Annotated in this window: 51 protein-coding genes, 1 tRNA gene and 2 pseudogenes (2 of these 54 cut by a window edge); 25 read left to right on the plus strand and 29 right to left on the minus strand. The window is 61.7% G+C overall.

Annotated features, from left to right (window positions below; genetic code table 11):
- The 3 genes from ACG97_RS07455 to ACG97_RS07465 form a co-directional block, all read left to right on the plus strand.
- On the plus strand, positions 1-1186 hold the 3' portion of the coding sequence (locus ACG97_RS07455; RefSeq protein ID WP_047966718.1) for a diguanylate cyclase. It extends 674 nt beyond the left edge of the window; 1186 of the gene's 1860 nt are visible here — the last part of the coding sequence; its start codon lies off the left edge, out of view; its stop codon occupies positions 1184-1186.
- A 96-nt stretch (positions 1187-1282) separates the two neighbouring features.
- The gene (mutS, locus tag ACG97_RS07460; RefSeq protein WP_047966719.1) at positions 1283-3826 is read left to right on the plus strand and encodes a DNA mismatch repair protein MutS; all 2544 of its coding nucleotides are present in this window, start codon (positions 1283-1285) and stop codon (positions 3824-3826) included.
- 112 nt (positions 3827-3938) lie between these two features.
- Positions 3939-4370 (plus strand): hypothetical protein, encoded by a 432-nt coding sequence (locus ACG97_RS07465; RefSeq protein ID WP_047966786.1) that lies wholly within the window; start codon positions 3939-3941, stop codon positions 4368-4370.
- 63 nt (positions 4371-4433) lie between these two features.
- On the opposite strand, the gene aceK is transcribed toward ACG97_RS07465, so the two are convergent.
- Both aceK and ACG97_RS07475 read right to left on the minus strand, forming a co-directional pair.
- Positions 4434-6215, minus strand: a complete 1782-nt coding sequence (gene aceK / locus ACG97_RS07470; protein ID WP_047966720.1) for a bifunctional isocitrate dehydrogenase kinase/phosphatase — start codon at positions 6213-6215, stop codon at positions 4434-4436.
- Between the two features lie 258 nt (positions 6216-6473).
- Positions 6474-6992: pseudogene (locus ACG97_RS07475) on the minus strand (pseudouridine synthase); the annotation flags it as partial.
- Positions 6993-7471: 479 nt separating this feature from the next.
- On the opposite strand from ACG97_RS07475, the gene ACG97_RS07480 reads away from it, so the two are divergent.
- Entirely contained in the window at positions 7472-9709 is a 2238-nt protein-coding gene (locus ACG97_RS07480) for an NADP-dependent isocitrate dehydrogenase (RefSeq protein WP_047966722.1), read from the plus strand.
- Between the two features lie 304 nt (positions 9710-10013).
- Complete coding sequence (icd, locus tag ACG97_RS07485) at positions 10014-11258, plus strand: NADP-dependent isocitrate dehydrogenase (protein ID WP_047966723.1); 1245 nt, start codon at positions 10014-10016, stop codon at positions 11256-11258.
- A gap of 223 nt (positions 11259-11481) precedes the next feature.
- Here icd and ACG97_RS07490 read toward each other — a convergent pair whose 3' ends face one another.
- Positions 11482-12369 (minus strand): LysR family transcriptional regulator, encoded by an 888-nt coding sequence (locus ACG97_RS07490; protein WP_047966724.1) that lies wholly within the window; start codon positions 12367-12369, stop codon positions 11482-11484.
- Positions 12370-12463: 94 nt separating this feature from the next.
- Here ACG97_RS07490 and mdtH point away from each other — a divergent pair, with 94 nt between their 5' ends.
- Entirely contained in the window at positions 12464-13690 is a 1227-nt protein-coding gene (gene mdtH / locus ACG97_RS07495) for a multidrug efflux MFS transporter MdtH (RefSeq protein ID WP_082133685.1), read from the plus strand.
- Positions 13691-13755: 65 nt separating this feature from the next.
- Here the strand turns inward: mdtH and ACG97_RS07500 are convergent, their stop codons facing one another.
- Positions 13756-13959, minus strand: a complete 204-nt coding sequence (locus tag ACG97_RS07500) for a cold-shock protein (RefSeq protein ID WP_047966725.1) — start codon at positions 13957-13959, stop codon at positions 13756-13758.
- 229 nt (positions 13960-14188) lie between these two features.
- On the opposite strand from ACG97_RS07500, the gene clpS reads away from it, so the two are divergent.
- Positions 14189-14497 carry an ATP-dependent Clp protease adapter ClpS gene (clpS, locus tag ACG97_RS07505; RefSeq protein ID WP_047966726.1) on the plus strand — a complete coding sequence of 103 codons (309 nt, stop codon included), beginning with the start codon at positions 14189-14191 and terminating at the stop codon, positions 14495-14497.
- Entirely contained in the window at positions 14497-16773 is a 2277-nt protein-coding gene (gene clpA / locus ACG97_RS07510) for an ATP-dependent Clp protease ATP-binding subunit ClpA (RefSeq protein ID WP_047966727.1), read from the plus strand. The genes clpS and clpA overlap by 1 nt, the downstream gene beginning before the upstream one ends.
- A gap of 63 nt (positions 16774-16836) precedes the next feature.
- Here the strand turns inward: clpA and xerD are convergent, their stop codons facing one another.
- From xerD to ACG97_RS07540, 6 genes are all read right to left on the minus strand, one after another.
- Positions 16837-17742: a site-specific tyrosine recombinase XerD gene (gene xerD / locus ACG97_RS07515; protein WP_047966728.1), complete on the minus strand. Its 906-nt coding sequence runs from the start codon at positions 17740-17742 to the stop codon at positions 16837-16839.
- An 80-nt stretch (positions 17743-17822) separates the two neighbouring features.
- On the minus strand, positions 17823-18185 hold the full coding sequence (gene rplS, locus ACG97_RS07520) for a 50S ribosomal protein L19 (RefSeq protein ID WP_047966729.1): 363 nt from the start codon (positions 18183-18185) through the stop codon (positions 17823-17825).
- Between the two features lie 4 nt (positions 18186-18189).
- A complete protein-coding gene (gene trmD, locus ACG97_RS07525; protein ID WP_047966730.1) occupies positions 18190-18957 on the minus strand; it encodes a tRNA (guanosine(37)-N1)-methyltransferase TrmD in 768 nt (255 codons plus the stop codon).
- The gene (rimM, locus tag ACG97_RS07530) at positions 18957-19463 is read right to left on the minus strand and encodes a ribosome maturation factor RimM (protein ID WP_047966731.1); all 507 of its coding nucleotides are present in this window, start codon (positions 19461-19463) and stop codon (positions 18957-18959) included. Before rimM ends, trmD begins: the two co-directional genes overlap by 1 nt.
- Before the next feature lie 35 nt (positions 19464-19498).
- The gene (gene rpsP, locus ACG97_RS07535) at positions 19499-19747 is read right to left on the minus strand and encodes a 30S ribosomal protein S16 (protein ID WP_047966732.1); all 249 of its coding nucleotides are present in this window, start codon (positions 19745-19747) and stop codon (positions 19499-19501) included.
- 77 nt (positions 19748-19824) lie between these two features.
- Positions 19825-22527: a bifunctional acetate--CoA ligase family protein/GNAT family N-acetyltransferase gene (locus tag ACG97_RS07540; protein ID WP_047966733.1), complete on the minus strand. Its 2703-nt coding sequence runs from the start codon at positions 22525-22527 to the stop codon at positions 19825-19827.
- 240 nt (positions 22528-22767) lie between these two features.
- On the opposite strand from ACG97_RS07540, the gene nadA reads away from it, so the two are divergent.
- The 5 genes from nadA to rpoS all read left to right on the plus strand — a co-directional run bounded on the left by nadA (position 22768) and on the right by rpoS (position 27360).
- Positions 22768-23685: a quinolinate synthase NadA gene (gene nadA, locus ACG97_RS07545; protein WP_047966734.1), complete on the plus strand. Its 918-nt coding sequence runs from the start codon at positions 22768-22770 to the stop codon at positions 23683-23685.
- A gap of 142 nt (positions 23686-23827) precedes the next feature.
- Positions 23828-24568, plus strand: coding sequence for a 5'/3'-nucleotidase SurE (gene surE, locus ACG97_RS07550; RefSeq protein ID WP_047966735.1), 741 nt, complete (start codon positions 23828-23830; stop codon positions 24566-24568).
- Positions 24553-25224, plus strand: coding sequence for a protein-L-isoaspartate(D-aspartate) O-methyltransferase (locus tag ACG97_RS07555; RefSeq protein WP_047966736.1), 672 nt, complete (start codon positions 24553-24555; stop codon positions 25222-25224). Before surE ends, ACG97_RS07555 begins: the two co-directional genes overlap by 16 nt.
- Positions 25221-26369: a peptidoglycan DD-metalloendopeptidase family protein gene (locus ACG97_RS07560; RefSeq protein ID WP_238377288.1), complete on the plus strand. Its 1149-nt coding sequence runs from the start codon at positions 25221-25223 to the stop codon at positions 26367-26369. Before ACG97_RS07555 ends, ACG97_RS07560 begins: the two co-directional genes overlap by 4 nt.
- A 46-nt stretch (positions 26370-26415) precedes the next feature.
- Positions 26416-27360 (plus strand): RNA polymerase sigma factor RpoS, encoded by a 945-nt coding sequence (gene rpoS / locus ACG97_RS07565; RefSeq protein ID WP_047966738.1) that lies wholly within the window; start codon positions 26416-26418, stop codon positions 27358-27360.
- A 31-nt stretch (positions 27361-27391) separates the two neighbouring features.
- Here rpoS and ACG97_RS07570 read toward each other — a convergent pair whose 3' ends face one another.
- Genes ACG97_RS07570 through ACG97_RS07580 form a run of 3 tightly spaced genes read right to left on the minus strand, consistent with a single transcriptional unit; the run spans position 27392 to position 31188 of the window.
- Positions 27392-29359: a DUF3488 and transglutaminase-like domain-containing protein gene (locus ACG97_RS07570; protein WP_047966739.1), complete on the minus strand. Its 1968-nt coding sequence runs from the start codon at positions 29357-29359 to the stop codon at positions 27392-27394.
- On the minus strand, positions 29349-30296 hold the full coding sequence (locus ACG97_RS07575; protein ID WP_053068105.1) for a DUF58 domain-containing protein: 948 nt from the start codon (positions 30294-30296) through the stop codon (positions 29349-29351). The genes ACG97_RS07570 and ACG97_RS07575 overlap by 11 nt, the downstream gene beginning before the upstream one ends.
- Positions 30280-31188 (minus strand): MoxR family ATPase, encoded by a 909-nt coding sequence (locus tag ACG97_RS07580; protein ID WP_047966740.1) that lies wholly within the window; start codon positions 31186-31188, stop codon positions 30280-30282. The genes ACG97_RS07575 and ACG97_RS07580 overlap by 17 nt, the downstream gene beginning before the upstream one ends.
- Positions 31189-31265: 77 nt before the next feature.
- On the opposite strand from ACG97_RS07580, the gene ACG97_RS07585 reads away from it, so the two are divergent.
- Positions 31266-32225 (plus strand): histone deacetylase family protein, encoded by a 960-nt coding sequence (locus tag ACG97_RS07585; RefSeq protein WP_047966788.1) that lies wholly within the window; start codon positions 31266-31268, stop codon positions 32223-32225.
- A 71-nt stretch (positions 32226-32296) separates the two neighbouring features.
- Here ACG97_RS07585 and ACG97_RS07590 read toward each other — a convergent pair whose 3' ends face one another.
- On the minus strand, positions 32297-32647 hold the full coding sequence (locus ACG97_RS07590) for a ComEA family DNA-binding protein (RefSeq protein WP_047966741.1): 351 nt from the start codon (positions 32645-32647) through the stop codon (positions 32297-32299).
- Between the two features lie 54 nt (positions 32648-32701).
- A complete protein-coding gene (locus tag ACG97_RS07595; RefSeq protein WP_238377289.1) occupies positions 32702-33484 on the minus strand; it encodes an inner membrane protein YpjD in 783 nt (260 codons plus the stop codon).
- 136 nt (positions 33485-33620) lie between these two features.
- Between ACG97_RS07595 and ffh the strand changes: the two are divergent.
- The 3 genes and pseudogenes from ffh to purB all read left to right on the plus strand — a co-directional run bounded on the left by ffh (position 33621) and on the right by purB (position 37388).
- Positions 33621-34975, plus strand: a pseudogene (gene ffh / locus ACG97_RS07600) (signal recognition particle protein).
- A 63-nt stretch (positions 34976-35038) separates the two neighbouring features.
- Complete coding sequence (locus tag ACG97_RS07605) at positions 35039-35938, plus strand: RimK family alpha-L-glutamate ligase (RefSeq protein WP_047966742.1); 900 nt, start codon at positions 35039-35041, stop codon at positions 35936-35938.
- Between the two features lie 79 nt (positions 35939-36017).
- Positions 36018-37388, plus strand: coding sequence for an adenylosuccinate lyase (purB, locus tag ACG97_RS07610; RefSeq protein ID WP_047966743.1), 1371 nt, complete (start codon positions 36018-36020; stop codon positions 37386-37388).
- A gap of 140 nt (positions 37389-37528) precedes the next feature.
- Here purB and ACG97_RS07615 read toward each other — a convergent pair.
- The 6 genes from ACG97_RS07615 to ACG97_RS07640 form a co-directional block, all read right to left on the minus strand.
- Positions 37529-37605: transfer RNA gene (locus tag ACG97_RS07615), tRNA-Met, on the minus strand.
- Between the two features lie 44 nt (positions 37606-37649).
- The gene (locus ACG97_RS07620) at positions 37650-38468 is read right to left on the minus strand and encodes an undecaprenyl-diphosphate phosphatase (protein ID WP_047966790.1); all 819 of its coding nucleotides are present in this window, start codon (positions 38466-38468) and stop codon (positions 37650-37652) included.
- A 73-nt stretch (positions 38469-38541) separates the two neighbouring features.
- A complete protein-coding gene (locus tag ACG97_RS07625; RefSeq protein WP_238377290.1) occupies positions 38542-39150 on the minus strand; it encodes a thiol:disulfide interchange protein DsbA/DsbL in 609 nt (202 codons plus the stop codon).
- A gap of 13 nt (positions 39151-39163) precedes the next feature.
- A complete protein-coding gene (locus ACG97_RS07630; RefSeq protein WP_202902718.1) occupies positions 39164-39841 on the minus strand; it encodes an SPOR domain-containing protein in 678 nt (225 codons plus the stop codon).
- Between the two features lie 41 nt (positions 39842-39882).
- Positions 39883-41394: a YifB family Mg chelatase-like AAA ATPase gene (locus ACG97_RS07635; protein WP_047966744.1), complete on the minus strand. Its 1512-nt coding sequence runs from the start codon at positions 41392-41394 to the stop codon at positions 39883-39885.
- A gap of 4 nt (positions 41395-41398) precedes the next feature.
- Positions 41399-41677 (minus strand): accessory factor UbiK family protein, encoded by a 279-nt coding sequence (locus tag ACG97_RS07640; protein ID WP_047966745.1) that lies wholly within the window; start codon positions 41675-41677, stop codon positions 41399-41401.
- A gap of 250 nt (positions 41678-41927) precedes the next feature.
- Here ACG97_RS07640 and glnK point away from each other — a divergent pair, with 250 nt between their 5' ends.
- Together glnK and ACG97_RS07650 are read left to right on the plus strand one after the other, a co-directional pair.
- On the plus strand, positions 41928-42266 hold the full coding sequence (glnK, locus tag ACG97_RS07645; protein WP_047966746.1) for a P-II family nitrogen regulator: 339 nt from the start codon (positions 41928-41930) through the stop codon (positions 42264-42266).
- 22 nt (positions 42267-42288) lie between these two features.
- Positions 42289-43593 (plus strand): ammonium transporter, encoded by a 1305-nt coding sequence (locus ACG97_RS07650; protein ID WP_047966747.1) that lies wholly within the window; start codon positions 42289-42291, stop codon positions 43591-43593.
- 258 nt (positions 43594-43851) lie between these two features.
- Here the strand turns inward: ACG97_RS07650 and ACG97_RS07655 are convergent, their stop codons facing one another.
- From ACG97_RS07655 to groES, 8 genes are all read right to left on the minus strand, one after another.
- Positions 43852-44271, minus strand: a complete 420-nt coding sequence (locus ACG97_RS07655; protein WP_047966748.1) for a ClpXP protease specificity-enhancing factor — start codon at positions 44269-44271, stop codon at positions 43852-43854.
- A gap of 9 nt (positions 44272-44280) precedes the next feature.
- Positions 44281-44883 (minus strand): glutathione S-transferase N-terminal domain-containing protein, encoded by a 603-nt coding sequence (locus ACG97_RS07660; protein ID WP_047966749.1) that lies wholly within the window; start codon positions 44881-44883, stop codon positions 44281-44283.
- 153 nt (positions 44884-45036) lie between these two features.
- Complete coding sequence (locus ACG97_RS07665) at positions 45037-45798, minus strand: cytochrome c1 (protein WP_047966750.1); 762 nt, start codon at positions 45796-45798, stop codon at positions 45037-45039.
- Between the two features lie 13 nt (positions 45799-45811).
- The gene (locus tag ACG97_RS07670; RefSeq protein WP_047966751.1) at positions 45812-47149 is read right to left on the minus strand and encodes a cytochrome bc complex cytochrome b subunit; all 1338 of its coding nucleotides are present in this window, start codon (positions 47147-47149) and stop codon (positions 45812-45814) included.
- 15 nt (positions 47150-47164) lie between these two features.
- Positions 47165-47749 carry a ubiquinol-cytochrome c reductase iron-sulfur subunit gene (gene petA, locus ACG97_RS07675; protein ID WP_047966752.1) on the minus strand — a complete coding sequence of 195 codons (585 nt, stop codon included), beginning with the start codon at positions 47747-47749 and terminating at the stop codon, positions 47165-47167.
- Between the two features lie 124 nt (positions 47750-47873).
- Entirely contained in the window at positions 47874-48623 is a 750-nt protein-coding gene (locus ACG97_RS07680; RefSeq protein ID WP_202902719.1) for a Nif3-like dinuclear metal center hexameric protein, read from the minus strand.
- Between the two features lie 130 nt (positions 48624-48753).
- Positions 48754-50397 carry a chaperonin GroEL gene (gene groL, locus ACG97_RS07685; RefSeq protein ID WP_047966753.1) on the minus strand — a complete coding sequence of 548 codons (1644 nt, stop codon included), beginning with the start codon at positions 50395-50397 and terminating at the stop codon, positions 48754-48756.
- A 48-nt stretch (positions 50398-50445) separates the two neighbouring features.
- Entirely contained in the window at positions 50446-50733 is a 288-nt protein-coding gene (gene groES / locus ACG97_RS07690) for a co-chaperone GroES (RefSeq protein WP_047966754.1), read from the minus strand.
- Positions 50734-50919: 186 nt separating this feature from the next.
- Here groES and ACG97_RS17210 point away from each other — a divergent pair, with 186 nt between their 5' ends.
- From ACG97_RS17210 to ACG97_RS07715, 6 genes are all read left to right on the plus strand, one after another.
- A complete protein-coding gene (locus ACG97_RS17210; protein WP_162199002.1) occupies positions 50920-52005 on the plus strand; it encodes a Wzz/FepE/Etk N-terminal domain-containing protein in 1086 nt (361 codons plus the stop codon).
- A gap of 508 nt (positions 52006-52513) precedes the next feature.
- Positions 52514-53575 carry a Gfo/Idh/MocA family protein gene (locus ACG97_RS07695; protein ID WP_047966755.1) on the plus strand — a complete coding sequence of 354 codons (1062 nt, stop codon included), beginning with the start codon at positions 52514-52516 and terminating at the stop codon, positions 53573-53575.
- Positions 53572-54039: an acyltransferase gene (locus ACG97_RS17215; RefSeq protein WP_082133688.1), complete on the plus strand. Its 468-nt coding sequence runs from the start codon at positions 53572-53574 to the stop codon at positions 54037-54039. Before ACG97_RS07695 ends, ACG97_RS17215 begins: the two co-directional genes overlap by 4 nt.
- 12 nt (positions 54040-54051) lie before the next feature.
- Positions 54052-55167, plus strand: coding sequence for a DegT/DnrJ/EryC1/StrS aminotransferase family protein (locus ACG97_RS07705; protein WP_047966757.1), 1116 nt, complete (start codon positions 54052-54054; stop codon positions 55165-55167).
- Positions 55164-56153 carry an NAD-dependent 4,6-dehydratase LegB gene (locus tag ACG97_RS07710; RefSeq protein ID WP_047966758.1) on the plus strand — a complete coding sequence of 330 codons (990 nt, stop codon included), beginning with the start codon at positions 55164-55166 and terminating at the stop codon, positions 56151-56153. The genes ACG97_RS07705 and ACG97_RS07710 overlap by 4 nt, the downstream gene beginning before the upstream one ends.
- A gap of 7 nt (positions 56154-56160) precedes the next feature.
- Positions 56161-57046 carry the 5' portion of a LegC family aminotransferase gene (locus tag ACG97_RS07715; protein WP_047966759.1) on the plus strand. It continues 266 nt past the right edge of the window, so only the first 886 of its 1152 coding nucleotides appear in the window; its start codon is at positions 56161-56163; the stop codon falls past the right edge of the window.

Genomic DNA, 57046 nt, shown 5'->3' on the forward strand with positions numbered 1-57046 from the left:
CCTGGTCGGCCTCGCCCCCGGCCCGATGGTCGGCAGCTGCGGCGCCGCGGTGTGGCACGCGAAACGGGTGGTGGCGGAAAACCTGCAACTGCACCCGAACTGGGCGCCGTACCGCGAGCTGGCGGCGCGCTTCGAACTGGGCAGCTGCTGGTCGGAGCCGCTGATCGACAGCAAGGGCACCGTGCACGGCACCTTCGCCGTCTACCACCGCACGCCGTCGGCGCCGACGCCGCAGGCGATCACCATCCTCGAGGACACCGCGCGCCTGCTGGCGCTGCTGCTGGAAAACCAGACCATCCACCGCCAGCTGGACAGCCGCAGCCAGTGGTACCGCGCCATCCTGCAGAACGCCGCCGACGGCCTGTCCATCATCGACATGAATGGCCGCTTCCTGGAGGCCAGCGACAGCCTGTGCCAGATGCTGGGCTACAGCCTGGACGAGCTGCTGCACATGCACCTGTGGCAGGTGGTGCCCGGCAGCACGCCGCAGAGCATCCGCCAGCGGCTGGCCGCCACCGGCGAGGACGGCGAGACCTTCGAAAGCGTCAACCGCACCAAGGACGGCGCGCTGCTCGAGGTCGAGGTCAGCGCCCGCCGCCTGATGCTGGACGGCCAGCCGGTGATCTGGGGCTCGGCGCGCGACATCAGCCAGCGCAAGGCGCTGCAGCGCATCCTCGAGCAGCAGGCCACCATCGACGCGCTGACCGGGCTGTTCAACCGCCCGACGCTGCTGACGCGGCTGGAGACGCAGCTGCAGCTGGCGCAGGTGCAGCACGCGCCGCTGTCGGTACTGATGCTGGACCTCGACCACTTCAAGCAGATCAACGACCGCTACGGCCACCACGCCGGCGATCTGGTGCTGGCCGCACTGGGCGACGCGCTGGAAGAAGTGCTGCGCGAAAGCGATGTCGCCGGCCGCATCGGCGGCGAGGAATTCTGTCTGCTGCTGCCGGGGCTGGGGCTGCACGAGGCGCTGGACCTGGCCGAGCGCATCATCGACGACATCAGCGAGCTGCGCATCCAGAGCGGGCATCACATCCTCGCCATCACCAGCTCCATCGGCGTCGCCTGCCTGCAGGCCGACGACGACAGCCGCACCCTGCTCGCCCGTGCCGACAGCGCGCTGTACGCGGCCAAGGCCGCCGGTCGCCACCGCGCCGTCGCGCTCAGCGCCGACCCGCCGTGACGGCACCGGTCACATCCCGTAAAATAGCTTGCCGCGCCCCGCCTGTCGGGGCGTTGCCTATTGCGGCCAACCTTTTTACCTCCGACGGACAGCCTGATGACCACACCCCAGCACACGCCGATGATGCAGCAGTACCTCGCCCTGAAACGCGAACACGCCGACAAGCTGCTGTTCTACCGCATGGGCGACTTCTACGAGCTGTTCTACGACGACGCCGAGAAGGCATCGCGGCTGCTGGACATCACCCTCACCGCGCGCGGCGCCAGCGGCGGCAACCCGATCCGCATGGCGGGCATCCCCTACCACGCCGCCGAAGGCTATCTCGCGCGGCTGGTGAAGATGGGCGAGTCGGTGGCCATTGCCGAACAGATCGGCGACCCGGCGACCAGCAAGGGCCCGGTGGAGCGCAAGGTGGTACGTATCGTCACGCCGGGGACGCTGACCGACGCCGCGCTCCTGGACGACAAGCGTGACAACCTGGTGCTGGCCGTCAATATGCACAAGGGCGTGCTGGGTCTGGCCTGGCTGTCGCTGGCCAGCGGCGAATTCAAGGTGATGCAGACCGGCGTCGAGGAGCTCGCCAGCGAACTGGAGCGGCTGAAGCCGGCCGAGCTGGTGATCCCCGACGACACCGGTCTCGCGGCCTTCGACGCCATCACCATGCCAAAGAAAAAGCTGCCGCCGTGGCAGTTCGATAGCGAGTCGTCCACGCTGGCGCTGACCCGCCACTTCGGCACCCGCGACCTGGCCGGCTTCGGCGCCGACACCCTGCCGGTGGCGGTGGGTGCCGCCGGCGCCTTGCTTGAGTACGTGAAGTCGACGCAAGGGGTGAACCCGGCGCACATCGCGCAGCTGGCGGTGGAAGACGCCGGCGAGCTGATCCGCATGGACGCCGCCACCCGCCGCAATCTGGAACTGACCGAAACCATCCGTGGCGAACCGTCGCCGACGCTGGCGTCGCTGCTGGATGGCTGCGCCACCAGCATGGGCAGCCGCCTGCTGCGCCACTGGCTGCACCACCCGATCCGCCGCCACGACAAGCTGGCGCGCCGCCTGCAGGCGGTGCGCGCGCTGCTAACCCGCCACGGCGACATCCACGCCCAGCTGCGCGAGGTGGCCGACATCGAGCGCATCACCGCGCGCATCGCGCTGCGTTCGGCGCGGCCGCGCGACCTCGCTGCGCTGCGCGATTCGCTGAACGCGCTCCGCGGCGCCAAAACCTTGGCCGCCAGCCTGGACGCGCCGCTGCTGGCCGAGCTGGCGACGCTGCTGCCGGACAATTCGCCGGTGGAAAGCCTGCTGCGCGCCGCCATCCTGCCGGAGCCGGCCACTTTCCTGCGCGACGGCGGCGTGATCAACCACGGCCTCAATGCCGACCTCGACGAGCTTCGCGCGATCCAGAACGACTGCGGCGACTTCCTGCTTCAGCTGGAGGCGCGCGAGAAGGAGCGCACCGGCATCAGCACGCTGAAGGTGGAATTCAACCGCGTGCACGGCTTCTACATCGAGGTGTCGAAGGCGCAGTCGGTGAACGTGCCGGAAGACTACCGCCGCCGCCAGACGCTGAAGAACGCCGAGCGCTACATCACGCCGGAGCTGAAAACCTTCGAGGACAAGGCGCTGTCGGCGCAGGACAAGTCGCTGGCACTGGAAAAACAGCTGTATGAGCTAGTGCTGGACCAGCTGGCGCCCCACATCAGCGAGCTGAAGCTGATCGCGCAGGCGGTGGCCGGTCTGGACGTGCTGGCCGCGTTTGCCGAGCGCGCCGCCAACCACAACTACGTGGAGCCGCAGTTCGTGGCGGAGACCCGGCTGGACATCGTTGCCGGCCGCCACCCGGTGGTGGAGGCGGAGGTGGAGCGCTTCATCGCCAACGACACCAGGTTGGCCGCAGAACGCAAGCTGCTCTTGATCACCGGCCCGAACATGGGCGGTAAGTCGACCTATATGCGGCAGAACGCGCTGATCACGCTGATGGCGCACATCGGCAGCTTCGTGCCGGCCGACGCCGCCACCATCGGCCAGATCGACCGCATCTTCACCCGCATCGGCGCCAGCGACGATCTCGCCGGCGGCCGCTCGACCTTCATGGTGGAGATGACCGAGACCGCCAACATCCTCAACAACGCGACCGACAAGTCGCTGGTGCTGATGGACGAGGTTGGCCGCGGCACGTCCACCTTCGACGGCCTGGCGCTGGCGTGGGCGATCGCCAAGGCGCTGATCGAGAAGAACCGCGCCTACACCCTGTTCGCCACCCACTACTTCGAGCTGACCAGCCTCGCCGCCAGCTACAACACGGTGGCCAACGTGCACCTGTCGGCGGTGGAGCACAAGGACCGCATCGTGTTCCTGCACCACGTCGAGGACGGCCCGGCCAGCCAGAGCTACGGCCTGGCGGTGGCGCAGCTGGCCGGCGTGCCGCCGAAGGTGATCCGCGAGGCGAAACGCTATCTCACCGAGCTGGAAAACCAGTCCGCCGCCAGCCAGCAGCCGGACCTGTTCAGCACCCCGCGCGTGGTGGAAGTGGAGGCCGAGCCGCACCCGGCGCTGGAGCGGCTGCGCGATATCGACAGCGACAGCCTGACGCCGCGGCAGGCGCTGGAGCTGCTGTACGAATTGCAAAAAATGACAAAATAAAGACAGGCGTTCTGCATACGGTTGCCTACAATACAAACACGAATCTGCCGCAAACACAGTGCAGATAAGTGAGCACCCGATCAACGCTGTCCCACTGGAGGAACCCCATATCATGCATGCAGAAGGTTACGCCGTTACATCCGCTCTAGCCCGCCTGTTCGGTACGGCCAACGGTGGCGAAGCCCTCCCTCTTTCAGGCATCCGCGAGCGCGCGATGCGGGAGTTGTCGCAATTCTCCGCCATTGTGCGTGAAGAGCTTGCCAGCCTGAATATTTCCATCCCACCGGCAATCAGCCTGGTCAGTTGTTCCGATTGCCAGCTCAGTCTGGAAAGCGAACACCCGCAGCGGGACCGCATTCTGGCGTGGCTGGACGGCAATGACCGCGTTGCCAAATATTTCAAGGAAGTTGAAGTGTTGTTCGAGGTGGTACGCGCCACCGAAAACCTGGGTGTCACTTTTGCGGAGGACAGCTGTTTTCATATCGGCCTGACCAGCGCGGGCCCGATCGCCTACTTCCAGGACCACCAGTGCACGCCACAATAGGCACGGGGTCACCACCACACCGGGAGCGCTGAACTCCCGGTTTTTTATGCCCGTCTCCGGCCGCTACGACGCGCCGGCATCCTGCCGCCGCAGCCGGGCGGCGTAGCGGTGGCAGAAGCGCAGCTCCACCGGGTAGGGATAGAAGTCCTCGATATAGCCATCGCGGATGCGCTGCTGCTTGTGCTGCCAGAAGCCGGCGTCCAGCAGCTCGCGGTGGTACTGCAGAAATACCCGCCGCACCAGCGGATCGCCCAGCAGGAAGGTGCCGAACTCCTCCGGGAACACGTCGTTACGCGCCACCGGATACCACACCTCGCCGGACAGCTCCATTTCCGGGTTCGGCGCCGGCGGAATGCGGCGGAAGTGGCAGTCGGTCATGTACTCGATTTCGTCGTAGTCGTAGAAGATCACCCGCCCGTAACGGGTGACGCCGAAGTTCTTGAAGAGCATGTCGCCGGGGAAGATGTTGGCCGCCGCCAGATCGCGGATCGCGTCGCCGTACTCGCGCACCACGCGCTCTTTTTCCGCCGTGTCGCTGTTCATCAGGTACAGGTTCAGCGGCTTCATGCGCCGCTCGATGTACAGGTGCTTGATCACCAGCGTGTCCGGACCTTCCTCGATGCTGCTGGTGGCCAGCCGGCGCAATTCGTCCAGCAGCTCGTCGCTGAAGCGCGCCTTGGGAAACGCGACGTTGGAGAACTCCAGCGTATCGGCCATGCGGCCAACGCGGTCGTGGCGCTTCACCAGCTGGTACTTGGCCTTCACCGTGGCACGGTCCACTTCCTTCGGCCCGCCGAACACGTCCTTGATCAGCTTGAACACGTAGGGGTAGGACGGCAGGGTGAACACCAGCATCACCAGGCCGCGGATGCCCGGCGCCACCGTGAACTGATCGTTGGAGTGCTGCAGGTGCTGCATGAAGTCGCGGTAGAAGGTGTTCTTGCCCTGCTTCTGCAGCCCGAGCATGGTGTACAGCTCGGCCTTGGTCTTGGTCGGCAGCATCGAGCGCAAAAACTGCACGTAGCCGGACGGCACTTCCATGTCGGCCATGAAGTAGGCGCGGCTGAAGGAGAACAGCACGCCGATGCGCCACGGCTCCAGCAGCACGGTGTCCAGGTACAGGCAGCCGTCGGCGTCGTGCAGTACCGGCACGGCAAACGGGTAGACCTGGCCGCCATTCACCACCTTGCCGAAGATGTAGGCGGTCTTGTTGCGGTAGAAGGCGCTGGACAGCAGCTGGATCTGCAGGTTGGCCTCGGCCTGCGGCCAACCTTGCGCGAAGTAATCGTCCACCGCGCGGATCACCCACGCCAGGTCGCGCGACAGGTTGGCAAACGGCCGCCGCCAGCCGAAATCGGCCACGATCTGGCGCAGCGTGTGGCGCAAGCCGCGCTGCTTGGGGTAGTAACTGCGGTAGGACGGCGGGTCGGACTCGATGTACTCGGTGGAGATCGCCGGGCGGATGAAGATGAAATCGTTGTTGAAGTAGTCGCGGTGCAGGATGCGGGTGAACACCGAGTTGAAGAAGGTCTCCGCCAGCTCCGGCTGCTTATGGTTGGTCAACAGGCCGATGAAGTACAGCTTGGCCTGCTGCCAGATTTCGTCGTCCAGCAGGTCGGCGTGAAACTGGTGCTGCAGGCGCTGCACCGTCTCGTGCACGCGCTCGTCGTAGAACTGGATGCGGTCACGCACCAGCCGCTGCACCCCCTGCCACGCGGCGTCCTCGAACAGCTGCTTGGCCTGCTGGCTGACCTCGCGAAACAGCTGGTAGTGGCGGTTGAAGCCGTCCACCAGCGCCTGCGCAATCTCGCGCGCCACCGGGTTGTAGTACTCGGGAATCTGCATCGTGGCACCTCGCTGGCGCCGACTGTCCGGCGCAGAGGAATGACTGTGGCGGCCTTACTTCTTCTTGGCGAAGCGGAAGCGCGGCGCCGGTGCGGACGCGGCCTGCGGCGCGGCGGGCTGCGTTCTGCTCTGGTTCGCGGCGTTCTTGCCCGCGGAATTTTTGCTCACGCCATCCCTGCGCGCCGGGGCCGGCCCGGCCGGCTTTGTCGGTCGCGTGCGTGGCAAGTCGGCAAGCGACACCTCGATACTGCGCAGCATGCCCGGCTGCAGCTCGTCCAGCCGCCACGGCCCGATCGCCACCCGCACCAGACGCAGCGTCGGCAGGCCGACCTTGGCCGTCATGCGCCGCACCTGGCGGTTCTTGCCTTCGCTGATGATGATCTCCAGCCAGGTATCCGGCACCGTCTTGCGAAAGCGCACCGGCGGCTTGCGCTCCCACAGTGCCGGCGCTTCCGGCAGCACGCGCACTTCGGCCGGCTGGGTAATGAAATCGCCAAGATCGACCCCGGCGCGCAGCGCGGCCAGCTTGTCCTCGTCCGGCCGCCCCTCCACCTGCACCCAGTAGGTCTTCGGCAGTTTCCAGCGCGGATCGCTGATGCGGTGCTGCAGCTCGCCGTCGCCGGTGAGCAGCAGCAGCCCTTCGCTGTCGGTATCCAGCCTCCCGGCCGGGTAGATGCCGGGCTGGGCGACGCAGGACTTGAGTGTGGGATGCAAGGGGTGCTCGGAAAACTGGCAAATCACGCCGTAGGGCTTGTTGAGCAAGAAGAGTTGGGACATGTCCGCGCCGCCGGTATTAAGCAATGGCCCGGATGATAACAAGGCTGGTCGCCTATAGTCACATGCGCGTTGCCGCCGGCAGCCGCGGCCAACCTTGTGCCCTGCGCGGCAATTCAAACATTCGTTTTAGAAAACGGCGACACCATAGCAGATATAGCGCTTCGGAATAGGCGGCGCCCGGCGTAGCCGCGGCGCAACACAATTCACATTCGAACAAGCGTTCACCGGAAAAACGACGCCAAAGTTCGAATGTGCGTCGAACAGCAGGGCGCGGACGGAGTATAATTCGCATCTGAAAAGTCGCCCGAGAGTCACCGGGCATCACCGTTCCGGGCGCCGCTGGCACCTGACGAACCAAGAGCCGGCCTTTCACAGCCTTTCCCCGCGTCGACACGGGTTGTCGTCCAGCACCGCAAGCCCCCGTGCCATCGCCCCGTGCCATCGTTTAGTCGTCACAAAATAATCATGGAGATAGAGTAATGCCTTCGGAACAACCGACCATCATCTACACCCTCACCGACGAAGCGCCCGCGCTGGCAACCAACGCCTTCCTGCCGATCATCCAGACCTTTACCGGCGCCGCCGGCATCCATATCGACACCGCCGACATTTCGGTCGCGGCGCGCGTGCTGGCCGAATTCCCCGATTACCTGAGCGATGCCCAGAAGGTGCCTGACACCCTGGCCGCACTGGGCCGCCTGACGCAGGACCCGGACGCCAACATCATCAAGCTGCCGAACATCAGCGCCTCCGTCGGCCAGCTGCAGGCCTGCATCAAGGAACTGCAAGCCAAGGGCTACGCGGTGCCGGACTACCCGGAAAACCCGACCACCGACGAAGAAAAAGCGATCAAGGCGCGTTACAGCAAGTGCCTGGGCTCCGCCGTGAACCCGGTGCTGCGTGAAGGCAACTCCGACCGCCGCGCACCGAAAGCGGTGAAAGAATACGCGCGCAAGCACCCGCACAGCATGGCCGAGTGGAGCCAGGCATCGCGCACCCACGTCTCGCACATGCACCACGGCGACTTCTACCACGGCGAAAAATCCATGACCCTGGACCGCGCCCGTGACGTGAAGATGGAGCTGGTGACCAAGAGCGGCCAGACCATCGTGCTGAAGCCGAAGGTATCGCTGCTGGAAGGCGAGATCATCGACAGCATGTTCATGAGCAAGAAGGCGCTGTGCGAGTTCTACGAGAAGGAAATCGAAGACGCGCACAAGACCGGCGTGATGTTCTCGCTGCACGTGAAGGCCACCATGATGAAGGTGTCGCACCCGATCGTGTTCGGTCACTGCGTGAAGATCTTCTACAAGGACGCGTTCGCCAAGCACGGCGCGCTGTTCGACGAGCTGGGCGTCAACGTCAACAACGGCATGGCCAACCTGTACGACAAGATCGCCACCCTGCCGCAATCGAAACAGGACGAGATCAAGCGCGACCTGCACGCCTGCCACGAATACCGTCCGGAACTGGCGATGGTGGATTCCGCCAAGGGCATCACCAACTTCCACTCGCCGAACGACATCATCGTCGACGCCTCGATGCCGGCCATGATCCGCAACGGCGGCAAGATGTGGGGCGCCGATGGCCGCCTGAAGGACGTGAAAGCGGTGATGCCGGAATCGACCTTCGCCCGCATCTACCAGGAGATGATCAACTTCTGCAAATGGCATGGCAACTTCGATCCGAAGACCATGGGCACGGTGCCGAACGTTGGCCTGATGGCACAAAAAGCCGAAGAGTACGGCTCGCACGACAAGACCTTTGAGATCTCCGAAGACGGCATCGCCAACATCGTCGATCTGGCGACCGGCGAAGTTCTGCTGAGCCAGAACGTGGAGCAAGGCGACATCTGGCGCATGTGCCAGGTCAAGGACGCCCCGATCCGCGACTGGGTCAAGCTGGCAGTCACCCGTGCCCGCAACTCCGGCATGCCGGCGATCTTCTGGCTGGACCCGTACCGTCCGCACGAGAACGAGCTGATCAAGAAGGTGAAGCTGTACCTGAAGGATCACGACACCACCGGCCTGCACATCGAGTGCATGTCGCAGGTGCGCGCGATGCGCTACACGCTGGAACGCGTGATCCGCGGGCTGGACACCATCTCGGTGACCGGCAACATCCTGCGCGACTACCTGACCGACCTGTTCCCGATCATGGAACTGGGCACCAGCGCCAAGATGCTGTCCATCGTGCCGCTGATGGCAGGTGGCGGCATGTACGAGACCGGCGCCGGCGGCTCGGCACCGAAGCACGTGCAGCAGCTGGTGGAAGAAAACCACCTGCGCTGGGATTCGCTGGGCGAGTTCCTGGCGCTGGCGGTATCGCTGGAAGACCTCGGCCTGAAGACCGGCAACGACAAGGCCAAGATCCTGGCCAAGACGCTGGACGCCGCCACCGGCAAGCTGCTGGACAACAGCAAGGGTCCGTCGCCGAAGACCGGCGAGCTGGACAACCGTGGCAGCCAGTTCTACCTCGCCATGTACTGGGCGCAGGAACTGGCCGCGCAGAGCGAGGACGCCACACTGGCGGCCCAGTTCGCGCCATTGGCCAAGACGCTGAGCGAGAGCGAGCAGCAGATCGTTGACGAGCTGAAAGCGGTACAGGGCAAGCCGGTGGACATCGGTGGCTACTACCTGGCCGATGCCGCCAAGTGCCAGGCGGTAATGCGCCCGAGCGCTACCTTCAACGCCGCGCTGGCGACAGCGCGCAGCTAAGCCGCAAGCAAGGGCAGCGCGGCCAGACCGCACTGCCAGCACCCGACAACGCCAGGGCCTCGCCCTGGCGTTTTTTCTTGCCGTCGATGACCGCTTGCGGTCGATCATGTTCCACCAAGCACGTGCTCGGCTACAATGCAACGGCGTGGCACGGCCGCAAACACCGATACCGCTGCGGCCAACCTTGAGCTAACAATAACAAACGGCAGCCCTCGGTCACGCAGGGTGCGACAGGCCAGGGACGGCAACGCGGATTGCCACGACACAGGTCAACACAGATGGAGTCCACAAAGGAGAGGTATTGATGAGCGCATCCCATATCACGGTTCCGGCCGGCGGACAGAAGATCATCCCGGGCCAGCCGATTCCGAACCACCCGATCATCCCATTCATCGAAGGCGACGGCATCGGCATCGACATCACCCCGGTGATGATCAAGGTCATTGATGCCGCGGTGGCCAAGGCCTACGGCGGCGACAAGAAAATCCACTGGATGGAAGTCTATGCCGGCGAGAAGTCGACCCGTCTGTACGGCCCGGACGAATGGCTGCCGAAGGAAACCTTCGATGCGCTGAAGGAATACGCGGTGTCGATCAAGGGCCCGATGACCACCCCGGTCGGCGGCGGCATCCGCTCACTGAACGTGGCACTGCGCCAGGAACTGGACCTGTACCAGTGCGTGCGCCCGGTGCAGTACTTCAACGGCGTGCCATCGCCACTGAAGCACCCGGAACTGGTCAACATGGTGATCTTCCGCGAGAACACCGAGGACATCTACGCCGGTATCGAATGGGCGGCCGAATCCGAGGGCGCCAAGAAGATCATCGAATTCCTGCAGCAGGAAATGGGCGTCAGGAAGATCCGCTTCCCGGACAGCTCCGGCATCGGCATCAAGCCGATCTCGATCGAGGGCACCACCCGCCTGGTACGCGCCGCGCTGAAGTACGTGATCGCCAACGACCGCCAGTCGCTGACCATCGTGCACAAGGGCAACATCATGAAGTTCACCGAGGGCCTGTTCCGCGACGTCGCCTACAAGGTGGCGCAGGAAGAGTTCGGCGCCCAGGCGATCGACGGCGGCCCGTGGTGCCAGTTCAAGAACCCGCTCACCGGGCGCGAGATCATCGTCAAGGACGCCATCGCCGACGCCTTCCTGCAGCAGATCCTGCTGCGTCCGGCCGAATACGACACCATCGTCACCACCAACCTCAACGGCGACTACATCTCCGACGCGCTGGCGGCGCAGGTCGGCGGCATCGGCATCGCACCGGGTGCCAACATCTCCGACCACTACGCCTGCTTCGAGGCCACCCACGGCACCGCGCCGAAGTACGCCGGCCTCGACAAGGTGAACCCGGGTTCGCTGATCCTGTCCGCCGAGATGATGCTGCGCCACCTGGGCTGGAAGGAAGCCGCCGACCTGGTGATCAAGGCCATGGAAGCCGCCATTGCCGACAAGCAGGTGACCTACGACTTCGCGCGGCTGATGGACGGCGCCACCGAGGTGTCGTGCTCCGCCTTCGGCGATGCGATGATCGCGCGCATGTAAGAACCTGTTCAAAGTCTCGCGCGCTCACGCGAGACAAGGCAACAATGGCTGAGGAAGCGGCGTTGAGCTGGATAAAATCTGCATGCCGAAGTCGTTTTTAACGCCGTATCGCCCCATTGAGATCAATCGCAGCAGACATTGAACAGGTTCTAAGCCTCGCCGCTCGTTCGACCCGGCCCGCCACGGCGGGCCTGTTGCGTTGCGGCCAACCTTGGCCGCAACGCTAGCGCCACTCGCCGGCCAACGCGCGCACGGTGTCCAGCACCTGCTGCAACGGCGCATCCGCGCGCTTGCCGGTGCGCCACGCCATCATCACCTCCCACTCCCACAGCGGCAGGTCGCTCAGCGCCAGCTTCACCAGCCGGCCGTCGCGCAGGTCGCGCCGCACCGCCACCTCCGGCATGAAGGTGAGGAAGCCGTGCTCCATCGCCAGCTCGCGCGCAGCCACCGCCGGCTGCACCGCGTGGATCGGGCCGGCCACCCGCCGCACGGCGCGGATCAGCGCCAGCAGCTCGTCGCAGCCCTCGCCCCAGTACTGCGGCGCCAGCCGCTCGTTGGCGATGTCGGCCAGCTGCAGGCTGCCGGCGCTGGCCAGCGGGTGACGGTTGTGCACCACCGCCACCATCGGCGAGCGCCAGATGCGCTCCATCTGGATACCGGCCATCGGCGGGCAGCGCAGCACGAAGCCGACCTGCGCCTGCCCGGTCAGCAAGCGTTCCATGATCGCCGGCGAATGATCGGTACTGCAGCGGATCTCCAGCGCGGCGTCGGCCAGCGCCAGCAGCACCGGGCCGAAGATCACCGACGACAGCGACGGCAGGCTGGCCAGCGTCAGCCGTGGCAGCGCCGGCTCGCGCTGCAGTGCCTCCCGCCCGCGTTGCAGCGCAGCCAGTGCCTGCTGCGCCGCCGGCAGGAAGGCCTCGCACGCCGGCGTCGGCAAGGCGCCGCGCCGATGGCGGCGAAACAGCTGTGCGCCGACCTCGGCCTCCAGCAGCGCCACGCGCTGGCTCACCTGCGGCTGCGACCAGCCACGCCGCGCCGCCGCCTGGCTGAAACTGCCGCAGGCCACGATATCGAGCAGCAACTGCAGGTCATCCATCGCAATAGACATAAGCAATCCGGATAGCAAATATTGCAAGTTAATGGCTTCAATAATAACTGAAGCGCGCGGAAAATGCCGTTATCAACCCCGAAGAAAGCCTATCATGTCCAGCCCGGAACAAGCCCGCCGTTACGGCCGATGGTTCATCATGACCGACAACCTGCTGGTGGTGATGGGCTTCTTCATCGTCTTTCCGCTGATCAGCCTGCACTTTGTCGACCGGCTCGGCTGGGCCGCCACGCTGGTCGGGGTGGCGCTGGCCATCCGCCAGCTGCTGCAGCAGGGCCTGGGCCTGCTCGGTGGCACGCTGGCCGACCGCTACGGCGCCAAGCCGCTGATCGTCAGCGGCATGCTGCTGCGCGCCGCCGGCTTCGCGATGATGGCCAACGCCAGCTCGCCGTGGTGGCTGATCGCCTCCTGCGTGTTCTCCGGGCTGGGCGGCACGCTGTTCGATCCGCCGCGCTCGGCGCTGATCGTGAAGCTGACCCGGCCGCACGAGCGCAACCGCTTCTACACCCTGCTGATGATGCAGGACAGCGCCGGCGCGGTGATCGGCGCCCTGCTCGGCTCCTGGCTGCTGCACTATGACTTCTGGTGGGTCGGCATGAGCGGCTGTGCCATCTTCCTGCTGGCGGCGCTGGTCAACGCGCTGCTGTTGCCGCCCTACCGCGTGGCCAGCAAACGCGCGCCACCGTTGGCCGCCGCGCGCACCGTGCTGCGCGATCGCGCCTATATGCGCTTCGTGCTGATCCTCAGCGGCTACTACGCGCTGGGGGTACAGATCATGCTGCTGGTGCCGGTCACCCTCAAGCAGCTGGCCGGCACCGCCGCCGCCGTCGGCTGGATGTACACGCTGGAGACGCTGCTGTCGCTGAGCCTGCTGTACCCGCTGGCGCGGCTGGGTGAACGCTATCTGTCGCTGGAGGCGCGCATTCTGGCCGGCATCCTGCTGATGAGCAGCAGCCTGCTCCTGATGAGCCAGATCCAGTCCTGGCAACCCGCCTTCGTCATCCTGGGGCTGTTCTATCTCGGCACCATCATCACCGAGCCGCCACGCGAGGCGCGCATCGCCGGCTTCGCCAGGGCCGAGGCCCGCGCCAGCTATATGGGCATGAGCCGCATGGGGCTGGCGCTGGGCGGCGCCAGCGGCTATGTCGGCGGCGGCTGGCTGCTGGACATCGCCCGCCAGCTGCAGCAGCCCGGCTTGCCGTGGCTGGTGCTCGGCCTCGTCGGCTACCTGACCTGCCTGCTGCTGCACCGCCAGTTCCGCACCGACCGCGGCGCCGAGCAGCAGCGGCGCTGGTGGCTGGCAGCACAGCCCACACACTGAGGCCGCACCATGCAAAAACCCCCGCCAGCTGAGCTGGCGGGGGTTTTGCGTCAGACGCGGCTAAATCAGGCAGCCTGGATGTTCGACGCCTGGTTGCCTTTCGGGCCCTGGACGATGTCGAAAGATACACGCTGACCTTCGGTCAGGGTTTTGAAACCTTGCATATTGATCGCGGAGAAGTGCGCGAACAGGTCGTCACCACCACCATCAGGAGTGATGAAACCGAAACCTTTAGCGTCGTTAAACCATTTAACAATACCAGTTGCCATCTGTAACTATCCTTACATGCATAATGAAAACAGGCTGCAGCAGCCTGACAATTCGAGCCTACAAGCATGCAAAGGACAACCTTATGCAAACTGGTAAGCCAACTTACAGTTCGTTTTTACGCCAGCCGTACTAAGACGTCAAGCGACAAGCACAATACCATGCGTTACTCTTGAAAAAAAAGCACCGCGAACCAAACTTCAAGCAAGCATGAATTAGTAGAAAGCCCACATGTCTACGCAGTATCAGGATGACACGACGCTCAAGGCGTCTCGCAGCAAGACGGCCCCGCCCCCCCTGTACAAGGTCTTGCTGCTGAACGACGACTTTACCCCGATGGATTTTGTGGTCGCCGTGTTGCAGCAGTTTTTTTACATGGACGAGACCAAGGCAACACGCGTCATGTTGCAGGTACATACAGAAGGCAAAGGCGTTTGCGGTGTTTATACTAAAGATGTCGCCGCGACCAAAGTTGAACAAGTTTCGCAGCACGCACGGGCGCACCAGCAACCGCTGCAGTGTGTCATGGAGGAAAACTGATGATTGCCCAAGAACTGGAAGTAAGCCTGCACATGGCGTTTATGGAGGCACGGCGCAAGCGGCATGAACTCATCAGCGTTGAGCATCTGCTGCTGGCGATGACAGACAATCCGTCTGCTGCCGAAGTGTTGCGCGCTTGTGGCGCCAATATCGAACAGCTGAAGAAACAGCTGGGCGATTTCATCGACGAACACACCCCGATCGTCCCGGGTGACAACGAAGTGGAAACCCAGCCCACGCTCGGCTTCCAGCGCGTGATCCAGCGCGCCATCCTGCACGTGCAGTCCTCCGGCAAGAAAGAAGTCACCGGCGCCAACATTCTGGTGGCGATCTTCGGCGAAAAGGATTCCCATGCCGTGTACTACCTGCACCAGCAGGGAACCTCACGCCTGGATGTGGTCAACTTCATCTCGCACGGCATCACCAAGCAAAGCCCGAAAGCCAGCGGCGCCGGTAGCAGCGAGCACAGCGAAAACAATGATGCCGACCAGGAAGAAACCGCGGCCAACCCTGGCCGGGCGCTGGAGAGCTATACCCAGAACCTGAACCAGCTGGCCCGCGACGGCAAGATCGATCCGCTGATCGGCCGGGCCAGCGAAGTCGAGCGCGTGATCCAGATCCTGTGCCGCCGCCGCAAGAACAACCCGCTGCTGGTCGGCGAGGCGGGGGTCGGCAAGACCGCCATCGCCGAAGGCCTGGCGCGACGTATCGTCGGCGGCGACGTACCGGAAGTGCTGGCCACCGCAACCGTCTACTCGCTGGACATGGGCGCCCTGCTCGCCGGCACCAAGTATCGCGGCGACTTCGAGCAGCGCCTGAAGCAGGTGATCAAGCAGTTGTCGGAAGACAAGGGCGCGATCCTGTTCATTGACGAGATCCACACCCTGATCGGTGCCGGCTCCGCCTCCGGCGGCACGCTGGACGCGTCCAACCTGCTAAAGCCGGCACTGTCCAACGGCAGCCTGCGCTGCATCGGCGCCACCACCTATACCGAGTTCCGCGGCATCTTCGAGAAGGACAGCGCGCTGTCGCGCCGTTTCCAGAAGATCGACGTGGTGGAACCGACGGTGGAACAGACCGTGGAGATCCTCAAGGGGCTGAAGAGCCGCTTTGAAGAGCACCACGGCGTGAAGTACACCGTGTCGGCACTGACCACCGCCGCCGAGCTGTCCGCACGTTATATCAACGACCGTCACCTGCCGGACAAGGCGATCGATGTGATCGACGAAGCCGGCGCCGCGCAGAAGATCCTGCCGAAGTCGCGCCAGAAGAAGGTGATCAACAAGTCCGAGATCGAGGAAATCATCGCCAAGATTGCGCGCATTCCACCGAAGACCATCTCCAGCGATGACCGCAACGTGCTGAAAAACCTCGACCGCGACCTGAAGAACGTGGTGTTCGGCCAAGAGAAAGCAATCGATGCGCTGACCAGCGCCATCAAGATGGCACGCTCCGGCCTCGGCAACCCGCAGAAGCCGATCGGCTCCTTCCTGTTCTCCGGCCCCACCGGCGTCGGCAAGACCGAGGTGGCGAAGCAGCTGGCCTACTTCCTCGGCGTCGAGCTGATCCGCTTCGACATGTCGGAATACATGGAGCGCCACGCGGTATCGCGCCTGATCGGTGCGCCACCGGGCTATGTCGGCTTCGAACAGGGCGGACTGCTGACCGAGGCCATCAACAAGCAACCGTACGCGGTGCTACTGCTGGACGAAATCGAGAAGGCGCATCCGGACATCTTCAACGTGCTGCTGCAGGTGATGGACCACGGCAAGCTGACCGACAACAACGGGCGCAAGGCCGACTTCCGCAACGTGGTGATCATCATGACCACCAACGCCGGTGCCGAAGCGCTGGCCAAGCCGAGCATCGGTTTCACCAACAGCAAGCAGGCCGGCGATGAAATGGCGGACATCAAGCGCCTGTTCAGCCCGGAATTCCGCAACCGGCTGGATGCCACCATCCCGTTCCGCATGCTGGACGAGCAGATCATCCTGCAGGTGGTGGACAAGTTCCTGATGCAGCTGGAGCAGCAGCTGAACGAGAAGAAAGTGGAAGTCCACTTCTCCGACGAGCTGCGTGCCTACCTGGCGAAGAAGGGTTTCGATCCGCTGATGGGTGCCCGCCCGATGGCGCGCCTGATCCAGGACATGATCCGCAAAGCGCTGGCCGACGAGCTGCTGTTCGGTCGCCTGGCCAATGGCGGCGAGGTGACGGTGGACATCGACGACGCGGAGAAGATCCAGCTGAGCTTCGAGGAAACCGCCGACGTTGCCTGAATTTGACTGCCAAAGCACAACCCCGCGTCACGACGCGGGGTTTTTTCTTGCCTGCGGCCAACCTTAGCCGCGCGGGTGATGCGCCAGGTGCAGCGCCTTGAGGCGCTCGCGCGCGACATGGGTGTAGATCTGGGTGGTGGACAGGCTGGCATGGCCGAGCAGCAACTGCACCACGCGCAGGTCGGCACCGTGGTTGACCAGATGGGTGGCGAAGGCGTGACGCAAGGTATGCGGGCTCAAGGGCGGCAGCTGTGCCTGCCGCGCGTAGCGTGTGATCAGCACCCAGGCCATCTGCCGTGTCAGCGCCTGCTTGCGGCGGCTGACAAACACCGCATCGCAGCGATGCGCCCCCAGGATCAGCGTGCGCGCCTCCGCCAGATAGCGCCGCAGCCAGTCCTCGGCCACCTCGCCCAGCGGTACCAACCGCTCCTTGTTGCCCTTGCCGACCACGCGCAGATAGCCGTCGTTGAGATACAGCTGCCCCAGCGTCAGGCCGACCAGCTCGCTGATGCGCAGCCCGGTGGCGTACAGCACCTCCATCAGCCCCCGGTCGCGCAGGCCGAGCGGGGTTTCGCAATCCGGCGCCTGCAACAACGCCTCCACATGCTGCTCCGACAGCGAGGTCGGCAGGCGCAGCCCCAGCCGCGGCGCCTGCAGCCTGGCCGCCGGATCGTCATCGCGCAGTTGCTGCTGGCACAGGTACTGGTAATAGCGCCGCACCGCCGACAAGCGCCGCGCACGGGTGGCCGGCTTGTCGACCTCGATCAGCGCCAGCATCACCTGCTCCAGCGCCGGGGTGTCCGCCTCCTCCAGGGTGGCGCCTTGCGTCAGCAGCAACTCGTGCACCCGCCCCAGATCGCGGCGGTAGGCAGCCAGCGTGTTCAGCGACAGGTTATCCAGCAGCCAGAGGTGATCGAGAAAGCCGTCCAGTGCCGGAGCGGAGGATGCGGACTGTATTTGCTGTGCCATGATTTTTTATTGCGTACCGACATGAAAAAAGCGCCAGCAACAGGCTGGCGCTTTCTTGAGGCAAAGCCTTCGCAAGAAGATTACTTGCGGTTTGGCAGCTTTTCCTTGATACGTGCCGACTTGCCGGTACGACCACGCAGGTAGTACAGCTTGGCACGACGTACGTCACCGCGACGCTTCACTTCGATGGAAGCCATCAGCGGGGAGTACAGCTGGAAGGTACGCTCAACGCCTTCACCGGCGGACAGTTTGCGCACGATGAAAGAGCTGTTCAGACCACGGTTGCTGCGAGCGATCACAACACCTTCGTAAGCCTGCAGACGCTCACGGGTACCTTCCTTAACCTTGACTTGCACGACAACGGTGTCGCCAGGTGCAAATTCAGGGAAAGTCTTGCCCAGACGAGCGATTTCTTCCTGTTCCAGTTGCTGGATCAGATTCATGTTACTACTCCTTGTTTTTCAGGGAATCTTGTTCCTGCTGAAACTCCGTCAGCAGCCGAGATTCCTGTTTTGTCAAAATGCGGTCTTTCAGCAAGTCCGGCCGGCGCAACCAGGTGCGTCCGAGAGACTGCTTCAGCCGCCATTTGGCGATCAGGGCATGATTACCGGAGAGCAGAATCTCTGGCACCCGGACACCCCGGTATTCTTCCGGACGCGTGTAGTGCGGGCAATCGAGCAGGCCATCCACGAAAGAGTCTTCGTAGGCGGACTGCATGTCATTGAGTACCCCCGGCAACAGCCGTACCACCGCATCCATCACGATCATCGCCGGCAATTCACCACCGGACAGTACGTAGTCACCGACCGAAATCTCTTCATCGACCTCCTGGTCGATCAAGCGCTCGTCGATGCCTTCGTAACGCCCGCACAACAGGATCAGGCCCGGCATTGCGGCCAAGCTTGCCACCCGTTGGTGCGTCAGCGGTTGCCCCTGCGGCGACAGGTACACGACATGACTGCGCTCGACACCTTGCTGCTGCTGCCTGGCTTTCGCGGCCGCAATGGCCTGCTCCACCGGATTGGCCATCATCACCATTCCGGGGCCGCCACCGTAAGGGCGATCGTCGATCGTCTTGTAACTGTCGGTAGTGAAATCACGCGGATTCCACGCCGAGAACTGCCAGATCGATTGTTCCAACGCCCGACGGGTGACCCCGTAGCGGGTGATGGCATCAAACATTTCGGGGAAAAGTGATACCGCATCAAGCTGCATCAGTAATCCAGTCCCCACTCGACCTTGATCTGCTTGTTCTGCGTGTCGACATCGCCGACATAGGCAGCCACAAACGGGATCAGGATCTGGCCGTGTTCACCGCTGATCACCAGCACGTCATTAGCGCCGGTTTCCATCAGGTCCACAACCTTGCCCAGACAGAGACCTTCCGCGTTGATGACATTCATACCGATCAGGTCCGACCAGTAATATTCGCCATCTTCGGCAGGCGGCAATTCCACCTTGGGTACTGCAACTTTCAGGCCACGCATCGCCTCAGCCTGTTCACGGCCAGTGACTTCTTCCAGCTGTGCCACCAAGTTCTTTGGCTGCACTGCCCCGTCCTTGAACGTAAAAGGCTTCCAGTCGTTTTCCTTGCCGATCCACCAGACCGGGTAGTCAAACAGGCTGTCAGCGAACTGGGTATCCGCGTGTACCTTGATCCAGCCACGAACACCAAATGCGCCGCGGACAAAACCCATTATTGCCAGATCATCATCACGCATGCGCTCAGGCTCCGTTATTGGCAGATCAACGGAGATCAAGCGGCTTTTGGCTGCTCTTTCAGCAGTTTTGCAACGGAATCAGATACTTGTGCGCCAGTACCGATCCAGTAGTTCAGACGGTCCATGGACAGGCGAACGCGCTCTTCCTTCTCGTTGGCGACCGGGTTGTAGAAACCAACGCGCTCGATGAAGCGGCCATCGCGACGGCTGCGGGAATCAGTTACTACCACGCTGTAGAACGGGCGGTTTTTAGAGCCACCACGTGCAAGACGAATCACTACCATTGTCGATTGTCCTTAAAATTACGGAATCGTAGAAAAGCTTCCGATTTTATGGCACTTTTCCCTTATACCGCAAGCGCTTATTGCAGGGACTTCACCGTCGCCTCGCCCTGCAGGTCTTTGGTCACGATGGTCAGCGCCCGGTCTTCCGGATGCGTGGTCACCACAAACCCCAGCCGTGCCATCAGTTTCAGCATGCCCTTGTTGCCGGCCAGCACCTCGCCGACCATGGTTTTCAGCCCCTGTTCGCGCGCCGCGTCGAACAGCGCCTGCATCAGGATCACGCCGATGCCCTTGCCCTGCCACGAGTCGGCCACCTCCAGCGCGAACTCGCAGCTTTCGTTGTCAGGGTCGGTAATGTAGCGCGCCACCGCCAGCTGCTCTTCGCCGTCATCGGTCTGGCGCACCATTGCCAGCGCCATCTCGCGGTCGTAGTCGAGCTGGGTGAAGCGCACCAGCATGCTCTGCGACAGCTGCTTGATGCTGGACATGTAGCGGTTGTAGCGGCTTTCCTCGGACAGGTTGCGCACGAATTCCTGCTGCATCTGCGCGTCTTCCGGTCGCACCGGCCGGATCATCACCGTGGTACCGTCCTTCAGCATCGCGCAGTGCACGATGTGTGCCGGGTACGGCATGATCGCCATGTGACCGTAAGGCTTGCCCTGCACTTGCGGCTGCACGATGATGCGCGCGTCCAGCGCCACCACGCCGGACTCGTCCGCCATCAACGGATTGATGTCCATCTCGCGTACCTCCGGCAGCTCGCACACCAGCTCCGACACGTGCAGCACGATATTCTTCAGCGCCTCGATGTCGATGCCGGGCATGTTCTTGAACGGCCCGAGTATCTTGCCGATGCGGGTCTTGTCGATCATGCGCTCCACCAGATAGTGGTTGACCGGCGGCAGGCTCAAGGCACGGTCCTGCATCACTTCCACCGCGATCCCGCCGGCGCCGAAGGTGATCACCGGCCCGAACGAGGCATCGTGGGTCACGCCGACCATCAGCTCGCGGGCAAAACGGCGCTTGCGCATCGGCTGCACCGAGATGCCGACGATCTTCGCCTCCGGCCGCGCCTGCAGCGTGCGGCCGATGATGCCGCGGTAGGCGTCTCGCAGTGTGGCTTCGTTGCTGATATTGAGCTCGACCCCGCCGACATCCGACTTGTAGATGATGTCCGGCGAGTCGATCTTCAGCACCACCGGATAACCGATCTCGGCGGCGTAACACACCGCCTCGTCCTCGCTTGCGGCCAACCTTGTCGGGTTGACCGGGATGTTGAAGGCGGCCAGTACCGCCTTCGACTCGCGCTCCGACAGGATGCTGCGCCCTTCCGCCTGCGCCGTGGCGATCACCGCGCGGGCGCTGAGCACGTCCGGCACCAGCCGTTCGCCTTCCAGCGGCCCCGGCGTCTGAAGCAGCAGCTGCTGGTTCTGGTGGTAGGACGCCAGGTTGCGGAACACCTCGATGGCGAACTCCGGCGCGCGGAAATGCGCGCACTTCGAGCGGGAAAACAGCTCGCGGCTTTCCGACACCTTGGCATCACCCAGCCAGGACAAGAACAAAGGCTTGTTGCTCTCGCGCTGCAAGCCGACCATCAGCTGCGCGGTGGTCAGATGGTCGGTGCCGGCCTGCGGCGTGAAGATCACCAGCACGCCATCGACATTGGGGTCGTCGAGACAGACCTTGACCGCGGTACGGAAGCGCACCGGGCTCGCGTCACCGATGATGTCGACAGGGTTGCTGCCGGACCAGTTGCGCGGCAGCGACTCGTTGAGCAGGTCGAGACTGGTGGCAGACAGCTTGGCCAGCTCCACGCCGTACATGTAGGCGCTGTCGGCCGCCAGCACGCCGGGGCCGATGCCGTTGGTGACGATCGCCAGCCGTTTGCCGGTGACGCGATAGTTGGCCGCAAGTACCTTGGCGGCGGTAAACAGCTGCGCGATGGTGGCCACCCGCAGTACACCGGCCCGCGACAGCGCGGCATCGAATACGTCGCCGCTTTCGACCATGTTCGAGGAGTGGGTGACGCCGATCACGTCGTCCTCGTAGCGCCCCGACTTCACCACCACCACCGGCTTGGTCCGCGCCGCCGCCCGCAGCGCGCTCATGAAGCGGCGCGAATCGTGCACGTGGTGCACGTGCAACAGGATGCCCTGGGTGAAGTTGTCGGCGATCAGGTAATCGAGGATTTCGCCGAACTCGACGTCCAGCGCCTCACCGACCGACACCACACTGGAAAAGCCGATGCCCTTGCTGTCCGCCCAGTCCAGCATCGCGGTACACAGCGCCGAGGATTGCGACACCAGCGCCAGATTGCCCGCCTTGACCCGGCTGTTGTAGTTGCTGGCATTGAAACCGGCCACCGGCCGCATCAGGCCCAGCACATTGGGGCCGAGGATGCGGATGCCGTAGTGGCGCGCCAGCGAGCGCGCCTCGTCCATCGCCGCGCGCTCCACGTCCTCCGAATCGGAGAAATCCTTGGCCAGCAGGATCGCCTTGACCCCCTTCTTGCCACAATCCTTGACGATGGCCGGCAAACCGCGCAATGCCGTGGTCACCACCGCCAGATCGATCGGCCCTTCGATCAGCCGCACCGACGGCGTAGCGGCAATGCCGCCGACGATGCGGTGATTGAGGTTGACCGGATACAGCTTGCCCTGGAAGTTACCGGCCAGCAGGTTGGCAAACACCGCCTGCCCCACCGAGCCGGGCGTATCGCTGGCGCCGATCACGGCAACATTGCGGGGAGAGAACAACGGGGTCAGATAGTGCGGTTTCATAGTTTTGCCATCCTGATGGGCAGAGGTTTTCCGGCCTGAGTGGCGCTACCGGCCGCCGGTTGCCATTGCAGATGTGTAAAGATACAGCTGCTACTTGCCTACGGCATACAACGCATCTCAACAGTAGCGCCGCGCGATCATTATTGCTAATCTTCCCTGTTTGGCGCTGCATTTTTGTTGCGCCGCATCAAGAATCAACGCCAACAGCCAGGGCCCACGCCCGCGCCGGGGATTGCTACCATGTCTAAACGCGTCGTCACACTTGCGCACTACTACACCCAGCCCGAAATCCAGCAAATGGCCGACAAGGTGGGAGACAGCCTCGAGCTGTCCTTGTTCGCGCGCGAATCCAAAGCCGACATCATCGTCTTCGCCGGTGTGCGCTTCATGGCCGAGACGGCAAAAATCCTAAACCCGCAAGCCGAAGTGATCCTGCCGGACGCCGGCTCCACCTGCTCGCTGGTGACGCAGACCGATGTCGAGGCACTGCGCCAGTGGCGCGAGAGCCACCCCGATCACGTGCACGTGTCCTATATCAACTCCTCGGCCGCGCACAAGGCGCTGTCGGACTGGATCGTCACCAGCCGCAACGTCGACGACATCATTGCCCACCTGTATGAGCAAGGCAAAAAAGTCATTTTTTCGCCGGACCGCAACATGGGCGGCTACCTCAATTACCAGTACGGCTACGACATGCCGCTGTGGTCGGCGGTGTGCGAGGTGCACGACAAGTTCAACGAGGCCGCGCTCAACGAGGCGCTGGAAGCCGTCAATAGCAAGGCTTACCTGATTGCCCATCCGGAGAGCCCGCTGCCGGTGCTCAAGCGCGCGCAGTACGTCGGTTCCACCTCCGGCATGCTCAACTGGATCAAGGCCTATGACGGCGCGGTCAGCGACGTGATCTTTGTCGCCACCGAAGACGGCATCCTCTACAACATGCGCCTCGCCCGCCCGGAACTGGACATCCGCCAGGCGCCGATCTACGCCGGCTGCCAGTGCAACTCCTGTCCGTACATGAAGATGAACACCATCGAAGCAGTCAAGCGCGCGCAGCAAGGCCTCGGCACCCGCATCGACTACCTGAGCCAGGCCGAGATGGACGCCGCCAGACTGCCGATCGAGCGCATGCTCGACTTCAGCCAGCGCTACTACGTCTGAGCGATAACGCAACGCAGCACACCGGGCCGGCCGTACGCCGGCCCTTTTTCATTCTGCGCCGGCGGCCGTGCCGGCCGGACAGAGAAATTTTGCGCCACCAGCATACGCGGATACAATCGGATGGTCTGGATGGAAGGTTGCCATGAAATTTCTTGTTAGCAATGATGATGGTTATTTCTCGCCGGGGATCGCGGCCCTGGCCAGCACCCTGGCCAAATACGGCGAGGTAGTGGTCGTGGCACCGGAGCGCGACCGCAGCGGCGCCAGCAACTCGCTGACGCTGGACCGGCCGCTGAGCGTGAAGCAGGCGGCATCCGGCTACTACTACGTCAACGGCACCCCCACCGACTGCGTGCACGTCGCCGTCACCGGTTTTCTCGATTTCAAGCCGGACATGGTGTTCTCCGGCATCAACCACGGCCCGAACATGGGTGACGACACGCTGTACTCGGGCACCGTTGCCGCCGCCACCGAAGCTTTCCTGCTCGGCATCCCGGCAGTGGCCGTTTCGCTGGCCGGCAAGCACCAGCACTTCGCCAGCGCCTGCCATGCCGTCGACCTGCTGATGGCCAATACCCTCAAGACACCGTTTACCCACCCGGTACTGCTGAACGTCAATGTCCCCGACGTGCCGGTAGCACAGCTGCAAGAGATCGAGGTCACCCGCCTCGGCCGCCGCCACCATGCCGAGCCGGTGATTGCCGGCAAGAATCCGCGCGGCGATACCGTGTACTGGGTCGGCCCGGTCGGCCCGGAGCAGGACGCCGGCGCCGGCACCGATTTCCACGCCATTCGCCATAACCGGATTTCGGTCACGCCGCTGATGATAGACCTGACCGCCAGCGAACAAATGGGATTCATCCGCACATGGCTCAACCAGTAAGCGTTGCCCAGGGCAGCTACGGCATGATTTCCGAGCGCACGCGCCTGCGCATGATCGAGCGCCTGCGCCAGCAGGGCATTCGCGACGAGCGGGTGCTGGCGGCAATGTACGAAGTGCCGCGCCACCTGTTCATCGACCAGGCACTGGCAACCCGTGCCTACGATGACGTGTCGCTGCCGATCGGGCAGGGGCAGACCATCTCCCAGCCGCTGACGGTGGCACGCATGACCGAAAAGCTGCTGGAAGGACGCAGCAGCCCCGGCAAGATCCTCGAGATCGGAACCGGCTGCGGCTACCAGACGGCCGTGCTGCTGAAAACCGGTGCCCAGGTCTATTCTGTCGAGCGCCTCTCCGGCATCCTCGACAAGGCACGGCTGAACCTTCGCAATGCCAAGCTGGTCCATGCCAGACTGGTTCATGGTGATGGCCATCAGGGCCTGCCCGATGTGGCGCCGTTTGACGGCATCATCATGACCGCCGCCGCCCGCCAGGTGCCGCCGGCGCTGCTGCCACAGCTGGCAACCGGAGGACGGCTGGTTTTGCCGATCGGCGACCAGGAGCAGCACCTGTGGCTGTACGAAAAGACCGCCACCGCAATTCAGGAAACCCGGCTGGAAGCCGTCCGCTTTGTGCCGCTGCTACCCGGCAAGCAATGATGCAGGGCACAAACGCAACAACACGCCCCAGCCAGATTGTCAGACAATTTACAGCCAGATCAGAACTGGCATATAACATCCTCAAGCCAATGTACAAGCAAGTATTTAAACTGATCCAACCGTTGCCTGTCGTCTTGCCACTGCTGTTGGCCGCCTGCGCCACCAGCAACCCGACGCCGGCACCGATTGTGGCCGGTCAGGCCAGCGTTCTCGGCAGCAGCGCCACCGGCAGCAAAGCCGCCAACAGCAGCCCGGTAACGGCTGGCACGCAGAGCAGCCCGATCCGGCTCGGCTCACTGCCGAAGGCGAATACGCCGACGGCCGGCAGCACGCACCAGGTCCAGGCCGGCGAAACGCTGTACCGCATTGCGGTTAATAATGGTCTGCGCTATCAGGATCTGGCGGAATGGAATAATCTGGATGGCTACAACATCAAGGTTGGCCAGACGCTGCGCCTGACGCCACCCGGCACCACCAGCCCGGCGACGGTAGCCAAGCCGCCAGCCGAAGTGGCAACGGCAAGCAATACGGTCAGCGGCGGCGCCAAGAACGGTAACGAGACGCTGAAACAATATCCGAAGGCATTGAAACTGCCGTACTCGGAGAATGCGAACAGACAGCTGCCGCTATTGGCCGAGGGCAGCAGTGGCAGCAAGCCGCCGGCACCGCTGGAGAAGCTGCCGCAAGAGAAGCAGCCACCGAAGGTCGCCGGCACCACGGCTCCGGCCACGACGGGTACGGCGGTCGACAGCAGCCGCCCGGAAGCCTCGGCCGCTACCGGCAGCCAGTGGCAGTGGCCGACGCAGGGCAAGGTGGTCCGGGGCTTCTCGGAGCAAAACAAGGGCATTAACATTAGCGGCAAACTGGGACAGCCGGTGATGGCAGCCAATGACGGCAAGGTGGTCTACAGTGGCAGCGGTTTGCGTGGTTATGGCAAGCTGATCATCATCCGCCACGACAAGACTTATTTGTCAGCCTACGCACACAACAGCGCATTAGTGGTCAAAGAAGGACAAGCGGTCAAGAAAGGCCAGAAAATTGCCGAAATGGGTGATACCGACGCAGATCAAGTAAAACTCCATTTCGAGATCCGGGAAATGGGCAAGCCGGTAGACCCGAGCAAGTTTCTGGAAGCTAAACCCTAGCAGGGACTCCCCTGCACCGGGGTAACTGCAAGCGGGGGAAAGCATCATGAGCGATGATCTGGAACTACTTGAAGAAGTGCTGGATGAAGAGGTAGAGCAGGAGGCGGAAGCCAAGGAAGCCGTCGAGGCCGAGGAAAGCAGTGTTAGCTCGGCGGTCAGCGAAGTCACCGACGTCACCCAGATCTACCTCAACGATATCGGCAACAATGCCCTGCTGACACCGGCGGAAGAAGTGGCGCTGGCACGCCGCGTGGTGCAAGGCGATTTTGCCGCCCGGCAGAAGATGATCGAGCACAATCTGCGGCTGGTGGTCAACATTGCCAAGCACTACATCAATCGCGGGCTGGCCTTGCTCGACCTGATCGAGGAAGGCAATATCGGCCTGATGCACGCGCTGGAGAAGTTCGATCCGGAGCGCGGCTTCCGCTTCTCCACCTATGCCACCTGGTGGATCCGGCAGAGCGTGGAACGGGCGATCATGAACCAGTCGCGCACCATCCGCCTGCCGGTGCACGTCATCAAGGAACTCAACATCTACCTGCGCGCCTCGCGCCATCTGGAAAGCCAGATCGGCCGCGAACCGACCCTGGACGAAATCGCCCATCTGGTCGACAAGCCGGTGGAAGAAGTGCGCAAGGTGATGAGCCTCAACGAGCGCATGGCGTCACTGGATGCGCCACTGGACATCGATCCGATGCTGTCGATCGGCGAATCGATCCCCGACGAGCAGCACGAGGAACCGGACGCGCAGCTGCACAATGTGCAGATTGAGCATTTCGTGCATGAATGGCTGTCACAGCTGACCGAAAAGCAGCGCATGGTGATCGAGCGCCGCTACGGCCTCAACAACCACGAGATCTGCACCCTGGAAGAACTGGCCGCCACACTGAGCCTGACCCGCGAGCGGGTGCGCCAGATCCAGATCGAGGCACTGGAGCACCTGCGCCGCATCCTGCGCCGCAAGGGCATCTCCAAAGACTTCCTGCTCTGAGATCACCGCCAGCCGGCAACACGCACAGGTGCTAACGCCCTGTGCGTTTTTTTGCGGCCAACCTTGGTGGCCGGAAACGGCGCACCTGCCACCACCAGCCACGCCAGCGCGGATCGGCATCGGTGGCGCCCTCGGCGTAGCGCCATTGCTGCCAGTCAGCGAGCAGGCGCGCCAGTTGTTGCTGCAACACTGGCGCCAGCAGCACGGCCTTGTCGCGCAGCTGCGCCGGTGTATCGCTGGCCACGGCCGCGACACCGGCCTGCTGCAGACGCGACACCAGCAGGAGCCAGCCGCGTACCGGATAGCTGCGCGCTGGCGGCCGGCGCCACAACAGCCATAACAGCAACGGCAACACCAGCAACACACCGCCGAGCAGCAATAGCGTCATCACACTGCCCACCCCTACCCGGCCCAGCCCCAGACGCTGGAACAGGCTCTGCTGCCGCCGGGCATCGTAATCCACCACCCACTGCTGCCAGACAAAGCCCGCGCGCTGCCATTGCGCATGAACCGTGTGCCACCACTGTGGCGGACGGCGTCCCAGCACCGGCACCACCGCCTGCGCCTCCGGCACCAGCTCGCCGACCTCGCTGACGATGCGCGACGGCGCCACCAGTGCCGTCGGGTCCACCCGCTGCCAGCGTCCCTGCAGCCACACCTCGGTCCAGGCGTGGGCATCGGAGGAGCGCACCAGCCAGAACTGCCCGCCCGCGTTGAATTCACCGCCCTGAAAGCCGACCACGATTCGTGCCGGCAGGCCGGCGGCACGGGCCAGGGTGGCGAAGGCCGAGGCGAAGTGCTCGCAAAATCCCTGGCGGCTGGAAAACAGGAAATCATCGACCACATCACCCTGCAGCAGCGGTGGCGACAGGGTATAACGCAGTCCCTGCTGCTGCAGCCAGGCACGCAGCGCAGCCAGGCGCCCGGCCTCGTCCCGGAACTGGCGCGCGAAAAACTCTCCCTGCTGCCGGGTGCGAAGGTTGGCCGCAGGCAGTTGCAGATAGTGATCGCGCTGTTCGGCACTCAGCGCCGCCGGATAAGCGGCTTGTGCCACGCTGCGCACGTCGTAGCGCAGACGTGCCTCGTTGCGGGCATCGATACGCCGCACTAGCTGGGCGGCGACCTGCTGCACGCCCTCGCCGGCCCACACCGCGTGCTCCAGCACCGGCAGCGCGCCCTTGAACGGCGTGGCGGTAATCGAGTACGACAGCTCGCCGGCCACACCAGGCAGCAAGGCAGCGCCGCTGTCCGGCACGCTACCCGCCGTCCAGCGCGCACCGTCGAAGCGATCGAACACCATCACCCGCCAGTACAGTTGTTCTCGCACCGGCTGTCGTCCGCGAAACTGGGCGGTAAACGCCGGCTCACGCGACGGAATCATCTGCCCGATACTGCCCGGCGCCAGACTGTCACTGAGACCGCTGGTGGCGCGCTGATCCATTGTCGGCATGCTCCACAGCGGGCCGGGCAGCCGCGGCATGGCGACGAACAGCAGCAGCATCAGCGGCATCGCATATAGCAGCGCCAGCGCGGCGGCACGCGGACTGGCGGCACTATCGACCCCAGCGAGCAACACCATCGCCCAAGTCAGCACGAACAGCGACAACAACAGCCACAACGCCGACGGCAGACTCTGGTCGAACAGCAGCGGCGTCGCCGCCAGAAAAAAACCCAGCCCCAGCAGCACGCGCCAGTCGCGCAGCGTCACCGTCTCGAAGGCCTTGAATCCGGTCAGCAACAGCAGCAGCGCCACACCGCCTTCGCGGCCAACCAGGGTGCGCAGGCTGAGCCACAACAACAGCACTGGCACGATCATCGCCAGCAACAGCCACACACGATGCGGCAATTGCCGCCCCTGCCACGCCAGCCACGCGCGGCCGCCCAGCTGCAGCGCAAACAGCAGCGGCACCCACGGCGGCAACTGCAGGAACAGCGGCAGCACGGTCAGTGCCAGCGCCGCCAGCACGGCAAAGTGGGCCAGACGCGGTTCACTGCGCATCGCGTACTCCAAAGCCGGCCAGCGCCCGCAGTCCCGGCCGCACCTCGCCCGCCGTCAGCCGCAACTCCTGCTGCGGCAGCCGCAGGACGACATCTTCGCCGCGCCGCGCCGCCGCCAGCAGCTGCCAGCACAGCCGCGACAGGCGGGCCTCGGCCGCCATCTCCGCCGGATAGGCGGACCACTCCAGCAGGCAGGTCGCCCGCGCCGCTTGCGGCTCCTCGAAACGCCGCGCCAGCAGCACACCGCGGCGGGCGTAGGCTTTCCAGGCGATGCGCCGGGCACCCAGCTCCGGCTGCCAGGCCACCAGATGGGAAAACAGCTCGCCCGGCACCGGCTGCTGCTCGCGCAGCTGGCCGCCGTCGGGCAGGCTGGCCGCCGCCCGTTCGTCGGCACAGGGCAGTGGATAAACGCACACCTGTGTCTGCAGCCGCAGGTAGGCAAAGGCCCGCACCAGCCCCAACGGCGATTCGGAATAGACCCGCAGCGGCGGTATCGTCATTTGGCCGCGCTGCAGCGTCAGTCGCGGCAACAGCACCTCGCCGGGACGGTCCAGCACCACGCCACCGGCTTCGTCATGCCAGCCGAGGCGCAACAGCCGCGACTCGCCCTCCGGCCACTGCAGTTGCAGCGGAAACAGTGCGTGACTGCCAGCCACCACATCGTCGGGCGCCCCGCAACGGATCGCGAGGCCGGCCAGCTGGCGATAGGCCAGCACCACCGCAATCAGCACCAGCGACACGATCCAGAACGACAGCACGTAGGCGAGACTGACCGCATAGTTGAGCGCGCCGATCCACACCGCCCACGCCACCAGCAACAGTCCCCAGCCAAACGTGGTCGGCAGCAGGTAGATGCGCGACTGCCCCAGCACCAGCTGCTGCTGTCGCGGCAGCCGGCGCAGCAGCCAGGATGACGCCGCCTTACGCCAGCGGGACATGGTCCAGCAACCGCTGTGCGGCATCAATGCTGTTCATGCCCGGCAGCCGCGACTGCAGGCGATGCGCACACACCGCCACGAACACCGCCTTCACGTCTTCCGGCAGCACGTGGTCGCGACCGTCCAGCATCGCCCAGGCGCGGGCAGCGGCCAGAATGGCCAGGCCGGCACGCGGGCTGAGGCCATGCATGAACAGCTCGCGCTTGCGGCTGGCCAGCAGCAAGGCCAGCACGTAGTCGGCCAGCGCGCTGCTGACGGTGACCTGCGCCGCTTTCTGCTGCAGTGCCAGCAGCTCGCCGGCATTCATCGCCGCCGGCAATGCCGACAAGGCCTGCCGCCGGTCACCGGCCAGCAGCAATGCGCGCTCCGACTCCGGTGACGGATAGCCCAGCGAGATGCGCATCAGGAAACGGTCCAGCTGCGACTCCGGCAGCGGAAAGGTGCCCAGCTGGCCATCCGGATTCTGGGTGGCAATCACGAAAAACGGTTTGGGCAGCGCGTGCGTCTGGCCATCGATCGATACCTGGCGTTCTTCCATCGCCTCCAGCAGCGCCGACTGCACCTTGGGTGAGGCGCGGTTGATCTCGTCGGCCAGCAACAACTGCGAAAACACCGGTCCCGGCTGGAATTCAAAGCGCCCTTCGTCGGGGCGGAACAGGCTCACCCCCAGCATGTCGGCCGGCAGCAGGTCGCTGGTGAACTGCACCCGGCGGTAATCCAGCCCCAGCACCCCGGCCAGCGCATGCGCCAGCGTGGTCTTGCCGACGCCCGGCACATCCTCGATCAGCAGGTGACCACCGGCCAGCATGCAGGTCAGCGCCAAGCGGATTTGTAGCGGTTTACCTAGAATCAACGCGTTCAGTTGACGATACGCAAAGGAGATGGATTGCATTTGAAGTCCGTTGGCCGCACACTTTATAAAGATTTCATATATCCCTTTTGCCACCACAACGCAACAAGGAAACGCGCGTGCTCACCTGGCTCAAATCGCACCTGACCGGCGGTGGACTCACCGCCTTTATCAGCCACTCCGACTGCTTGCAGCACAATATGGGTAGCGGCCATCCGGAATGCCCGGAGCGCCTGGTTGCCATCAAGGACCAGCTGATGGCGGCGCAGCTGTTTGACAGCCTGCAGGAAGTGGAGGCGCCACTGGTGAGCGAACAGCAACTGGCCCGCGTGCACCCGCCCCACTACGTTGAATACATCGAGGCGTGCTCGCCGTCGGTGGGTACCTTCCGTGTCGACCCGGATACCGCGATGTGCCCCGGCACGCTGCAGGCCGCCAGACGCGCCGCCGGTGCGGTGGTAAAGGCGGTCGACATGGTGTGCAACAAGGAGGCGCCGAATGCGTTCTGCTCGATCCGCCCGCCGGGACACCACGCCGAAAGTGCCCGTTCGATGGGCTTCTGCTTTTTCAACAATATCGCGGTCGGCATTGCCCATGCGCTGTCCAGCTACAAGTTGCAGCGCATTGCCGTCGTCGATTTCGATGTCCACCACGGCAATGGCACCGAGGAAATCTTCCGCGATGATCCGCGGGTGATGATGGTGTCGATTTTCCAGCATCCGTTCTTTCCCTACAGCGGCGACCAGCCACTGGGGGCGAACATGCACCATGTACCGCTGAAAGCCGGCAGCGGCAGCCGCGAATTCCGCGAGGCGGTCGAGTATCTGTGGCTGCCGCAACTGGAGGAATTCAAGCCGGAAATGATCTTCATCTCGGCCGGTTTTGACGCCCACCGCGAAGACGACATGGCCTCGCTGGCACTGACCGAGGCCGACTACGAGTGGGTGACGCGCAAGCTGCTGCAGCTGGCGGCCACCCATTGCGAGGGACGTATCGTGTCGGTGCTGGAGGGCGGCTATGACCTGTCGGCACTGGGCCGCAGTGCCGCAGCACACATCAAGGTGTTGTCCGACGGCTAGTCACGCAGTACGGTCGTAAAAAAACCTGCACCACGGTGCAGGTTTTTTGTTGGGGCTGGCGGGTGCTCAGCTTACGGCTTTTTCGCCGGGGCCGGTGCCGGTACCACGGTCGGCTTGGCGGTAGCAGCAGGTTTGGCTGCCGGTGTCTTGGTCGCCGCCTTGGCGGTGCCACCACCGACCAGCAGATCCGCCTTCAGCTTTTCCAGGGTCTTGGCACCGATGCCCGGCACGTTTTCCAGATCGGCATAGCTCTTGAACGGGCCATTCTTGGTGCGATAGTCGATGATCGCCTTGGCCTTGACTGGGCCGATGCCGTTCAGCGACTCCAGCTCCTGCTGGCTGGCAGTGTTGGCATTGACGGCAGCGAACGCTGCCACGGAGAACAGCAGGGACAGCAATGCAGCGAAGAACAGTTTCATCATTTGGCTCCCATGGTTTTTAATGACCGCGCAACAAATATCCCAAATAAATAAACATCAATGCAAGACAAATTGCATTACCGCCTTTGTTCCGATGTACGCCAGCAACAACAGCGCAAAACCGCCCAGCGTCCAGCGTATCGCCATCCTGCCGCGCCAGCCGCGATACTTGCGGCCAACCAGCAAGGCGCCGAACACCAGCCAGGACGTCACCGCAAACACGGTCTTGTGGCTGAATACCGCCGGTTTGCCAAACACCTCCTCGGAAAAGAGCACGCCGCTGGCCAGACTGGCGGTCAGCAGCAGGAAACCGGTGCCCAGCGTCTGGAACATCAGGTTTTCCATCACCATTAACGGCGGCAGCTTGCCGGACAGGCGGCCCGGCTTGCGCTCGTGCAGTGCCCGCTCCTGCATCAGCATCAGGATCGCGATCAGTGCCCCGATGGCAAACAGGCTGTAGGCCAGCAGCGACACCACCATATGCAGCAGAAAAGCGACATCGTTCACGGCATAGGTATTGCGCGGCAGCGGCAGGATTTCCGCCAGCAGCACCGCGACGAACGCGACCGGCACCAGAAAAGTCTGCAGCCCTTCCATGCGAGAGAAATAGCTGCCGGTCCAGAAGATCAGCAACATCATCCACGACAGCAGCGACAGCGCGGTACCCAGCCCCAGGCTCACCGTGCCGCTCTGGAAAACCGGCAGCGTCAGCACGATGGCGTGCAGCAGCAGCAGCGCCCCCAGCAAGGAGTGCTCGATACCGCTCTGGCGTGGCCACAGCACATGCCCGCGCCAGTGGCCAAGGTAGTGAACCGCCAGGCCCAGGTAACCAAAAGTCAACAAAGTGACCAAGATGAAAAGTAATCCGCTCATGGAGGTGTGGCAGGTCTGCGAACCGGGGGCGGCTCGTGGTAAAATAAATGATTAAAGAGTCTACACCAAAGCAGCCCTTGCTTGGCAGACAGAAGGACACCGCATGCTCGACAACCTTACTTCCAGACTTACCAGTGCGCTGAAAACCATCCGTGGTCAGGCGCGCATCAGCGAAACCAACATCCAGGACGCCCTGCGCGAAGTACGGCTGGCCTTGCTGGAGGCCGACGTCGCGCTCCCGGTCGTCAAGACTTTCATCGCGCAGGTCAAGGAACGCGCGCTGGGCCAGGAAGTGATGGGCAGCCTGACCCCGGGCCAGGCGCTGATCGGCATCGTCAACGACGAGCTGGTGCGGCTGATGGGGGACAAGAACGACGCGCTGAACCTGGCCGCCGTGCCGCCGGCGATCGTGCTGATGGCCGGCCTGCAGGGCGCCGGCAAGACCACCACCGTCGGCAAGCTGTCCAAGCTGCTGAAAGAGACCCAGAAGAAGAAGATTCTGGTGGTCTCCGCCGACGTGTACCGTCCGGCTGCGATCGAACAGCTGAAGACGCTGGCCGAACAGGTCGGCGTCGAGTTCTTCCCGTCGTCGCCGGACCAGAAGCCGCTGGACATCGCCGCCGCTGCGCTGGATCACGCCAAGCGTCACCTGTTTGACGTGCTGATGGTCGATACCGCCGGCCGCCTCGCCATCGACGAAGCGATGATGGCCGAGATCAAGGCGTTGCACGCCTTCCTCAACCCGATCGAAACCCTGTTCGTGGTCGACGCGATGCAGGGCCAGGATGCGGTCAACACCGCCAAGGCCTTCAACGAGACCCTGCCGCTGACCGGCGTGATCCTGACCAAGATGGACGGCGACTCGCGTGGCGGTGCTGCGCTGTCGGTACGCCACATCACCGGCAAGCCGATCAAGTTCATCGGTGTCGGCGAAAAACTGACCGGCCTCGAGCCGTTCCATCCCGACCGTCTTGCCAGCCGCATCCTGGGCATGGGTGACGTGCTGTCGCTGATCGAGGATGTGCAGAAGGGCATCGACGAAAAGAAGCGCAGGCGATGGCCAAGAAGCTGAAGTCCGGCAAGGGTTTCGACCTCGAGGACTTCAAGGCACAGATGCAGCAGATGAAGAAGATGGGCGGCATGACCAGCCTGCTGGAAAAGATGCCGGGCGAGATCGGCCAGCTGGCCAAGGGTGTGCAGGGCGCCGAGGCCGAAAAGTCCATGCGCCGCATCGAGGGCATCATCAACGCGATGACCATGGAAGAGCGCCGCAAGCCGGAACTGCTGAAAGCCAGCCGCAAGCGCCGCATCGCCACCGGCTCCGGCGTCAGCGTGCAGGAAGTCAACCGCCTGCTGAAACAATTCGAGCAGACCCAGAAGATGATGAAGCAGTTCTCGTCCAAGGGCGGCATGATGAAACTGATGAAGGGCATGAAAGGCATGATGCCTGGCATGTAAGGCAACGGGTGCCGGCGACAGCCGGCCCCGTTTTTCACGTTGCACACGGATAGAGTACCGCATATGCATTACGACGTTGTCGTGCTGACCGATCACAAACTGCTGTCGCTGGATGCCGCCGACTGGTACAGCCAGCAGGTGCACACCGAGGACAATCTGGTGCTGGCCGCCCTGGAACAGCAGGGACTCAAGGTTGGCCGCAAGGACTGGGCCGACCCGGCCTACGACTGGACACAATGTCGCGCCGCCGTGTTCCGCAGCACCTGGGACTACTTCCACCGCTTTGCCGAATTCGCACCGTGGCTGGCCCAGGTCAGCCGCAGCACCCGCCTGTTCAACGAGGCCGGCCTGATCCACTGGAACATCGACAAGCACTACCTCGGCGTGCTGGCCGAACGAGACGTCAACATCGTGCCGACCCTGTTCATCGAGCGCGGCGATCCGCGCTCGATGGCGCATATCGTCGCCGAGAGCGGCTGGGAAGAAGTCATCCTGAAACCCACCGTCTCCGGCGCCGCCCGTCACACCTATCGCTTCCACGCCCTCGACAGCGAACAGCACGAGTGCACCTTCGGCGAACTGGTGGAACAGGAAGCGCTGATGCTGCAGCCGTTCCAGCGCAACATCCTGGAACAGGGCGAGCTGTCGCTGATGGTGATCGACGGCCAGTACACCCACGCCATCCGCAAGACTGCCAAGGCCGGCGATTTCCGCGTGCAGGACGACCACGGTGGCAGCGTGCACCGCTTCGAGCCGTCGGCCGACGAGATCCTGTTCGCCGAGGCCGCGGTTGCGGCGGTACCGTTCGACGTGCTGTATGCCCGCGTCGACCTGATCCGCGACAACGATGGCGCGCTGGCGATCATGGAGCTGGAAATGATCGAGCCGGAACTGTTTTTCCGCTTTTGCCCGCCCGCCGCCGACAAGCTGGCCGCCGGCATCGCACGCCGCCTGGCCGCCTGATTGCGGCCAACCTGGTACCCCATTTCTTTTTGAAGCAACCGGCCAGCCCTGCTGGCCAGCAACCTGGAAGCACTGAGTGATGAATCTGACAACGCTGACCGCCCTCTCCCCGCTCGACGGCCGCTACTCCGGCCAGGCAGAGCCACTGCGCGCCATTTTCTCCGAATTTGGCCTGATGAAAGCGCGCATCAAGGTCGAACTGGAATGGCTGAAAATGCTGGCAGCCGAACCGGGCATCGAGGAGGTAAAGCCGTTCTCCGCCGCCACCATCCGTGAAATCGACGATGTCATCGACAACTTCTCGATCCAGCACGGCGAAGAAGTGAAGGCGATCGAAGCCCGCACCAACCACGACGTGAAGGCGATCGAGTACTGGCTGAAAGAGCGCCTGTCCGGCAACCCGGAAGTGATGGCCGCCAGCGAATTCATCCACTTCGCCTGCACCTCGGAAGACATCAACAACCTGTCGCACGCGCTGATGCTGAAGACAGCCCGCAACACCGTGATGCTGCCGGCAGTGGACGAAGTGATCGCCAAGCTGTCGCAGCTGGCACACGACCAGGCCGCCATCCCGATGATGAGCCGCACCCACGGCCAGCCAGCCACCCCGTCCACCATGGGCAAGGAACTGGCCAACGTGGTGTACCGCCTCAAGCGCCAGCGCGAACAGCTGGTGAAGCAGGAACTGCTGGGCAAGATCAACGGCGCGGTCGGCAACTACAACGCCCACATCGTCGCCTACCCGGACGTGGACTGGGAAAGCCTGGCCGGCCGCTTCGTCACCGGCCTGGGCCTAACCTTCAACCCGTACACCATCCAGATCGAGCCGCACGACTACATGGCCGAGCTGTACCAGCAACTGTCGCGCATCAACACCATCCTGATCGACCTTGATCGCGATATCTGGGGCTACATCTCGCTGGGCTACTTCAAACAGAAGGTGAAGAAGGACGAAGTCGGCAGCTCGACCATGCCGCACAAGGTCAACCCGATCGACTTCGAAAACTCGGAGGGCAACTTCGGCCTCGCCAACGCTGTGCTGGGCCACTTGGCGGAGAAGCTGCCGCTGTCGCGCTGGCAGCGTGACCTGACCGACTCCACCGTGCTGCGCAATATGGGCGTCGGCTTCGGCTACACCCTGCTCGGCTTCAAGGCGCTGATGAAGGGCCTCAACAAGCTGGAAATCAACCCGGCGATGCTGGCTTCCGACCTGGATGCCACCTGGGAGCTGCTGGCCGAGCCGATCCAGACCGTGATGCGCCGCTACGGCGTACCGAACCCGTACGAGCAGCTGAAAGAGCTGACCCGCGGCAAGGACGGTATCACCCGCGACACCCTGTCCGCCTTCATCAAGGGCCTGGAAATTCCGGAAGCGGAAAAAGTCCGCCTGCTGGAGCTGACCCCGGCCGGTTACGTCGGCAAGGCAGAAGAGCTGGCCCGCCGCATCTGAGCTGCGGCCAACCTTGCAAGCACAAAGCCACCCGTCGGGTGGCTTTTTTCATGGCCGCACCATGATGGCCGCCGGTCTGCACAAAAATTGTGCACGACAAAAAGCCGTCAATCTGATTGATTGACGGCTTTTAAAATCCTTGGTTGCGGGAGCAGGATTTGAACCTACGACCTTCGGGTTATGAGCCCGACGAGCTACCAGACTGCTCCATCCCGCGACTGAGAAGGAGATAATACCTTGCCTGGACCCCGTCGTCAAGCATTAAACGCTCCAGCTCACCCAGCCCCAGTACCAGGTCGCCAGAATGACCACACCGAACACGATACGGTACCAGGCAAAGACTTCGTAGGTATGGGTGGCGATGAAGCGTACCAGGGTGCGCACCGCCAGCAAAGCACTGACAAAGGCGGCCACAAAGCCGACCGCGAACATTGGCGCATCGCTCAGCGACAGCACGTCGCGATGCTTGTACAAGTCGTAGAAAGTGGCGGCAAACATGGTCGGCACCGCCAGGAAGAAGGAGAACTCGGCGGCGACCTTGCGATCCAGACCGAAGAACATGCCGCCGATGATGGTGGCGCCGGAGCGCGAGGTGCCCGGAATCATCGCCAGCACCTGGGCACAGCCGACCTTCAGCGCATCGCGCCAGCCGATGTCATCCACCTGGTGCACCCGTGCGGTGTGGGTGCGGCGCTCGGCGTACAGGATCAGCAAGCCGCCAACAATCAGCGCCGTGGCGACGCTGACCGGGTTGAAGAAGTAGTACTTGATCTGCTTGATGAACAGCAGCCCCATCACTGCCGCCGGCAGGAACGCCACCAGCAGGTTCAGCACGAAGCGTTGCGCCTTGGGATCGGAACGCAAACCGGTCGCGACACTGACAAAACGCTGCCGGTATTCAAACAGCACCGCCAGGATCGCCCCCAGCTGGATCGCCACTTCAAAAACCTTGCCCTCGTTAAAGAAGCCGATCAGGTCGCCGACCACGATCAGGTGGCCGGTACTGGATACCGGCAGGAACTCGGTCAAGCCCTCCACCACCCCCAACAACAATGCTTTCGCCAAAAACAACCAGTCCACCACGCCCCCGATCTTTCACTTCAATATAAAAGGGCCGTCCACAGACGACCCTTGTGTTGCCCCCATGCGGCGCTTATTTGCCGCTCGCCACCTTGGCCACCAGCTCGTTGACCACCTGCAGCAGGCGTGCCGGTTCCGCCGGCTGCGCCATGTACTTGCCACCGACCACGATCGCCGGCGTGCCCTGCACCGCATAATCGCGGGTCATCTTGCTGGCGCGGGCTACCTGCGCATTCACGCCAAACGACTTGTAGGTCTGCATGAAGCTGGCGGCATTGACGCCCTGGCTTGGCAGCCACTGGCGCAGCTTGGCCTCGTCCGCCAGATTGATGTCCTTCTTCAGCACCGCGTCAAAGGCCGGCTGGTGCAGCTTTTCCAGCGTCTTGGTGGCATTGAGGGTGGCAAACAGGCGGGCCAGCCCTTCCATCGGCTTGTTCCACACGATCTGCTCGCGACGGAACTGCACGTTCGCCGGCAGCTTCTTGCGCCATGCTTCCAACGCCGGATCAAGGTTGTAGCAGTGAATGCAGGCGTAAGAGAAGAACTCGATCACCTCCACCTTGCCGGCGGCAACGGTAGGCTGCGGCTTGGCCAGCACGGTGTAGTCACGGCCTTCGACCAGCGCGGCATGCACCAGCGACGACGACAGGAATAATGCAGCTAATACCCATTTTTTCATCATGAAATCCACTAGATTATTGTTTGGCTGACAACTTCACCACCACGACATCAATACCGTCCTGCCGCAGGCGCTGACGCAAGGCGTCGACATCGGCAGCCCGCTCGAACGGGCCGATCCGCACCCGGTGAATCAGGCCTTTTTCCGGCACATTGCTGGACAGGATGTTGGCCTCCACCCCCATCAACGCCAGCTTGGCCTTCATATTGTCGGCATCGCTTTCGTTATTGAACGCGCCAGCCTGCAGATAGAGCTTGGCCGGTGCCACTGTCGGACGCTCGGCCTTGGCATCAGTTCCCTGCGCCGGATCGACCGGTACCGCTTCCAGCTGCCCCGGCAGTATCTTGTAAAAATCAAAGCGCTGCTCGTCGTCCTGCGGCGCCACGGCGGCACTCTGCGATGCCGCCGCTTTCGGGGTCGTCACCACCGGCGCCGGCTCGGCGGTATTCAGTTTTGCCCCCGGCGCCAACACCTCGGTAGCCGGAGCCGACGCGGTGGAGCGCGTGGCCTGCAAGCGCTCCAGATTGCTATACGGCACGCTGGCCTTGTTCATGTAAAACGCCACGCCGATCGCCACGCCGACGCCGACGATCAGGCCGACCAGCACGCCGGCCATCATGCCGCCACCGCCCTTGCTGTTGCCGGACGGTTTGCGGGAGGAACTACGCACCTGCTTCAAATCTCGATTACTCATGAAACTCACTAAATGGAGGGTATTGCCAACAACACGGGGATTCAACGACTGCCAAAGCTGGCCAACCCTCGCCTGAATTGTACTGCCTGCAACAGATGTGACCGTAGCGGATAGGCGTGCCCGCCAAGATCCGCCAGCGTGCGCGCAATGCGCAGCACACGGAAATAGGCACGCGCCGACAAGTCCAGCTTGTCCAGCATCTGGTTCAGTAATGCGCTTTCCGCCGCCGGCAACGGGCAGACCTCGGCCAGTTCCGCCGAGTTCAACTCGGCATTGATCTTGCCCTGCCGTTGCAACTGCCGCTCGCGCGCCGCGGCCACCCGCTCGCGTACAGCCTGGCTGCCTTCGCCGCTGGGCAAGGCCTGCAGCTCGTCAAGCGACAAACCGCCGACTTCCACCATCAGGTCAAAACGGTCCAGCAACGGACCCGATATTTTAGCGCGATATCGGCTGACCTGCTCGGGCGTACAGCGACACGGCTTGCGCGGATGGCCCAGATAGCCACACGGGCAGGGATTCATCGCTGCCAGCAACTGGAAACGCGCGGGATAGGTTACCTGCCGCGCGGCTCTGGAGATATGGATCTCGCCGCTCTCCAGCGGTTCCCGCAGCACCTCCAATACTTTGCGATCGTATTCCGGCAGTTCGTCCAGAAACAGCACGCCACGATGGGCAAGACTGATCTCGCCAGGACGCGGCTCGGAACCGCCACCGACCAGTGCCACCGCGGAAGCGGTGTGATGCGGCGAGCGATACGGACGCGTCCGCCAGCGGGACAGGGCAAAACCCTGGCTGCCCAGCGACTGCACCGCCGCGCTCTCCAGCGCCTCGTCCAGCGTCATCGGCGGCAGGATGCCGGGCAGGCGTGCGGCCAACATCGACTTGCCGGTGCCCGGCGGCCCCTGCATCAGCAGGCTGTGGCCACCGGCGGCGGCCAGCTCCAGCGCCAGCTTAGCCACGCCCTGGCCACGCACTTCGGACAGGTCGGGATAGCCTTGCTCCGCTGGCGGCGTCAGCGTTGCCGACACCGCCGGCAAACGGGCGACACCGGCCAGATGCGCGCATACCTCGGCCAGCGTATCGGCGGCAAAGATGGTGACGCCGTGCACCAGCGCCGCCTCGTTGGCACTGGCACGCGGCAGGATGAAGGCGCGGCCGCTGTCGCGCGCGGCATTGACCATCGCCAGCGCACCACGCACCGGACGCAACTCGCCGCTCAGCCCCAGCTCGCCTGCCAGTTCATAACCGGCCAGCTGCTCCGCCGGCAGTTGCCCGGCCGCAGCCAGCAAGGCGATCGCCAGCGGCAAATCGAAACGCCCGGACTCCTTCGGCAGATCAGCCGGCGCCAGATTGACGGTAATGCGTCGCGCTGGGAAGTCAAAGCCGGATTGCAGCAGCGCGGCACGCACCCGCTCGCGGCTTTCCTTGACCTCGGTATCCGGCAAGCCGACCAGCGTGAACGACGGCAAGCCGTTTGACAGATGCACCTCGACGCTGACTTGCGGAGCACACAAGCCGGACAGGGCACGACTGAAGCAAACGGCCAGCGTCATGGGTTTATTGGACTTCGCTGTCTGCCGCGGGGGCGTCAGCCGCAGCGGTGCCGGCTGCGGCTTCCAGCGCCTGCAGGCGTGTTTCCAGCTGTGTCAGCTGCTCGCGGGTGCGGGCCAGCACTTCCTGCTGCACGTCGAACTCCTCGCGCGTCACCAGATCCATGCGCGCGAAGGTGGCGCCCATCATCGCCTTGATGTTTTTCTCGATGTCCTTGGCCGGACTGGCGGCGATGGTCTCGCTGATCTTGTTGCTGATTTCATCGAACAGTTTCTGGCTAAGCATGGCAGCTCCTTGACTTTGTCATGATGGATTAAATTTGAGTTTAGCAAAAAGCGTTCACCACTGCAGAAACACGCACGCACCACACTGAGGCATGCGGCGGCCGGATTGCAGTGCATGGCACGAAAAATGATGCACCAAAAAGGAAATCACAAACTATGCTGCTGATAAATAAGGGAAATACATTGCTGGCACAGTTCATGCATTGGCCGAATCGTCTTTTTACGCTCAACCTCGCATCAAGGAGTCAAACATGAAACTGGTCAGCGCGATTATCAAGCCGTTCAAGCTTGACGAAGTCCGGGAGGCGCTTTCTGCCATCGGTGTTCAAGGCATTACCGTGACCGAAGTCAAAGGCTTTGGTCGCCAGAAGGGGCATACCGAGCTGTATCGTGGCGCGGAATATGTGGTCGACTTCCTGCCCAAGGTCAAACTGGAAATCGCCATCGCCAACGAATTGCTGGATCAGGTGGTCGAGGCCATCGAGAGCGCCGCCCGCACCGGCAAGATCGGTGACGGCAAGATTTTCGTGATGGATCTGGAACAGGTTGTTCGTATCCGCACCGGCGAAACCGGCGCCGATGCCGTCTGAACTTGATGCAAGGGGAAACATAATGAAGAAACTGTCAATCGGCGCCTCGGCGCTACTGTCGGCACTGTTCGCGGCACCCAGCTTTGCCAACTTGCCGCAACTGGTCGCCACCAGCACCATCAGCGGCGGCGACACCGCCTGGATGCTGACCTCCACCGCGCTGGTGCTGTTCATGACCATTCCCGGCCTGGCCCTGTTCTACGCCGGCATGGTGCGCAAGAAAAACGTGCTGTCCACGCTGATGCAGAGCTTTGCCATCTGCGCCATGATCACCGTGCTGTGGGCGGTGATCGGCTACAGCCTGGCGTTCATGCCGGGCAACCCGTACATCGGCGGTTTCGACCGCATCTTCCTCGACGGCATGCTGTACCTGAAGGACGAAGCCAAGCTGACGGTACATCCGCTGGCGGCCTCCATTCCGGAAGGCGTGTTCATGATGTTCCAGATGACGTTTGCCATCATCACCCCGGCGCTGATCGCCGGTGCCTTCGCCGAACGCATGAAGTTTTCGTCGATGATGGTGTTCATGGCGCTGTGGTCGCTGGTCGTATACGTGCCGGTCGCACACTGGGTATGGGCACCGGGCGGCTGGATGTTTGACCATGGCGTGCTCGATTTCGCCGGCGGCACCGTAGTACACATCAACGCCGGTATTGCCGGCCTGGTGGCGGCACTGGTACTGGGCAAGCGCGTCGGTTACGGCCGCGAAGCGATGGCGCCGCACAACCTGGTGCTGACGCTGGTCGGTGCCTCGATGTTGTGGGTTGGCTGGTTCGGCTTCAACGCCGGCTCGGCGGTCGCGGCTGACGGTCGTGCCGCGATGGCGATGGTCGCCACCCAGGTTGCCACCGGCATGGCGGCACTGGCATGGATGGCCGCCGAATGGATCGCCAAGGGCAAGCCATCGGTACTGGGCATCGTCTCCGGCGCCGTCGCCGGCCTGGTGGCCATCACCCCGGCAGCCGGTTTTGTCGATGCCAAAGGCGCACTGGCCATCGGCCTGATTTCCGGTCTGGTGTGCTACTGGAGCGCCACCTCGCTGAAGCACATGCTGAAGTATGACGATTCGCTGGATGCCTTCGGTGTGCACGGTGTCGGCGGCCTGATCGGCGCCATCCTTACCGGCGTGTTTGCGGTGAAGGAAATCGGCGGCGTGGAAGGCAGCGTGATGACCCAGACCGTGGGCGCGCTGGCGACCGCCGTTTACTGCGCCATCGTCACCTTCGTGCTGCTGAAGATCATCGATGCGGTAATGGGACTGCGTGTCAGCGAAGAAGAAGAACGCGAAGGCCTGGACGTGGCGCTGCACGGCGAACGGATCGAGTAAGCCTGCCGACATCGCCTGCGGCCAACGTTGGCCGCAATCACAACCGCCCGCTTGTCGGGCGGTTTTCTTATTGCCGCAAGCAGCGCGCGATGCTGTGCTCGGGCACCGGCCGGGGCTGCACAGCAGCACGGGGACTGGATAGCGAGTAACCAGTACGCAACCGCGTCGGGCCGCCTGCGGCCAACCTTGCCGCTGGTGCCACAAAAAAAACCGCCCAACTTCGGGCGGTTTTTTGATTGTCAGCGGCAGCCGCGTGACTTACTTGACGATACGCAGGTGCGCACGCGACGGCTTGTCCTTGCCGCTGGCCGCGGAGTCGGTCGCGCCCGACTCCGGCTCGGCAGCCGGCTGCGGCCGCTCGCCAGTGACCGGCTCCAGCTCGAAGCCCATGCCCTCGCCGGTTTCGCGCGAGAAAATGGACAGCACATTGCCGATCGGCACCCAGATGTCGCGGCTGACCCCGCCAAAACGCGCCGAGAACGACAGCCAGTCATTGTCGATCTGCAGGTTCTTGGTGGCGTTGTAGCCGATGTTGAGCACGATCTCGTTGTCCTTCACGAACTCCAGCGGCACCGTGACACTGCCATCGATATGCACCACCAGGTACGGTGTCTGCTCGTTGTCGGTGCACCACTGGTGTAGTGCGCGGATCAGGTAGGGCTTGGTACTGGTCGACACGGCGGTCCCTTACTTGCGCATGGCTTTTTCAGCCGGGGTCAGCGAATCGATGAACGACTGGCGCTGGAACAGGCGCTCGGCGTACTTCAGGATCGGCGCCGCGCTCTTGCCCAGGTCGATGCCGTAGTGCTCCAGACGCCACATCAGCGGCGCAATCGCCACGTCGATCATCGAGAACTCTTCGCCGAGCATGAACTTCTGCTTGGCGAAAATCGGGGCGATGGTCACCAGACCGTCGCGGATGCCTTCGCGAGCCTTGGTGGCTTCCTTGCCGCTGGCACCGTTTTCCAGCGCCTTGACGTGTACGAACAGCTCCTGCTCGAAACGGAACAGGAACAGGCGCGCACGGGCACGCATCACCGGATCGGCCGGCATCAGTTGCGGGTGCGGGAAGCGCTCGTCGATGTACTCGTTGATGATGTTGGATTCATGCAGGATCAGGTCGCGTTCGACCAGCACCGGTACTTCGTTGTACGGGTTCATCACAGCCAGGTCTTCCGGCTTGTTGTGAATATCCACGTCGATGATCTCGAAGTCCATGCCTTTCTCGAACAACACGATGCGGCAGCGCTGGCTGAAAGGGCAGGTAGTACCGGAGTAGAGGGTCATCATGGCGGATTGGATTCCTTAAAGCGGGCAAGTTGATGAAATAACAGGCAATTTTAACACTTTTGACTTGAAAATTACCAGAAAAGTTTCACAAGCCATTGATTACAAACAAAAAAGGCGATGCCGCAGCATCGCCTTTTTTCTGTCAAAACCCGCTTAGTGCACGTCTTTCCAGTATTCCTTCTTCAGGAAGTAGGCCAGCGGCAACAGCAACAGGGACAGGAACAGCAGCACCATGTAACCGATTTGCTGACGCTTGACCTGCATCGGCTCGGCCATGTACACCATGAAGTTGGTCAGGTCAGCCATGCGCTTGTCAAACTCGGCGGTGTTGGCCTTGCCGTTTTCCAGCTTGGTCAGCGTGCCGGCCTTGACCAGCTTCAGCTGGTGCTCTTCGTGGCCTTCCGCATTCTTCACGGTTTCCAGCACCTGCTCACCCTGCCAGTTCCACAGGATGTGCGGCATGCCCACCTTGTCGAACACCAGGTTGTTCCAGCCGGTCGGACGGCTCTCGTCGCGATAGAAACCGCGCAGGTAGCCGTACAGGTAATCGGCGCCACGCGAACGCGCGATCACCGACAGGTCCGGCGGTACCGCACCGAACCATACCTTGGCATCCTTCTTGTCCATCGCCACGTTCATCTGCTCGCCGATCTTGTCCGTCGCCAGCATCAGGTTACCCTTGATCTGGTCTTCGGTCAGGCCGATTTCGGTCAGACGGTTGTAACGCATGGCGCTGGCCGAGTGGCAGGACAGGCAGTTGTTGACGAAAATCTGCGCACCGCGCTGCAGGCTTTCGGTGTCCTGGACGTTGATCGGCGCTTTTTCCAGCGCCGGACCGGCCGCAGACGCAAATGCGCCGGCAGCAGGAACAACGAGGGCGACAGCGGCGATCAGTTGACGAATAGTCTTGTTCATAGTGCCCCCTCTATCAGATGAATTTCGCAAACAGGGTTGCGGCCACCAGCGTCACGACCACCAGTACTGCGAAGCGTACCTGACGGGCAGGCGTGCTCATGGTGACGCGAGTCGGAACCGGGGTCGAACCCACATCATTCTTGGTGTAGAACGGCATGGCCAGGAAGAATGCGAAGTACACCACAGAGAAGATCTGGGCCACGAGCGTCCGCACGTTGGTCGACGGCAGTGCACCCAGGATACCAAGACCGATGAAGCTGATGATGAACAGCACCAGCATGGTTTTGAACTTGGAGCCGCGATAGCGGATCGACTTCACCGGCGACTTGTCCAGCCACGGCAGGAAGGCGATCAGCACCACCGCCGCACCCATCGCCAGCACACCCCAGACCTGGGTACCGGCAAACGACGGTACCGCACGCAGAATGGCGTAGAACGGGGTGAAGTACCATACCGGCGCAATGTGTGCCGGGGTCTTCAGCGGATCGGCCTGGTCGAAGTTAGGATGCTCCAGGAAGTAGCCGCCCATCTCCGGTGCGAAGAACACGATCGCGGAGAACACGATCAGGAACACCGCCACACCCAGCACGTCTTTCACGGTGTAGTAAGGATGGAAAGGAATGCCATCCAGCGGAATGCCCTTGTCGTCCTTCAGCTTCTTGATCTCGACGCCGTCCGGGTTGTTGGAGCCGACTTCGTGCAGTGCGATCAGGTGGGCCACCACCAGCGCCAGCAGGATCAGCGGTACTGCGATCACGTGCAGCGCGAAGAAGCGGTTCAGCGTTGCGTCGCCGACCACAAAGTCACCACGGATGAACACCGACAGGTCCGGACCGATCACCGGGATCGAGGCAAACAGGTTGACGATCACCTGTGCGCCCCAGAACGACATCTGGCCCCACGGCAGCAGGTAGCCCATGAATGCCTCTGCCATCAGGCACAGGAAGATCAGGGTACCGAACACCCACACCAGTTCGCGTGGCTGCTTGTAGGAACCGTAGATCAGGCCGCGGAACATGTGCAGATATACCACCACGAAGAACATGGAGGCGCCGGTGGAGTGCATGTAACGGATGACCCAGCCGCCGGCCACGTCGCGCATTATGTACTCGACGGAAGCAAATGCCACCGGGATGCCGGCGCCGTTCAGCGTGCCGTCCGGCTTGTAGTTCATGGTCAGGAAAATGCCGGTCACGATCTGGATCACCAGCACCAGCATCGCCAGGCTGCCGAAGAAGTACCAGAAGTTGAAGTTTTTCGGCGCGTAGTATTCGGTAACGTGCTCTTTCAGCATCGACGACAGCGGGAAGCGGTCATCGATCCAGTTAAGCACTTGTTGTCCTTTGCTCATGTGTTCTCCCCTCGCCTATTTGTCGTCGCCAATCAGCAGACGGGTATCGGACATGTATTTGTGCGGCGGGACTTCCATGTTCTTCGGCGCCGGCACACCGTTGTAGACACGGGCGGCCAAGTCGAACTTGGAGCCGTGGCAAGGACAGTAGAAACCACCGACCCATTTCGGACCCAGATCGGCAGGCGCCAGATCCGGACGATGGGTTGGCGAACAGCCCAGGTGCGTACAAATACCTACCGCGACCAGAATCTCCGGCTTGATGGAGCGGGTCGCGTTCTTGCAATATGCCGGCTGTTCCGGCGATTCCGATTTCGGATCCAGCAGTTCGCCTTCGATGGTCGCCAGGTTCTTCAGCTGCTCCGGCGTGCGGGACAGCACCCACACCGGCTTGCCACGCCATTCGACGTTGATCTTCTGGCCCGGCTCCAGCTTGCTGATATCGACCTCGACCGGCGCACCAGCAGCCTTGGCACGCTCAGAAGGTGCAAAGCTCATCAAAAACGGCACAGCCACCCCGGCTGCCGCCACACCACCAACCGCGCTGGTGGCCACCGTCAGAAAGCGACGGCGCCCCGTGTCAACGTGTTGTTCACTCATTACAGTCATCCTCAAACGTGGAAACCGAGCTCTAAACTTAAAACCTCGTAATTCTACCTGATTACCGGATGGAACTTGAAGCGCAGAGACGACAAATCACCTGATTGACGTCATGGACATCGCATTAAACCGGGTTGTACAGGTCAATAAACTGCACATTTAGCGCACATTCCGTCGCCAGCCATTCGCCCAGTGCTTTTACACCATAACGCTCGGTCGCATGATGACCTGCCGCAAGAAATACGACACCGGTCTCTTCGGCAAGGTGCAGATTCTGCTCGGAAACCTCGCCGGAAATGAACACATCCACCCCCAGCGCGATCGCCTGCTCGAAATAGCCCTGCGCGCCGCCGGTACACCACGCGATATGGCGGGCACGGCGCTGCGCGTTGCCCAGCAGCAGCGGCGTGCGCCCCAGGCGGCTGGCCAGCTGCGCGGCAAAATCCGCAGCGGTACCCTGCCCCCAGTCGCCCTGCCACAGCAAGGGCTCCGTCGCGGTCGGCTGCGGGTTGGCAATGCCGAGCTGCCGCGCCAGCTGCGCGTTATTGCCCAGCTCGGGATGGGCATCCAGCGGCAAATGGTAGGCCAGCAGGCTGATGCCGTGCTGCAGCAGGCTGGCGATGCGCTGGCGCTTGATGCCGACGATCGGCGCCGCCTCGTTTTTCCAGAAATAGCCATGATGCACCACGATGGCATCGGCCTGCGCCGCGATGGCGGCGTCAATCAGCGCCTGCGAGGCGGTGACGCCGGTCACGATCTTCCTGACCTCGCTGCGCCCCTCCACCTGCAAGCCGTTGGGGGCGTAATCCTTGAACCGAGCCGGCTCCAGTTTGGCGTCGAGCACCGCCAGCAATTCCGTCAATTGCATGATCATCTCCTTGAATTGCCGCCATTGTGCCAGAGCAGCGCCGGAAAACAATGCGGCCAACCTTGCCACAAGGTTGGCCGCAATAAAAAACCCCACGCCGTAGCGTGGGGTTTCCAGGTCGCGGGAGCGAGGCTGCTTACATCATGCCGCCCATGCCGCCCATACCACCCATGCCGCTCATGTCCGGCATCGCTGGCTTGTCTTCCGGCAGTTCGGCAACCATGCAGTCGGTAGTCAGCATCAGACCTGCGATGGACGCCGCATTCTGCAGTGCAGTGCGGGTCACCTTGGCTGGATCCAGTACGCCCATTTCCAGCATGTCGCCGTATTCGCCAGATGCCGCGTTGTAACCGAAGTTACCCTTGCCTTCCAGCACCTTGTTCACCACTACCGATGGCTCGTCACCGGCGTTCTGCACGATCTGGCGCAGCGGTGCTTCGATCGCCTTCAGCACGATCTTCACACCGGCAGCCTGATCGGCGTTGGAGGTAGCCAGGCTGGTCAGGGTGGAGCGGGCACGCAGCAGGGCAACGCCACCGCCAGGTACCACGCCTTCTTCAACGGCAGCACGGGTCGCGTGCAGCGCGTCTTCGACACGAGCCTTCTTCTCTTTCATTTCCACTTCGGTGGCTGCACCAACCTTGATCACGGCCACACCGCCGGCCAGCTTGGCCACGCGTTCTTGCAGCTTTTCACGGTCATAGTCGGAGGTCGCGGCTTCGATCTGCTGGCGTACTTCGGCCACGCGTGCCTGGATGGCGGCAACGTCACCGGCGCCGTCGATGATGGTGGAGTTTTCCTTGCCCACTTCAACGCGCTTGGCTTGACCCAGCATTTCCAGGGTCACTTTTTCCAGGGTCAGGCCCACTTCTTCAGCGATCACGGTACCGCCGGTGAGGGTGGCGATGTCCTGCAGCATGGCCTTGCGACGGTCGCCGAAACCTGGCGCCTTCACGGCAACCACTTTCAGGATGCCGCGGATGGTGTTCACCACCAGGGTGGCCAGCGCTTCGCCTTCCACGTCTTCGGCAATGATCAGCAGCGGACGGCCGGACTTGGCCACTTGCTCCAGTACCGGCAGCAGGTCGCGGATGTTGGAGATTTTCTTGTCGAACAGCAGGATGAACGGATTGTCCAGGGCGGCAATCTGTTTTTCCTGGTTGTTGATGAAGTACGGGGACAGGTAGCCGCGGTCGAACTGCATGCCTTCCACCACGTCCAGCTCGTTGTTCAGCGATTTGCCGTCTTCAACGGTGATCACACCTTCCTTGCCGACTTTTTCCATCGCGGTGGCGATGATGTCGCCGATATCGCTATCAGAGTTGGCGGAAATGGAGCCAACCTGGGCAATTTCCTTGGTGGTCGCGCATGGCTTGGCAATCTTGGCTATCTCGCCGACCAAGGCAATCACGGCCTTGTCGATACCGCGCTTCAGGTCCATCGGGTTCATGCCGGCAGTCACGAACTTCATGCCTTCATGCACAATGGCCTGGGCCAGTACAGTGGCGGTAGTGGTGCCGTCACCGGCCACGTCGGAAGTCTTGGAAGCGACTTCTTTCACCATCTGCGCGCCCATGTTCTCGAACTTGTCCTTCAGTTCGATTTCCTTGGCAACCGATACACCGTCCTTGGTGATGGTTGGTGCGCCGAAGGAGCGATCCAGGACCACGTTGCGGCCTTTCGGGCCGAGGGTCACTTTTACGGCATCAGCCAGCACATTGACACCCACCACCATCTTGGCGCGGGCGGAATCACCAAAGCGTACGTCTTTTGCAGCCATGTTCTTCAATCTCCAGAATTCAGTTTAATAAAACGGTAACGGGTCGGATTACTCGACGATGCCCATTACGTCTTCTTCGCGCATTACCAGCAGCTCGTCGCCGTCAACCTTGACGGTCTGGCCGGAGTACTTGCCGAAAATAACCTTGTCGCCGACTTTCAGTTCCAGAGCGCGACGCTCGCCGTTTTCCAGAATCTTGCCGTTACCAACCGCAACGACTTGGCCCATGTCCGGCTTTTCAGCAGCGGCGCCAGGCAGAACGATACCGGAAGCTGTTTTCTCTTCAGCCTCAAGGCGCTTGATAACAACACGATCGTGTAAAGGACGAATTGCCATTGATCTCTCCTAATAGCAGTGGCTGTTGAAAGATGAATACCTATCAAAGCAGCAGATTGACCGAGCGACTGGCACTCGGCGCTTGCGAGTGCTAATGGTAGGGATGGGGTGGGTGGTTTTCAAGAGGGGGTGATAAACTTTTCACGCAAGACACTAGCACCAATGGCATGCATACACCATCCGGGTATGGCACAATACCCGACAGCTTCCGGCAGTTTGGCTGGCAAAATTAAGTATTCAGATTGCTCTGAAACAGAAATGACTACAAATACACACCGCTCATACGAAGACGACGAAATCAATCTGACCGAACTTTTGGTCAAACTCTGGCAAGGCCGATGGGCGGTTGCAACTACAACGGGGGTAGGGTTGGTGCTTGCGAGCCTTTATGCCATAACTGCACCTCAGGTATGGATAGCCAGTGCCACGCTTGCTCCACCATCTTATGAGCAGATGGGCGACTACTACTTGGTCAAAACACAGCTGGATAGCACACCATTCTTCAAAAGTGCTAAAAAGCCCCCTACAATTACGCTGGATCAATCCCCCCCCACAACCCCCCCAAAAACTGGCGATGAAATAAGCGATCAATTATTCGAGTCGATGCAACTACTATTAGATACGACACCAGAAGTAACAGTTTTGCGTCCAGATCGCCGCAAGCAACAACTTTACCAAGTACAGGCTAGTGCCACAAACCCAACTGCAGCCCAGCAAAAACTAACCCACATCCTGACAAAAATTAATCGCCAGCTTGCAGATCAAAAAACACGGGAGTTACGCAGTCAATTGGCATTGCTGCAGCGTTCACTTCATAGCGAACTGGATATCATCGCCAGGCAAGCACGTGCCGCGCGAGCACAAGAGCTTGCATCAACCCACCAAGCGCTAGACAGTGCCAAGCGAGCAAATCTTGTGCACTTTGAAGGTAGCAACTACACCGGGCTGGATACCCCTAGCATGCGCTACCTGCTAGGCAGCAAACTATTGCAGGCAAGACTTGCCACGCTGAAGCAATCAAGCCCAGACTATCCTCCGCGTTATTACGAAGTAACCACGCAGCTAGCAGACATACAGGAACTCCCCCAAATTCAGACAGGTAACCTTGCAGGCTTTCAGCTTGTGACGCCCCCCACCGCATCCGACAAGCCGTCCAGCCCAAAAGGTATATTAGTAATAGCCTTGGGCATAGCTGGAGGTCTGCTACTAGGCTGTGCTCGGGTACTTTGTCGAGACCCACTAGTACGTCTACAAGCTAAACTGAGGCATTGAGTGACAAAAATATAGCGGCCTACGGAATGAAAACCGATGCGTCCAGTACGTCTGTATTACCTGCTTGAGCCGGGGCAATTCAATGAAAATTGCTAGGGTTGTTCTAGTTTTCATAACGGATCACCAAAAAAACCACAGGAAGATTACGTACCGCTAATACTTACTTGGCCATGCGAGTGGTGCACCTCAATGAACTAAACCCCTCGACAGCCACCCATGGGCTGGATAGGTAGCAAAATATAGACGGAACATGCCTTTATCGCCTTATCATGAAACTAGGGGCGGACAACTTCAAGCCTCCCTCCATTCAGGATGGTTATAAAGGGGACAAAAGGAGTTTAGATATAAAAACTTGCCACACCGTCACAAATTATAAACCCTGTTTCAATAGAAAAATTAACCTAACGTTATCACAAGATTGAAACGTCAAACAAAATCAATCCGGCCTGATAAAAACAATCAGACCCCACAATAAATTTCTCACTTATTGAATAAGGCGAGCACTCTCATGTTGAAATTTGCACTGATTGGATGCGGCAGAATTGCCAAAAGACATGCCGAGCTTCTTGGACTCAAGCAAATTGAAGGCGCGCAGTTAGCCGCAGTTTGCGATCTTTCCCCGTCAAAAGCCAAGTCGATCGGTGATCGCTTCTCTGTGCCATATTACACAGATATGCATCAGATGATGCAGGAAAAAGATATTGATGCCGTAGTTGTCTTGACTGAAAGTGGCAACCATGCACGGAACGTGGTGGATCTGGCGCAATATGGCAAGCATATCATCGTTGAAAAGCCCATGGCACTGACACTGGATGATGCCGATGCCATGATTCGCGCCTGCGACAATGCCGGCGTTAAGCTGTTTGTCGTCAAGCAGAATCGCTTCAACGTTCCCGTCGTAAAACTGCGCGAAGCCCTGGAGCAAGGCCGCTTTGGCAAGCTCATCCTGGGCACGGTGCGCGTGCGCTGGTGCCGCCCCCAGGAGTACTATGATCAAGCGCCCTGGCGTGGCACTTGGGCCATGGATGGTGGCGTACTCACCAACCAGGCAAGCCACCATGTAGATATGCTTGAGTGGATGCTAGGCGAAGTGGATAGCGTGTTCGCCCGCAGCACCACCGCTCTGGCAAAAATCGAAGCGGAAGACACCGCGGTGGTAACGCTCAAGTTCCGCAATGGCGCACTTGGCATTATCGAAGCCACTACCGCGGTACGCCCCAAGGATCTAGAAGGTTCCATATCTGTACTGGGGGAAGGAGGCACAGTCGAAATCGCCGGCTTCGCTGTCAACAAAATGAAGGTCTGGAACTTTGTTGAATCCATGCCGGGCGACGATGCAGTCATGGAAACGTATTCGGTCAACCCGCCGAATGTGTATGGCTTTGGCCACCAAGCTTACTATGAGCACGTAGTTGACTGTATCAGAAACAATCGCCGGCACCTTGTAGATGGACTGGAAGGACGCAAGAGTCTCGAGCTGATCAATGCCATTTATGAGTCCATCGAAACCGGCAAAGAGGTTCACCTGCGCTTTCGTCCCCAGCACTGCAAACTGGGTGGCTCGTTTTGAACGCGCCCAAACTACGCGAAGCCGGAATTGTTGATGTTGCGTTTGGTGAGAATGTCGTGGTCGTTCAACCAGTCAATTTGTACGGCAGTTCCATTGGCGATGATGCTTTCATTGGCCCCTTCGTCGAGATACAGCGTGGCGTAACAATCGGCAAACGCACCAAAATCCAGTCTCACAGCTTTATCTGTGAACTGGTGGAGATTGCCGACGACTGTTTCATCGGCCATGGCGTGATGTTCATCAATGATTTATTCAGCAACGGCGGCCCCGCGCGTGGTGATAAGTCTTTATGGCTAGGCACCAAAATTGGTAAAAATGTTTCCATCGGCAGCAATGCAACTATTTTGCCAGTGTCGATCTGCGACAACGTCGTTATTGGCGCAGGCTCGGTGGTAACAAAAAATATCGATATACCAGGGATTTATGCCGGCAACCCTGCCCGCCTCACCAAAAAACAGAATTGAAATTAGCAAACCATGAATATCCCATTTGTAGATTTGCATGCCCAATATACAGGCATCAAGACTGAAATTGATTCGGTTATCAGCGATGTGATCGAAAAGTCACTTTTCGTCCGTGGCCCGTATGTAGACAAGTTCGAGCAGATGTTTGCCGAGTTGATGAATCGCCAACACTGCGTCTCCTGCGCCAACGGTACCGATTCGCTCTACATCGCCATGATTGCGCTGGGCGTCAAGCCGGGGGATGAGGTCATCGCCCCCGCACACTCCTGGATCTCCACCACAGAGACTATCACCCAAGCCGGCGCCAAAGTTGTATTTTGCGACACCGAGTCAGACACTTTCACCATTGACCCGCGCGCCATCGAGGCCAAGATTACGGCGAAAACCGTCGGCATCATTCCCGTGCACCTATACGGCCAAGCTGCCGACATGGAGCCGATCATGGAAATTGCCCGCAAGCACAAGTTATGGGTGTTGGAAGATTGTGCCCAGGCGCATCTTGCCCGCTACAAGGGCAAGTTGGTTGGCACCTTCGGTGATGCGGCTTCCTTCTCCTTCTATCCGGGTAAAAACCTTGGAGCCATGGGCGATGCCGGTGCTGTCGTCACCAATGATTCCGCACTGGCGGAAAAGATGGCAATGTTCGCCAGGCATGGCGGCCTTCGCAAAGGAGATCACCAGATTGAGGGCATCAATAGCCGGCTGGATGGAATCCAGGCGGCCATCCTGTCGGTCAAACTACCGCACCTTCCCGCCTGGACCGCGCAGCGCCAGAATCGTGCCCAGCGCTACAGCGACTTGCTCTCCAGCGTCGCCAGCATCGAAACCCCACATGTGGCCGATGGCCGCGATCATGTATGGCATCTCTATGTGATCAAACATGAGCAGCGGGACGAGCTTGCACAGCATCTGGCAGCCAAAGGCATTCAGACAGTCATCAACTACCCGGTCGCCCTGCCTTTCCTGCCGGCGTATCGCCGCTTCGAGCACCAGCCTGCCGACTTTCCAAATACGTATACCAACCAGTCACGCATCCTGTCGCTTCCCATTTATCCGGAGTTGACGGATGCGCAAATGGATTATGTGGTGGCTGCTATTACCGAATTTTGCGAGAAAACCGAATCATGAGCACGCTCAAGAAAGTCTTGGTTACCGGTGCTGATGGCTTCATCGGCTCCCACCTGACCGAGTTGCTGGTAAAAGAAGGTTATGCTGTCCGGGCACTTTCCCAGTACAACTCCTTCAACCACTGGGGCTGGCTGGAGGACGTCGAGTGCCGCAAGGAAATCGAGGTGCTTAACGGCGACGTGCGTGACCCGCACTACTGCAAGCACATTACCAAAGACGTCGACCTCGTCTTCCATCTGGCCGCCCTGATTGCGATTCCCTATTCTTATGTGGCCCCAGATAGCTATGTTGACACCAACATCAAAGGGACGCTGAACATTTGCCAGGCCGCGCTGGAGAATGGGGTGCAGCGCGTCATTCACACCTCGACCAGCGAGGTGTACGGTACTGCACAGTATGTACCGATCGACGAAAAGCACCCCCTTCAGCCGCAATCACCGTATAGCGCCTCCAAAATCGGCGCGGATGCCATGGCGATGAGCTTCTTCAACACCTTCAACCTACCACTGACGATTGCAAGGCCGTTCAATACCTATGGCCCGCGCCAGTCTGCCAGGGCAGTAATTCCCACCATCATCAGCCAGATTGCCAGTGGCAAGAAGCAGATCAAACTCGGGGATATTACCCCGACTCGCGACTTCAACTATGTAACCGACACCTGTCGCGGCTTCCTTGCCTTGGCGCGCTGCGATAAGGCGATAGGCGAGACGGTCAACATTGGTTCCAACTTTGAAATCTCCGTCGGGGACACCCTGAATCTCATCCGTGAACTGATGCAGAGCGATGTGCAATTCATCACCGATGAGCAGCGTATCCGCCCCGAAAAGTCGGAAGTATTCCGCCTGTGGTGCGACAACCGGAAAATCCGCGAGCTGACTGGCTTCGAGCCGGAATACAGCATTCGGGACGGTCTGCAATCCACCGTGGAATGGTTTACCCACCCCGAGAATCTGGCCAAGTACAAGGCCGATATTTACAACGTCTGAGCCCGCTATGTTCGACTCTCTCATCCGGTTTGTTCGCGAACAATACCAAACCAACGAGTTTATTCCGCTGCACGCGCCGGTGTTCATGGGTAATGAGCGGGAATACGTCGTGAAAACCATCGACTCAACCTTCGTTTCCAGTATTGGCGCCTATGTGGACCGCTTTGAGAGCGAAATGGCTGCCTATACCGACAGCCCGCGCGCCGTCGCCACAGTTAACGGCACCGCGGCGCTGCATATCGCCTTGCTGCTGGCAGGCGTGAAACAGGGGGATCTAGTCATTACCCAGCCCCTCACGTTTGTCGCCACCTGCAATGCGATTGCTTACTGTGGCGCAGAGTCGGTGTTCGTCGATGTAGATCGCGACACCATGGGACTGTCACCCGCGGCACTGGCAGACTGGCTGGAAACCAATGCACTGCTACACGATGACGGTACCTGCCGCACTAGGGATGACGGCCGTGTGATTCGTGCCTGCCTGCCGATGCATACCTTCGGGCACCCAGCCGACCTGGACGGACTGGTAGCCGTGTGCCAACGCTGGCATCTGGCCCTGGTGGAAGACGCCGCCGAATCACTCGGCAGCCTCTACAAGGGACGGCACACTGGCACATTCGGCCTGGTCGGCACCCTGAGTTTCAATGGCAACAAGATCATCACCACCGGCGGTGGTGGCATGATTCTGGCCAATGACGAACTCGGTCGGCGGGCAAAGCACATGACCACCACGGCCAAACAACCCCACCCCTACGAATACGTGCATGACGAGGTCGGCTACAACTACCGGTTGCCCAACCTGAACGCGGCACTAGGCTGTGCCCAGCTTGAGCAACTGGAAAGTTTCGTCACCAGCAAACGTCAGTTGGCCGCACGCTATGCCGAAGCCTTGAAGA

Origin of the sequence: Vogesella sp. EB (genome assembly GCF_001037925.1) — a bacterium.
GTDB classification, from domain to species: domain Bacteria; phylum Pseudomonadota; class Gammaproteobacteria; order Burkholderiales; family Chromobacteriaceae; genus Vogesella; species Vogesella indigofera.

Coding starts and splice junctions, on each gene's coding strand:
- ACG97_RS07635 (WP_047966744.1), bottom strand. CDS start 41,394: ATGACGCTGGCCGTTTGCTTCAGTCGTGCCCTGTCCGGCTTGTGTGCT.
- ACG97_RS07555 (WP_047966736.1), top strand. CDS start 24,553: ATGGCTCAACCAGTAAGCGTTGCCCAGGGCAGCTACGGCATGATTTCC.
- ACG97_RS07605 (WP_047966742.1), top strand. CDS start 35,039: ATGCATTACGACGTTGTCGTGCTGACCGATCACAAACTGCTGTCGCTG.
- petA (WP_047966752.1), bottom strand. CDS start 47,749: ATGAGTGAACAACACGTTGACACGGGGCGCCGTCGCTTTCTGACGGTG.
- clpS (WP_047966726.1), top strand. CDS start 14,189: ATGTCTACGCAGTATCAGGATGACACGACGCTCAAGGCGTCTCGCAGC.
- ACG97_RS07705 (WP_047966757.1), top strand. CDS start 54,052: ATGAATATCCCATTTGTAGATTTGCATGCCCAATATACAGGCATCAAG.
- ACG97_RS07710 (WP_047966758.1), top strand. CDS start 55,164: ATGAGCACGCTCAAGAAAGTCTTGGTTACCGGTGCTGATGGCTTCATC.
- rpoS (WP_047966738.1), top strand. CDS start 26,416: ATGAGCGATGATCTGGAACTACTTGAAGAAGTGCTGGATGAAGAGGTA.
- rimM (WP_047966731.1), bottom strand. CDS start 19,463: ATGCGTGATGATGATCTGGCAATAATGGGTTTTGTCCGCGGCGCATTT.
- surE (WP_047966735.1), top strand. CDS start 23,828: ATGAAATTTCTTGTTAGCAATGATGATGGTTATTTCTCGCCGGGGATC.
- ACG97_RS07480 (WP_047966722.1), top strand. CDS start 7,472: ATGCCTTCGGAACAACCGACCATCATCTACACCCTCACCGACGAAGCG.
- ACG97_RS07630 (WP_202902718.1), bottom strand. CDS start 39,841: ATGAGTAATCGAGATTTGAAGCAGGTGCGTAGTTCCTCCCGCAAACCG.
- ACG97_RS07575 (WP_053068105.1), bottom strand. CDS start 30,296: ATGTCCCGCTGGCGTAAGGCGGCGTCATCCTGGCTGCTGCGCCGGCTG.
- rpsP (WP_047966732.1), bottom strand. CDS start 19,747: ATGGTAGTGATTCGTCTTGCACGTGGTGGCTCTAAAAACCGCCCGTTC.
- icd (WP_047966723.1), top strand. CDS start 10,014: ATGAGCGCATCCCATATCACGGTTCCGGCCGGCGGACAGAAGATCATC.
- ACG97_RS07570 (WP_047966739.1), bottom strand. CDS start 29,359: ATGCGCAGTGAACCGCGTCTGGCCCACTTTGCCGTGCTGGCGGCGCTG.
- nadA (WP_047966734.1), top strand. CDS start 22,768: ATGTCTAAACGCGTCGTCACACTTGCGCACTACTACACCCAGCCCGAA.
- ACG97_RS07580 (WP_047966740.1), bottom strand. CDS start 31,188: ATGCAATCCATCTCCTTTGCGTATCGTCAACTGAACGCGTTGATTCTA.
- glnK (WP_047966746.1), top strand. CDS start 41,928: ATGAAACTGGTCAGCGCGATTATCAAGCCGTTCAAGCTTGACGAAGTC.
- ACG97_RS07500 (WP_047966725.1), bottom strand. CDS start 13,959: ATGGCAACTGGTATTGTTAAATGGTTTAACGACGCTAAAGGTTTCGGT.
- ACG97_RS07650 (WP_047966747.1), top strand. CDS start 42,289: ATGAAGAAACTGTCAATCGGCGCCTCGGCGCTACTGTCGGCACTGTTC.
- mutS (WP_047966719.1), top strand. CDS start 1,283: ATGACCACACCCCAGCACACGCCGATGATGCAGCAGTACCTCGCCCTG.
- trmD (WP_047966730.1), bottom strand. CDS start 18,957: ATGCAGCTTGATGCGGTATCACTTTTCCCCGAAATGTTTGATGCCATC.
- ACG97_RS07665 (WP_047966750.1), bottom strand. CDS start 45,798: ATGAACAAGACTATTCGTCAACTGATCGCCGCTGTCGCCCTCGTTGTT.
- ACG97_RS07670 (WP_047966751.1), bottom strand. CDS start 47,149: ATGAGCAAAGGACAACAAGTGCTTAACTGGATCGATGACCGCTTCCCG.
- ACG97_RS07640 (WP_047966745.1), bottom strand. CDS start 41,677: ATGCTTAGCCAGAAACTGTTCGATGAAATCAGCAACAAGATCAGCGAG.
- ACG97_RS07660 (WP_047966749.1), bottom strand. CDS start 44,883: ATGATGACCCTCTACTCCGGTACTACCTGCCCTTTCAGCCAGCGCTGC.
- purB (WP_047966743.1), top strand. CDS start 36,018: ATGAATCTGACAACGCTGACCGCCCTCTCCCCGCTCGACGGCCGCTAC.
- ACG97_RS07590 (WP_047966741.1), bottom strand. CDS start 32,647: ATGATGAAACTGTTCTTCGCTGCATTGCTGTCCCTGCTGTTCTCCGTG.
- ACG97_RS07625 (WP_238377290.1), bottom strand. CDS start 39,150: ATGATGAAAAAATGGGTATTAGCTGCATTATTCCTGTCGTCGTCGCTG.
- ACG97_RS17210 (WP_162199002.1), top strand. CDS start 50,920: ATGGCACAATACCCGACAGCTTCCGGCAGTTTGGCTGGCAAAATTAAG.
- ACG97_RS07465 (WP_047966786.1), top strand. CDS start 3,939: ATGCATGCAGAAGGTTACGCCGTTACATCCGCTCTAGCCCGCCTGTTC.
- groES (WP_047966754.1), bottom strand. CDS start 50,733: ATGGCAATTCGTCCTTTACACGATCGTGTTGTTATCAAGCGCCTTGAG.
- ACG97_RS07540 (WP_047966733.1), bottom strand. CDS start 22,527: ATGAAACCGCACTATCTGACCCCGTTGTTCTCTCCCCGCAATGTTGCC.
- ACG97_RS07695 (WP_047966755.1), top strand. CDS start 52,514: ATGTTGAAATTTGCACTGATTGGATGCGGCAGAATTGCCAAAAGACAT.
- ACG97_RS07680 (WP_202902719.1), bottom strand. CDS start 48,623: ATGATCATGCAATTGACGGAATTGCTGGCGGTGCTCGACGCCAAACTG.
- rplS (WP_047966729.1), bottom strand. CDS start 18,185: ATGAATCTGATCCAGCAACTGGAACAGGAAGAAATCGCTCGTCTGGGC.
- xerD (WP_047966728.1), bottom strand. CDS start 17,742: ATGGCACAGCAAATACAGTCCGCATCCTCCGCTCCGGCACTGGACGGC.
- clpA (WP_047966727.1), top strand. CDS start 14,497: ATGATTGCCCAAGAACTGGAAGTAAGCCTGCACATGGCGTTTATGGAG.
- groL (WP_047966753.1), bottom strand. CDS start 50,397: ATGGCTGCAAAAGACGTACGCTTTGGTGATTCCGCCCGCGCCAAGATG.
- ACG97_RS07490 (WP_047966724.1), bottom strand. CDS start 12,369: ATGTCTATTGCGATGGATGACCTGCAGTTGCTGCTCGATATCGTGGCC.
- aceK (WP_047966720.1), bottom strand. CDS start 6,215: ATGCAGATTCCCGAGTACTACAACCCGGTGGCGCGCGAGATTGCGCAG.
- mdtH (WP_082133685.1), top strand. CDS start 12,464: ATGTCCAGCCCGGAACAAGCCCGCCGTTACGGCCGATGGTTCATCATG.
- ACG97_RS07560 (WP_238377288.1), top strand. CDS start 25,221: ATGATGCAGGGCACAAACGCAACAACACGCCCCAGCCAGATTGTCAGA.